Raw genomic sequence first — 57671 nt, forward strand, 5'->3', positions numbered from 1 at the left:
GAGCGCCAGATAGCTGTTGAGCACCGACAGCCGGTCGAAGGCGACATAGAGCGGCAGTGCCGTCGCGTGGATCGGCACCAACAGACCGATCATGACGAGCACCATCATCGTGCGCGCCGCCCGGAACTTCAGCTTGGCCATGGCATAGGCGCACGGAATGGCGACGACCACCTGCACGACGAAAATGAGAGCGCAGACGATGACCCCGTTCATGAGCAGCGTCCACATCGAGACCCGCGAAAGGGCCTTCGAGAAATTCTCGATGTAGGACCATTGCTGCGGAATAAGCGATAGCGACGACGAGAAGATCTCGCTCTGCGCCTTGCCGGCGGTTGAGATCATGAAAATGTAGGGAGCGAAAAAAATGAGCGCCCCGAGCGAAAGGACGGCGAGCCGCATGATGCGCCCCAGGGAAAGCGAGGTCGTGATCATGCGTAGTGCACCTTCCGGTCGAGGACGCGGTATTGCAGGAACATCAAGGCGACGAGGATGGCCAGGAACACGACCGTCATCGCCGAGGCGTAACCGACCCGGAGATAGACGAAGCCCTCCTGGTAGATGGTGAAGAGCAGCACTTCCGACGCCTTGTTCGGGCCGCCTTCGGTCAGGGTCTTCACCGTCTCGAACACCTTGACAGAATTGATGATGCTGATCGTGGTGACGAAGAGCGTCGTCGGTCCGAGCATCGGCCAGGTAACGAGGCGAACGCGATCGAACCATGACTTGGCACCATCGACCTCCGCTGCCGCATAAAGCTCGCGGGGGATCGCCGTAAGGCCGGCCAGAAACAAGACCATGTTGAAGCCGACCGATTGCCAGACGCCGATGATGGCAAGGCCATAGAGAACCGTTCCAGAGGCGCCGAGCCAGTTCGGGCCGGCGATACCGAAATAGGCGAGAAAGGCGTTCACCGGGCCGATCGTCGGATGAAACAGGAACTGCCAGACGGTGGCCATGGCGACGAGCAAGGAGGCCACTGGCAGGAAATAGACGGTGCGGAAGAATGCCCTGCCGCGGGTCTCGGCTTCGATCAGCATGGCGATCGCCAGCGCCAGCACGATCGATACCGGAGCGACAATGACCGTGTAGACGGCGGTATTCCAGAGCGACCGGCGGAAGGTACGATCACCGGCAAGCTCGGCATAGTTCTCAAAGCCGACAAACCGGAAGCCGGCATAGCCGAGCTCGAAATCGGTGAAGCCGAGGACGATAACTGCCAGCGTCGGCAGCAGGATGAACAGGAACAGGAGCACGATTGCCGGCAGTGCCAGCAGCCAGGCGATGCGCGCCTCGCGTGCGGCCGGCTCGACGGCAGTATGATCCACGGTCGCGACGCTAGACATTGGCCGTCTCCAGACTGGCGGCAACTTCGATCGGTCGTGCCGCCATGCGCTCGCCGCCTTGGCCGAAAAGCATCACGCGATCAGGCACGACATCGAGCCCCACCGGTCTTCCAGCCGACAGTGCCGCCGCCTCGGAAGGTGTCGATTTACTGGTAATCGTCTCGCCGATCGCGTCGAGACGGGCATGGACGATGACCTCCGAGCCCAAGAACTCCAGGCGTTCGACGCGAGCACGCAACATGCCGCCTTCGTCGGTGCGGAGCCGGGCGAATTCCGGCCGGAACGCGACCATGACCGGCGTCTCTCCGGCGCGGCGTTCGCCGGCCAGGACCAGTCCGCCGAAACGGACGACACCAGAGGCATCCATGCGGGTCTCAAGCACGTTGATCTTCGGCTGGCCGAGAAAGCGCGCAACCTCGATATGAGCCGGGTTGTCGTAGATCTCCCTGGGGTCGGCCAGTTGTAAGAGGTGGCCACCGATCATCACCGCTACACGGTCGGCCATCGACAAGGCTTCCGACTGATCATGCGTGACGTAGAGCGTCGGCACGCCGGCGCGGCGATGCAGATCGACGATTTCGCCGCGCGCGTGAACGCGCAGGTTCGCGTCAAGATTGGAGAGCGGTTCGTCCATCAGGAACACACTCGGCCGCCGGACCATGGCCCGCGCCAGCGCCACGCGTTGCCGCTGACCACCCGACATCTGCCCGGGCTTGCGGGTCAGCAGGTGATCTATTTTCAGCGACGACGCCATCTCGTTGACCTGACGCGCTATGTCGGCGCGGATCTGCCGCTGACCCGGCAACAGATTTCCAATGAAAGGCAGACGCTGCATCGCGGTCAGCCACCGCATGGCGAGCGGAACGGCAATGTTCTGACCCGCGGTCAAATGCGGGTAGAGCGCGTAGGATTGAAAGACCATGGCAATGTTGCGATCGGCGGCCCGCACCCGCGACACGTCGCGACCTGCAATGGCGATATTGCCATGATCGGCGTGATCCAATCCCGCCACAATCCGCAGAAGCGTGCTCTTGCCGCATCCGGATGGCCCGACAAGCGCAATAAACTCACCCGCTTCCGCCTCGAAGGCAATGTTCTTCAGGATGGTGTTTCCACCATAGGATTTGGCGATACCTCGAAGCGAAAGCACGCTCATCGAACCGCCTCCACGAGCGCCTTTGCGGCGCGCGGATAGACCTCTTCGATCACGTGATCGAGGATATGCGTCGTCAGCCCAGGCACGGCGACGATCTCGCTCGAAACCTGGCGGCCCTCGAAACGATGCACAACCGCGCCCACCAGCCGTTCACCGGGCATCTCGCGCTCAAGGGTATCGACGATAAAGGATGTCGGCGGAGCCCATACGAGGGATGTCCCGTCATGCTCGCCGGTCCAGGCCCAGTGAAGGTGGCCGCTGGCGTGAAGCGCGACATTGCGGCCGGCCATCAGGTCGAAGAGCCGCTGGCGTTGACGCGGCCGCACGCTCCAGTAGCCGGTGTCGCCCTCGCCCGGATCATCGACGAAAAGCGGTTTATGCGCGAAGATCGCGACCGGGCAATCCCCCGCGGTCTGCAATTGCTCTTCGAGCCAGCCGAACTGCCGTTCGTCCTCCTCGTCATCGAAGCCAAAGAGCTGACTGTTCAGGCCGATGAAACGCCAATCACCACGGTCGGAGGACCAATAGTCCGGGCCCGCGTGGGCTCTCCAGCGGGCAAGACGGACGGGATCGACCGGCTGGCCTGAGCCCGGCAGATGCCCGACGTCATGGTTGCCCGGCACCATCAGCACTGGTGCGGAAAGCTGCGCCATCAGTTCCACAGCAAAAGTGATGTCTTCGAGGTGATCGGCTCCGTCGATCGTCAGGTCGCCGGTATGGATCACCAGATCTGGCGCCGTCGCCTCGATCCATCGGAAGACAGGCTCCCAGTTGTCGGTGAAATGCGATTTCGACGGGCTGAGATGCGTATCGCTGATCTGGATGATCTTCACGGAATTCGGGCCTCCGACCATGGTCATTGCGCATGTCGTCCGGAAGCCGTGTCGCTCCCGTTCGGTGCTTAGGTCGCACTGTTTAGGGAGCTGTCTTGTCAGTTTGGTAACAGACGTTCTCAGCTGTTTTTCAGTTTCTCCATGAAAGCGTCACGTTCCGACGTCCATGCGCGACCGTGATGGCGGGTGGAGGAAAAACGGACTGGCTTCTCGCCAAAAGGCGCGTGGTGCCTGTGCTCAAAAATTCACATGATCGTATACAATAATTGGCGAATATTGACGACAAAAGCTCATTTCGTGAGCAGAAGGTTGTTGCGCCGGATACTGCGGATTCGGCGGTGACACTAGATTCCTAAACGAAAATATAGAGTTATCGTCGCCGCACGAGATTGGCACGTTTGATGCTTCTTCCCTGTCATCAGGAGAAGCCATCATGCCGAAAGCCGCCGAAATCGATATCGTATCTGTTTCCAAGATCTACGGCGCGACAACCGCCGTGCACGCCATCAGCCTCAAGATCCCCGCAGGCAGCTACTGCTGTTTTCTCGGGCCGTCGGGCTGCGGGAAGACATCCACGTTGCGCATGATTGCCGGCCACGAGAGCATTTCGTCCGGCGACCTTCGTCTCGGCCATGTCGTCGTGACCGATTTCCCGCCGGCCCGCCGCAATACGGCGATGATGTTCCAGTCCTACGCCCTGTTTCCTCATCTCGACCTCGTCGACAATGTCGCCTTCAGCTTGAAGATGAAGGGCGTCGACAAGGAAACACGCCGGGCCAAGGCGCTGGCCATGTTGAGGCTGATGCAGATGGAGGCCTATGCCGGCCGTCGGCCGGCGCAGCTTTCGGGCGGACAGCAGCAGCGGGTGGCACTCGCACGCGCCTTGATCACCGAACCGGAAGCTCTGCTGCTCGATGAGCCATTGTCGGCGCTCGATCCATTCCTCAAGATCCGCATGCGGGCAGAGCTGAAGAAGCTGCAGAAAACGCTGGGCATCACCTTCGTCCATGTCACGCACAGCCAGGAAGAGGCCATGGCTTTGGCCGACCTGATCGTGGTGATGAACGATGGCCGCATCGAGCAGGCGGCAGCGCCACGTATCGTCTTCGAGCAGCCGGCAACCGCCTTCGTCGCCCGGTTCATGGGCGACCACAATGTGCTTTCGGGCCGAGTGAGCGCCATCCGTGACGGGATCGTCGAGATGGAGGCGGCCGGTGGCCCGAGGTTTGCCGTTCGCGACATCGCACAGGAAATCGGTGCGCCAATCGACATCGGCATCCGCACCGACCGCGTTCGCCTCGAGCCTGCCTCGGAAAAGACCCTCGGTTTTCAGGCGGTGGTCTCCAACATCGAATATCGCGGCGCTTCGGTGAAGTTGACCGTCAGTGGCGCCGGCAGCGACGACTTCACAGTGATCGTCAGCGATGCCGACTATTTCAACAAAACCGTGTCGGTCGGCGACGCGGTGTCCCTGAGCTGGGCCCTGGAGGATGTCGTCCCCCTCGGTCGCCTTTCAGCATGAGTGACCAACCATCAAAAAAAGGGGAACTGCGCATGACGAATGAAACTACACCGAAGACCTCGAAGGAGGGCCTGTCCCGACGCACGCTGCTCAAGACCGGTGCGGCGGCAATCGGCGCGATTGCCGGGTCCGGGGCGATCACCGGCTTTCCGACGATCTGGGCGCAAAACCCGATCACGCTGCGCCAGTTCGGCACCGGCGTTTCCAACATCAATGCCATTGCCGAGAAGTGCAAACAGGATCTCGGCATCACACTGGAAATGACTGCGACGGATTCGGACGCCGCGGCCCAGCGGGCAGTGACGCAGCCCGATTCCTACGACATCGCCGACATCGAATACTGGATCGCCAAGAAGGTCTTCCCGGCCGGAGTGATGCAGCCGATGGATGTCTCGAAAATCAAGTACTACGACAAGATCGTCCCGCTGTTCATCGACGGCAAGCTGAAGCCCGAAAGCATTATCGCCCAAGGCACCGCCCCGCACACCGTCGGCTTTGTCGAGGCGCAGGCTTCCAGGACCTTCGCGAAGTCGCCGACCCAGTGGATGACGCTCATTCCGACGATCTACAATGCCGATACCCTCGGCATCCGCCCGGATCTCGTCGGCCGCGACATCACGAGCTGGGCCGACATCATGGATCCGGCCTTCAAGGGCAAGGCCGCGATCCTCAACATCCCGTCAATCGGCATCATGGATGCCGCCATGATCATGGAAGCCTTGGGCAACGTCAAATATGCCGACAAGGGCAACATGACGACGGATGAGATCGACCAGACGATCGACTTCCTCATTAAGGCCAAGCAGGACGGTCAGTTCCGCGCTTTCTGGAAATCCTTCGACGAGAGCGTCAACCTGATGGCCTCCGGTGAAGTGGTGATCCAGTCCATGTGGTCACCGGCCGTCGCCGCCGTCCGCTCGAAGGGGATCGCGTGCAAATACCAGCCGCTCAAGGAAGGCTATCGCGCCTGGGGTGGCGGCCTCGGCCTTGCCGCTCATCTCCAGGGCGCCCAGCTCGACGCGGCCTATGAATACATCAACTGGTACCTGTCGGGCTGGGTCGGCGCCTATCTCAACCGTCAGGGCTACTATTCGGCCGCCATGGACACGGCCAAGGGCTTCATGTCCGAGGACGAGTGGGGTTACTGGGTCGAGGGCAAGCCGGCAAAGGGCGATATCCTCTCGCCGGAGGGCAAGGTCATGGAGAAGGCCGGTGCCGTGCGCGATGGCGGCTCCTTCGAAGACCGCATGGGCAAGGTCGCCTGCTGGAACTCGGTCATGGATGAGGATCGCTACATGATCAAGCGCTGGAACGAGTTCATCGCGGCTTGAGGCAGACGAAACGCCCTCGCTGCGGCGCGCCCTCGAATGGGGCCGCCCGCAGCGAGCGGAACCTGACGAGCAACGCGAGAGGATGAACAATGGCGGTAGTGGCAATTTCGCAGCCATCGGGGGCCTTGGCCGGTAGACCCAGCAGTGTCCGTGCTTGGCTGCAAAGGCTGGGCGCCTATCTGCAGGCGCTGCCTCTCATCCTCATTCTCGGGTTCTTCTTCGTGCTGCCGATCCTGACGGTTCTTGTCGTCAGCTTCTGGGACTACGACTTTGCCGGGCTTTATCCGGACTTCCTGACCATGAACTATGTCGACACGCTCGGTTCGTGGGTGACGTGGAAGACCTATCTCAACACGTTGAAATTCACCGCCCTCGTCTGGTGCCTCACACTCTTGATCGGCTTCTGGGCCGCCTATTTCCTCGCATTCCACGTGCGCACGACGACCATGCAGATGGTGCTCTTCCTCATCTGCACCGTGCCGTTTCTAACCTCGAACATCATCCGCATGATCTCCTGGATCCCGGTGCTTGGACGCAATGGCCTCGTCAATTCGACGCTGATCGACCTCGGCATCATTCCGCAACCGATCGAGTGGCTGCTCTATTCCGATTTTGCTGTCGTGCTTGCCATGGTTCACCTCAATACGCTCTTCATGGTGACGCCGATCTTCAACACGCTGATGCGCATTGACCGTTCGCTGATCGAAGCGGCGCGCGACTGCGGCGCCAGCGGCCGGCAAGTGCTCTGGAACGTCATCCTGCCACTCGCCAAGCCCGGCATCGCCATCGGCTCGATCTTCGTCGTCACCCTCGTCATGGCCGACTTCTCGACGGTTCAAGTTATGTCGGGCGGACAGAGCGCTTCGGTCGCGCTGATGATGAAGAACCAGATGTCACTGCTGCAATATCCGGCTGCGGCCGCCAATGCGGTAGTGCTGCTGATCGTCGTGCTCCTGATGGTCGCCGCGATCCTTCGGGTCGTTGATATCCGAAAGGAACTCTGAGATGAACCATGAGCGGCGCACCCTTGAATTCTACCTGCTCGCGGGCTTCTTCGCCCTGTTCGTGCTGTTTCTCTACGGGCCGTTGTCGGCGGTGCTGATCCTGTCCTTTCAGGGGCCGAATGGCGGTCTCACATTTCCGTTGAACGGACTATCGCTGCACTGGTTCTACAATCTCTTCGAGAAACAGGCGGTCGGCGACTTCGGCGCGTCCTTCCGCCGCTCATTCACGCTGGGACTGATGGTGATGGTGGTCAACGTCGTCGTGGCGCTCCTCGCCGGCCTTGCCTTTCGCCACCGCTTCAAGGGGGCGACGGCCCTCTTCTACCTGACCGTTGCCAGCCTGGTCGTGCCCTCGATCATCATCTCGCTCGGGATCGGTGTCGTCTTCCAGCAGTTTGGCCTGAAGCCCGCCTGGTATTCCTCCGGCTTCGGCGCACATCTTACCTGGACCCTACCCTTTGGCGTCTTGATCATGTTTGCCGTCTTCAACCGCTTTTCGCCGGCCTATGAAGAGGCGGCCCGCGATCTCGGCGCCACCCCGTGGCAGACGTTTCGGCATGTGGTGCTGCCGATGATAGCGCCGAGCCTGATCGGGGTCGGCCTCTTCGGCTTCACCCTTTCCTACGACGAGTTCGCCCGTACACTGATGACCTCGGGCAGCTACAACACCCTGCCATTGGAAATCTACGGAATGACCACCAATGTGACGACGCCGGTGCTTTACGCGCTGGGCACGGTCACGACGCTCTTCTCCTTCACCACCATCCTCGTCGCGCTTGCCGTCATTCTGACGCTTCGTCGGCGGCAGGTAAAAATGAGCTAGGTTCGATGCGCATTCTGATCGTCAATCCGAACACCACCCTATCCATGACCGAGAAGGCGGCGGCCGCAGCCCGCGCCGTCGCGGGCCCGAACACGGAGATCATCGCGAGGACGTCCAAGTCCGGACCGGCTTCGATCGAAGGCCACTATGATGGCGCGATCGCGCTTCCGGGCGTGCTCACCGAAATCCGGGACGGCGAAGCGGCAGGCGCCAACGCCGCCGTCATCGCATGCTTCGACGATACTGGTCTGGAAGCAGCCCGCGCGCTTGCCCGCATCCCCGTGGTCGGGCTTTGCGAATCCGCTGTGGCGACGGCCGCCATGCTTGCTCAGCGTTTCACCGTCGTAACCACACTCGAGCGGTCGCGTGTGCTTATCGAGAACCTGGTCATACGCTATGGGATGAGTGCCCGGACGAAGGTTCGCGCTGCGGACATCCCGGTGCTGCAGCTTGAGGACAAGGCTTCGCCCGCGTTGGCGAAGCTGCGATGCGAAATCGAGCTGGCGCTCGTTGAGGACGGCGCCGAGGCGATCGTGCTTGGCTGCGCCGGGATGGCCGATCTTGCGCGCGCACTTCAAGCCGAATACGGCGTTCCGGTCATTGATGGCGTATCGGCAGCCGTCAAGCAGGCCGAGGCGTTGGTGTCGCAAGGACTGACGACCAGCAAGCGCGGCTCCTATGCTCCGCCGCTCAGCAAATCCTATTCAGGTCTTATGAGCGCGCTCGCACCGATCTCGGCTTGAGACCGTACCGAGGGAAGCTCTCCGGCCACGGCGGCCAGCTGCGCGTTCGATGTGGCGGCTTCGGCAATGATCCACTCGCGAAACACCTGGATCTTGTTCTGCCGCCGGTGGCTTTGCGGATAGACCAGCCAATAGGCACGGCCATCCCTGACCACATGGTTGAACGGCCGGACGAGTTTTCCGCTGCGAAGCTCCTCAATCACAAAGGTGGAGACGACCATGGCAATGCCATGATCGAGCAATGTGGTGGCCACATCCATTGCCTGGACGTCGAAGATCAGCTCAGTGCCATTGCTGGCCGGCGGTTCCACGCCCGCTTCGGTCATCCAGCGCCGCCACCAGCTGGCGTTGCCGAAGCGCCTCACCGTGAGAACGTCGGCCGGATCCTTCAGCTGATGTTTTTCCAGGAACGTCGGCGTACAGACGGGCATGTATTCGATCGGGAAAAGAGGAAACACTTCATTGCCCGACCAGTCGCCGTTGCCGCTGCGCACCACGAGATCAATCGCATCGCGCTTGAAGTCGATCAGCTCCGTGGACATGTGCACGCGAATGCTGATGTTTGGATGGGCTGTCTGAAACGAGGCGAGCCTGGAACCAAGCCAACTTGAGACGACGGTTGGCAGTACCGAGATGTGCAGGTGATGCTCGGTCTTGTCGGCAATCTCGGAGAACGCCGTACCCAGTAGATCGAGCGCCTCGGTCACCTTCGGCGCAAGCTGCCGTCCGGCAGCCGTCAAGCGCACTTCCCGCGGCAGACGGACAAACAGCGGCGTGCCGGTGCGGTCCTCCAGCAGTCGGATTTGATAGCTGACAGCGGCTTGCGTCATGCCGAGCTCCTGCGCCGCGCGGGTGAAACTCAAGTGCCTGGCTGCGGCCTCGAACGCGCGCACCGCACTCATGGGGGGAATCTTGCTCATGAAGTGAGATAAGCATTCTTTATGGCAGCATGCGAGAAATCGCTTTGCGCGAAACCACCAAAATCCTCAATTTTCTCGCGAACACATCACCACAGAACTGAAGGGGTTAGCAATGCTTAGCGCACTGCGATCGATCATCCTCCACGTCTGGACTTCGGCCAAGAGAGCTGCCGACGCCACGACGACCATCGATACATTCAGCGAGTTCCAACTGAGGGACATCGGCCTGACGCGAGACAATGACAGCATCCGGGCGCGCGCGGGCGATGTTGCTGATCCGTGGCAGCACGTAGCGGGCTCTGATCCGGGCGGTGCCCTTTCGCCGCAGACGCCAAATGATGAAGTCGCGTCGCCGCCCTCGCGACAAGCTTTCGACCTCGGCCGAATGGAGAAAATAAAGACATAAACATTTCTTTATACGATTGACGCCGTCGACTTTGCGGGGCATTGTCGAACAATCGTGGTTCTGCGGCTCGTCTGACGACAGGCCGGAGCTAAGAGGGAATTCGGTGCGGCGCTGCAAGGCGCTCATGCCGGAGCTGCCCCCGCAACTGTAAGCGGCGAGCGGTCGTCCAATGATGTCACTGAGGGAGACGCCTCGGGAAGACGGGACGGTTCGTGTTGACCCGCAAGCCAGGAGACCTGCCGCGATAGATAACGTCCACGGGCGGGGTGTCCGATGTGTCGCCTTGACGAGCGAGCCAGTCTCGGTCGTGGATGCGTCGCATTCAAAGCCTTGCCCACAACCTTCGGGGTAAGGAAATGACAATCAAGACAGCCAATCTCGGCTTTCCACGTATCGGCAGCCACCGTGAACTGAAGTTCGCGCTGGAGCGTTATTGGGCCGGCAAGATCGAGAGACAGGACCTGCTCGACGTCGCCGCCAGGCTGCGGGCCGAAAACTGGGCCGCGCAAAAGGCGCGTGGGATCCAGATCATTCCATCGAACGACTTCTCGCTTTACGACCAGGTTCTCGACACATCAGTGCTGGTTGGTGCGGTGCCACCGGCCTATGGCTGGAAGGGCGGCCCGGTCGACCTCGACGCCTATTTCGCCATGGCGCGCGGTTCGACGACTGCCGCCTGCGCGTCCGGTTGCACGCATGGCGGGCCCGACGGGGGCAACCAGGCGCCGGAGATGACCAAGTGGTTCGACACGAACTACCACTACACGGTTCCGGAATTCGCGGAGGATCAGCGCTTCGAGCTGACGAGCAATGCGCCGCTTGACGCCTTCCTCGAAGCCAAGGCGCTCGGGCATGTCACCCGCCCTGTCGTCCTCGGCCCCGTCACCTTCCTGAAACTGGGCAAGGCGCTTGCCGGCGGATTCGACACCATCAATCTGATCGAGCGGCTGCTGCCTGTTTATACGAAGCTTCTCACCGAGCTTGGGGAAGCCGGCGTCGAATGGGTGCAGATCGACGAGCCATGCCTGGTGCTCGATCTCACTGAGCGGGAACGCCAGGCGCTGGCGCTGACCTACCAGACGTTCGCCTCGGAACTTCCGCAGTTGAAAATCATGCTCGCGACCTATTTCGGCGCGGTCAGTGACAACATGCCGACAGCCCTTTCGCTGCCGGTTGCCGGGCTGCATGTCGACCTCGTGCGGGCGCCGCAACAGCTCGACTTGCTACTTCAGACGGTACCGGCACAGCTTGTGCTGTCGCTCGGCGTCGTCGATGGCCGCAATGTGTGGCGTACCGATCTTGCCGGCCTCTTCCGCCGGCTGCAGCCGTTGATCGAGGCGCATGGCCGCGATCGTATCGAGCTTGCACCATCGTGCTCGCTGCTGCATGTGCCAATCGACCTCGATCTCGAACGAGCGCTCGATCCGGAGCTCGTCTCCTGGCTTGCCTTCGCCCTGCAGAAGCTGGACGAACTCAGCCTGCTTGCCCGCGCATTCGAGCCGGGCCTGGCCAATCCCGAGCAGGTCTTTGCAAAATCGATTGCTGCGGTCGAGGCACGGCTGACCTCGCTCAAGGTCCACGATCCACTCGTTGCCGGACGCTTGAAGAACCTGACGGCAGCAGACAGCCGCCGTCAATCGAGTTTTGCAACGCGCCGGCGGCGGCAGGAAGACAGGCTGGCACTGCCGCTCTTCCCGACGACGACGATCGGCTCCTTCCCGCAGACGTCAGAGGTGCGCCAGGCACGATCGCTGCATGCCAAGGGCGAGCTCAGCTATGTCGACTACCTCGCCTACCTGCGCCAGGAGACGGAGAAGGCCGTGCGCTGGCAGGAGGAAATCGGCATCGAGGTGCTGGTGCACGGCGAATTCGAGCGCAACGACATGGTGCAGTATTTCGGCGAGCAGCTCTCCGGCTATGGGTTCACTCAGAGCGGTTGGGTGCAGAGCTACGGCTCGCGCTACGTACGCCCGCCGATCATCTTCGGCGATGTCTCGCGCCCGAACCCGATGACGGTCGATTGGGCAACCTATGCGCAGTCGCTGACGGACAAGCCGATGAAGGGCATGCTCACCGGCCCGGTGACGATGCTGCAATGGTCGTTCGTGCGCGACGACCTGCCCCGGTCGATCGTATGCCGGCAGATCGCACTGGCGCTGCGCGACGAAGTCACCGACCTGGAAACGGCCGGTATCGCCGTGATCCAGATCGACGAACCGGCGCTGCGCGAGGGACTGCCACTGAGACAGGCCGATCGAAAGGCCTATCTCGACTGGGCGGTCGAGTGCTTCCGCATCAGCGCCTCCGGCGTCGGTGACGAAACCCAGATCCACACCCACATGTGCTACTCGGAGTTCAACGACATCATGGCGGCGATTGCGGCAATGGATGCCGATGTCATCTCCATCGAAACCTCGCGCTCGAAGATGGAGCTGCTCGGCGCCTTTATCGATCAGGCCTATCCGAACGAGATCGGCCCCGGCGTCTACGACATCCACTCGCCGCGGGTACCCACTGTCAACGAGATGGTGCATCTGATCGAACAGGCGACCGACGGTCTGACGCCGGCGCAGATCTGGGTCAATCCGGATTGTGGGCTGAAAACAAGGCGGTGGGAGGAAGTTCGCCCGGCGCTCGTCAACATGGTCGCGGCGGCGCAAACGCTGCGCCAATCCTTCACTGCCGGCCGGCAAGAGGCCGCAAACGCATGACGGACGATAGCAATATCGAGAAGGCGCCGGGGGAAACCCCGGCGCCCGCCACCTTGATCGACATCGTCTTTCCCGGCGACACCAATCACCACGGCACGCTCTTCGGCCGTGCGGGCCTCGCACTCATGGACCGGACCGCCTTCATCGTCGCCACGCGCCACGGCCGCGTTCCCTTCGTCACCGCCTCCTGCGATCGCGTCGACTTCCGCGGCCCCGCCCACATCGGCCATATCGTCAGCTGCAGCGGCCGCCCGATCCGGGTCGGGCGGCGTTCGATGGTCGTCGAAGTCGATATGATCGCGGAAGATCTGACGGCCGGCACCCGCGATCTGTGCGCCCGCGGCCAGTTCACCATGGTCGCGATGCCGGAGGGCAAGGGCGCCGGCTGGTCGTTGCCTTCTCTCGACACCGATGCGATCGGAGCGCCAAAAGACGATGCCGTGCGCATGGTCGATATCGTCTTTCCGGATCAGGCCAACAGCTTCGGCGCCATGTTTGGCGGCGACGCGCTGGCGCAGATGACCAAGGCCGCCTTCGGCGCGGCGACACGGGCGAGCCGCAAGACGACAGTGCTCGCCTCCTGCCAGCGCATCGATTTCAAGCACCGGATCACCGTTGGCTCGATCATCGAGCTTGTCGCCAGGATTGTGCGCACCGGACGGAGCTCGACGACGGTCGATGTCGAATTGTGGTCAGAGGATTTGACGGGAGCGAAACAGACCCTGACTGCCCATGGCGCCTTCATCATGGTGGCAGTCGACGGGGACAATCGTCCTGTTCCCGCCTTCGCGGCTTGAGGATTTCAGCAGAGCTGTCAATGACGGCTCTCCATCCACAGGCTTCGCCGACACTTGTCGTTTACTCCCCGCTATCCACACCCGAAAAAATATTGTCCGCCTCCCAGGTGGCTTCGACATGGAACCTATTGACGCAATTTTCCCGACATATACTATATCTAGTGTTCGAGGTTCTCCCGATTCGCAAGGATTGGGAGCGAAGATGGGAATACGGTGCCGTCGTAGCGATTTCGCTTGGCTAAGCCGTGGCTGCCCCCGCAACTGTAAACGGCGAGCAACTGTCCAGCATTCGGCCACTGAAGCATGATGCTTCGGGAAGGTCCGGACAGAAGCACCGACCCGTGAGCCAGGAGACCTGCCTCGATCGATAAACGTCCACGGGCGGGGTGTCCGGAGAGGTCAGAGGTGTGCATGGGGCAGGATGAAACCTGCCTGATCGTCTCGACGTCTCCCCGGAAGCGCCGTCTTCAACTTCGGGGTGAAGTCATGTCCGCGTCATCGAATTCCTATCATTCGCCAATGAAGAGGCGCGGGAAGCCGCGAATCTGACGAACAACCGCGCCCGGGTCTTCTCGACCCGAGCAAGCGGTCATCCTGCCAGTCCTGCATTTCGCCGGATCGCTTGTGCGTATCCGCATGCCTTTTCATGCCCAGATCCAGCCGACCAAACGAGGAAGAAATGAACGTCACCGTCTACAGCAAGCCCGCCTGCGTCCAGTGCACCGCAACCTATCGCGCGCTCGACCGCCAGGGCGTCAATTACGAGGTGATCGACATTTCGGTCGACCAGGACGCGTTCGAGACGGTCAAGGGCCTTGGCTACATGCAGGTTCCCGTCGTCATCGCCGGTCCGGAGCACTGGGCAGGCTTCCGCCCCGACAAGATCAGCGCACTGTCCTGAAGCCGAGGTACGGCGCGATGGGGCTGATCGTCTATTTTTCCACCCGCTCGGAAAACACCCATCGCTTCGTCGGCAAGCTCGGCCTGCGCGCCAGACGCATTCCCGTCAGCGCGGCCGACGCGCCGCTCGACGTGCACGAACCCTATGTGCTCGTCGTCCCGACCTATTGCGGCGACGACGGCCGGGGCGCCGTGCCCAAACAGGTGATCCGCTTTCTCAACGATGCGGACAACCGCTCCCACATCCGCGGCGTGATTGCCGCGGGCAACAGCAATTTCGGCGCGACCTACGGGATCGCCGGCGACGTGATCTCGGCCAAGTGCCAGGTGCCCTATCTCTACCGGTTCGAACTGTTGGGAACCGATGAGGACGTCGCCAATGTCAAAAACGGGATGGAACGATTTTGGACGTCTCAACACTCGAACGCCCCTTGAAGGCGACGGAATCGGCGCTCGATTACCACGCGCTGAACGCCATGCTGAACCTCTATGACGAGGACGGCCGGATCCAGCTCGACAAGGACCGGTTGGCGGCAAAGCAGTACTTCCTGCAGCACGTCAACCAGAACACCGTGTTCTTCCATAACCTGCGCGAAAAACTCGATTACCTCGTCACCGAGGGCTACTACGAGCAGGAGGTTCTCGACCAGTATTCGTTCAACTTCGTGCGCGACCTGTTCGATCACGCCTATGACAAGAAGTTCCGTTTCCCGACCTTTCTCGGCGCCTTCAAATATTACACCAGCTACACGCTGAAGACCTTCGACGGGAAGCGCTACCTCGAGCGCTACGAGGACCGGGTCTGCATGGTGGCGCTGACGCTGGCGCGCGACGACGAGGCGCTGGCGCGCGACATGGTCGACGAGATCATCTCCGGTCGCTTCCAACCGGCGACCCCGACCTTCCTCAACGCCGGCAAAAAGCAGCGCGGCGAGCTCGTCTCCTGCTTTCTGCTGAGGGTCGAGGACAACATGGAATCGATCGCGCGCGGCATTAATTCGGCGCTACAATTGTCGAAGCGCGGCGGCGGCGTGGCGCTGTCGCTTACCAACATCCGCGAGGCCGGCGCCCCGATCAAGCAGATCGAAAACCAGTCGTCCGGCATCATTCCCGTGATGAAGCTGCTGGAGGATTCGTTCTCCTACGCCAACCAGCTTGGCGCCCGCCAGGGTGCCGGCGCCGTCTATCTCAACGCCCACCACCCCGACATCATGCGTTTCCTCGACACCAAGCGGGAGAACGCCGACGAGAAGATCCGTATCAAGACGCTGTCGCTGGGCGTCGTCGTTCCCGACATCACCTTCGAACTCGCCAAGAACAACGAGGACATGTACCTGTTCTCGCCCTATGACGTGGAGCGCGTCTACGGCGTTGCCTTCACCGACATCTCGGTCACGGAAAAATATCGGGAAATGGTCGCCGACAGCCGGATCCGCAAGAAGAAGATCAAGGCGCGCGAGTTCTTCCAGGTGCTGGCCGAAATCCAGTTCGAGTCGGGCTATCCCTACATCATGTTCGAAGACACGGTGAACCGCGCCAACCCGATCGCCGGCCGCATCACCATGAGCAACCTCTGCTCAGAAATCCTCCAGGTCAGCGAAGCCAGCGAGTACAATGACGACCTGTCCTACAAGCACCTGGGCAAGGACATCTCCTGCAATCTCGGCTCGCTGAATATCGCCGCCGCGATGGATTCGTCCGATTTCGGCAAGACGATCGAGACATCGATCCGGGCGCTGACCGCGGTCTCCGACATGAGCCATATCGCCTCGGTTCCCTCCGTCGAGAAGGGCAATGACGACAGCCATGCGATCGGCCTCGGCCAGATGAACCTGCACGGCTATCTCGCCCGCGAACGGGTCTATTACGGTTCGGACGAAGGCGTCGATTTCACCAACATCTACTTCTACACGGTGACCTACCACGCCATCCGCGCCTCCAACCGCATCGCCGTCGAACGCGGGTCGAGCTTCAAGGGCTTCGAGAACTCGAAATACGCCTCGGGCGACTATTTCGACAAGTACACCGAACAGGAATGGAAGCCGGCGACCGAGCGGGTGCGCGAACTGTTCGAAACCGCAGGCATCGATATCCCGACGCAGGAAGACTGGCTGGAACTCAAGCAGGCGGTGATGACATCCGGCCTCTACAACCAGAACCTGCAGGCGGTGCCGCCGACCGGCTCAATCTCCTATATCAACCATTCGACCTCCTCGATCCACCCGATCGTCTCGAAGATCGAGATCCGCAAGGAAGGCAAGATCGGCCGCGTCTATTATCCCGCGGCCTTCATGACCAACGACAATCTCGACTACTACCAGGATGCCTATGAGATCGGTCCGGAGAAGATCATCGACACCTATGCGGCTGCGACCCAGCATGTCGACCAGGGGCTTTCGCTGACCTTGTTCTTCAAGGACACGGCAACGACCCGCGACATCAACCGCGCGCAGATCCATGCCTGGAAGAAGGGCATCAAGACGATCTACTACATCCGCCTTCGTCAGATGGCGCTGTCCGGCACGGAAGTGCAGGGCTGCGTTTCCTGCGCGCTTTGATACTCCGGGGAACAAGATGAACATCCAACTGAAGACCAAGGCGCCCAAGGGCTCGCAAGCCGTGCGCGCCATCAACTGGAACCGTATCGAGGACGACAAGGACCTTGAGGTCTGGAACCGGCTCACCGGCAATTTCTGGCTGCCGGAAAAGGTGCCGCTTTCCAACGACATTCCCTCCTGGGCGGCGTTGCGGCCGGAAGAGCAGCAGCTGACGATCCGTGTGTTCACGGGCCTGACCCTGCTCGACACGATCCAGACGAGCATCGGCGCACCGACACTGATGGCGGATTCGATCACGCCCCATGAGGAAGCGGTTTATTCCAACATCTCCTTCATGGAAGCGGTGCATGCCCGTTCCTATTCCTCGATCTTTTCGACGCTTTGCTCGACACCTGATGTCGATGACGCCTATCGCTGGTCGGAGGAGAACGAACATCTCCAGAAGAAGTCGGCGCTCATTCTCGAGCAGTATCGCACCACGGATCCGCTGAAGCGCAAGATCGCCAGCGTCTTCCTCGAGAGCTTCCTGTTCTACTCCGGCTTCTATCTGCCGATGTATTGGTCGAGCCGCGCCAAGCTGACCAACACTGCCGACATGATCCGCCTCATCATCCGCGACGAAGCGGTGCACGGCTACTACATCGGCTACAAGTTCCAGAAGGGCCTGGAGCGGCTGAGTAACGAGCGTCGGCAGGAGATGAAGGATTTTGCCTTCGACCTGCTGCTCGAACTCTACGACAACGAGGCGAAATATACCGAATCGCTTTACGACAGCGTCGGCCTGACCGAGGACGTGAAGAAGTTCCTGCACTACAACGCCAACAAGGCGCTGATGAACCTCGGATATGAGGCGCTGTTCCCGGCCGATGCCTGCAAGGTCAATCCGGCGATTCTGTCGGCCCTGTCTCCGAATGCCGACGAGAACCACGACTTCTTCTCCGGTTCAGGCTCATCCTATGTCATCGGCAAGGCGGTCGCGACAGAAGACGAAGACTGGGATTTTTGAGGGGCATGCTGCGTTCGACTGCAGGCCAATAGCAAAACGGCCGGTGAAGACGAGAAGGTCTTCACCGGCCGTACTGTTTCCACCCTCCGAAGCGAGGTTATGTTACTCCGCCGGCACAACGCGGCTGCGGCCGATGGTTGCCTGCGTCAGCAGGAACGCGCTGACCGCGCAGATGGCGATGCCCGCGGCCATCGGCAGTGCTGTCCCATCGAAGAAGACGGCAGCAACGATCATGGCGACAGCCGCCGTGACGAAATGCAATGTCCCCATCAGCGCCGATGCAGTACCGGCAATCTCGCCGTGATCCTCAAGCGCCAGCACCGCGGAGGTCGGGATGACCAGACCGAGCGCGCCGTAGCCGACGAACAGGAATGCCGCCATGACCGGCAACTGGTTGAAGCCGAGGCTCATGAGAATGAACATGCTGGCCATGGTCAAGGCAAAGCCGGCGACGGCAAGCTGCATGACACGCACGAGACCGAAACGAACGCCAAGCCAACCGGTCGCCTGCGAGACCGCGAAGAACGATACCGCGTTGATCGAGAAGGCGAAGCTGTATTGCGTCGGCGTCAGGCCATAATGATCGATCAGCACGAAGGGCGAATTTGCGAGGTAGACGAGGAAGCTCGAAATGCCGAGGCCACCGATGAAGGTGAGCGTCAGGAAGTTCCGGTCGCTCAGAAGCAGCCGGTAGGCGGCAATCGCGCTGCCGAAATTGCTGTCTGCCCTGTCCTTCTTCGGACGGGTCTCAGCCAATTGGGTCGACAGCAGGATCAGGCCGATGAAGGCTGCGATCATGACGGCACAGAAAACGCCGCGCCAGCCGTAGAACTCGATGACGGCGCTGCCAGTCAGAGGCGCCAGGATCGGCGAGATGCTGAACACCAGCATCAGCAGCGACATCAGGCGTGCCGCCTGAACGCCGGTGTGCATGTCACGAACGATGGCGCGCGGAATGACCATGCCGGCGGCACCGCCAATACCTTGCAGGAAGCGGAAGGCGATGAGCGTTTCGATATCGGTCGCGAGCGCGCAGCCGATGCTGGCCAGCGCGAACAGGCCGATGCCGAGATAGAGCGGCGCCTTGCGGCCCCACATATCCGAGAGTGGGCCATAGACGAGCTGGAAAATTGCAAAGGAAATGAAGAAGGCGAGCAGGCTAAGCTGCACGACACCGGTCTCTGCGGCGAGATCCTTGCCGATCGACGGCAGCGCGGGGAGATACATGTCGATTGCGAAAGGCCCGATCGCTGAAATCAGACCGAGGACTATGGCAGTGCGTAGAAAGGACGCCGTCATGGTGATGATCTTTCAGAGGTCGCGAAACGAACGAGGACGCGCGCCTGCATTCGTTGCCGCCGGGATTGAAACTGGAATGAGCCGGTCGTGCCAGGATCGAACGTCCGGGAGACGCATCCATGTGGTCCATAATTTTGGACACACATGTCAAATTAGACACTATTGTCCAAACCGTCAACATGTCCTATCGTCGGATCATGAAAAAACGACAAGCCGCCTTGCCGACCGCCGGTGGCCCCACCCAGAAGGGTCAATGCGCCAAACGCATCTCGATCCTCGACGCCGCCGCAGAGGTCTTCTGCCGCGAAGGCTTTTCCGGCGCCAGCATAGACGAAATCGCCGCGGAAGCCTGTGTTTCCAGGCAGACCATCTACAATCACTACCGCGAAAAAGAGACGCTGTTCATGGCGGTGGTGCAGGATATCCTCGACCGAACCAACGCCGCGCTGTTCTCGATCCTCGCGACCTTCCCGCAACGGGCAGACAATCTCGAGGACGACCTCACTGCCTTTGCAGTGCGCCTCAACAGGAACTGCATCTGCAATCAGGACGGCAAGTTCATCCAGAAGCTGGTCGAGACCGAGGGAGAGCGATATCCCGAGCTGATCAGGATCTGGCGCGAACAGGGACCGGGCAAGATCGGCGCGGCACTCTCGGCACTGTTTGCTCGACTTGCCCACGCGGCCCCGCTTGAGATCGACGACCTCGACTTGGCCGCTCGGCAATTCCTGGCCTTGATCAAGGCGGACATGCAGATAGCCGGTCCTTTTGGCGAAGCTCCAACGGAGGAGCAATTGCAGACCTCTGCCCGCAACGCCGTCAGGACCTTCCTGCGCGCCTATGGCAGGGTCGAGACCGAACGAGCCCAGAAAAAAGCCGGTCGCCTCGACCAATCGGCTTGACCGCCAGTCGCTCTGACCAATTCAGTCACCCTGACGTCTTCGCGACGCACCTAAGACCAACGCCCCTCCGCATCTCCGATCACCTAACCAGTGATCTGGAACCCCTGCACCGGATCGGGCAAGGCCACCGGTTCGGTTTCGACGCTGACGACCGAGGCAGCCGCCGGCCCCATCCAGAGCCGCTCGACCATGTTTGCGAGCGCAACATCGGAGCCGACGATCATCGCCGCCACCGATCCGTCGCGCTCGTTGCGCACCCAGCCGGTCACTCCCAGGCGTTCGGCCTCGCGGCGGGCCCAAATGCGGAAGCTGACGCCCTGCACCCTTCCGCTGACACGAACGAGCATCGCCTTGCGCTCTCTGATCATGATCGCACCTGTTTTTTTGTTATAGAAGAGAAACTGGAGCGAAGGCGGACAAAGACAAGCCACCTGACGTTGCGGGCGCCTGCGACGCCGGGCCGTTTCCACATCGGGCGAAGTTGCGGAATTCTCCGCCGCCTTGTTTTGACGCATTTCCGGACGCAAAACCGCTTCCCAGTTCTCCTGGAAATAGCCTATGGCGTCGCCGCCAAAATGCGGCCCTTCATGTTGGGATGAAAGCGGCAATAATAATCGATCTGCCCCGCCTCCCGCACGACGAGACTTGCGGTCTTCTTCGCCGGGATCAACACCTCCCAACCACCCTTCACGGTCGCTGTATGGACGAGGATGTCCCTGTTGACCCACTCGATCGTGTCGCCGACGCGTACCTCGACCTCTGCGGGAACAAACGCCATTTTTTCTATCGTCACGCGGATTGTCTCTGCTTGAGCATCCACAGCGCCATTGCCGAGCAGGAGCCCGGCAACGGCAACGAGATAAAACCCGGATGGCATGGCCGCGCTCTACTTCAGCGATGCGGCAACATGTTCTGCATGCTGCTGGTGGCCCTGAAAGATCTTCAAGCCGGTCTCAAGCAGTGCCTTAAGTTCGGCATTGCTGGCCGATGGAATGAGCAGGGTCTCCAGGGCTCCGTTCACCTGCTTGTGGTAGGCGACTTCATTGTCGACATAGGCTTTATCGAAGCTCGCGCCGTCGAGCGTGGCAAGCTTGGCGCGCTCGTCGCCAGCTGCTTTCGAGAGCGCCTTGCTGGTATCGTTGTCCTCCGGCGTCACCTTGAGTTTCTTGACGAGATCGAGCGCCTGCGTATTCACCGCCTCATGGTCGCGCATCATATCTTCGGCAAACGAAACGACGTCCTTGTTGCCGGACTTCGAGATCGCAAGCTTGGCATTTTCCACATCGATCACTCCGGCCGTATAGGCGATGTGAGCGATCTGTGGGTCGGTCGGCTTATCCGCTGCCTGTGCCGGGATCACAAGCCCGAGCAGGCAAAGCGTGACGAGCGCGGTCATTGGCCGAATGTTCATGGAAACCTCCTTGTTCCACGCAGGGCGCGGACCCTGTTTGCAGTTGACATCCATTGGATGCCGCCTGCCCGCAAAGGTTCCCGCCGGTCAGCTGGAAAGGCCAAGCCGCTTCATGACCGCCGCGGTCAGCCGCGCACAGCGCCGCCCGGCAAAGGGGAAAGCATCGAGCAAAACCGGGCCGATCTGCTCATGCAACTGTTTGCGCACCAGCTGCCGCGCCCGATGCAACCGTGTCTTGACCGTCTCGGGGCGTAACCCAAGCAGATCAGCCGTTTCCTCCACGCTCAGCCCCTCTATCACCCGCGCGACGAAAACCGTTCTGTAGATATCGGGCAGATTGTCGGTCGCCCGTTCGACGAGTTGCAGGATCTGCCGCTGCGCCATCGTGCGTTCGGGATCATCGGCACTTGCCGGCAGCGGGAACTGGATGATCGTCGCATCGCGGCCATCGCCGATCGAGCCCAGGGCGTCGGCTTTGCGGCGTCCCCGTCGCAACCGTCCGAGCGCCTCGTTGATGACGATGCGTGACAGCCAGGTTCCAAGCGACGATTCGCCACGAAAGCTTGCGAGATGCGCAAAGGCCAGCACATAGGCTTCCTGTACGATGTCTTCGGCTTCGCTGTCGTTTCGAACGACGCCTCGGGCAATGCGGTAGAGGCGCTGGTTGTGAACCTGCATGATCGCGAGGAACGCCTGCCCGTCACCGGCGATCGCCCTTTGCGCCAGTGCCACATCCGCGGTCGGGTCCGTGATCGCCAGCGCGCCTGTTCGAATGTCTGCCATGTCCGAGCCTCCCGCAACATTAGATGCACGGTTCCGCCAAAGGTTCCCGTCATTTTTCCAATTGCAGACACCGTGCCGTTCTTTTTGGAACCTCTTCAGAGAATGCGGTTGCGCCATTGTGGTCCTACCTTGGCCGCCTAACGTCGAATGGCCTGCCGACCACTCAAGCGAGAGGCGTCTAAATTTCTCGCGTTACCCTGTTAATCTTTTCATCGCGTACTTTTAAAAATTGACGCGCGCAAAGTTTTATGGTTTTTACATCATCGCCAAGACGGTGATGGGAGGGCCCTCCTGCTTGGCCGCCAAGACCAAAGGCCCACATCGTTTCCAAGGGAGGAAACCCATGAACATGCCCCGTATTCTCAAGGCGCTTGTCGCCGGCACGGCACTGATCCTGATTGCTTCCGCCGCATCGGCCGAAGGCATCGGCGCCTCGCTCTTGACCCAGCAGCATCCGTTCTACATCGAGCTTGCCGACGCGATGAAAGCCGAGGCGAAAGAGAAGAACGTCGCGCTCGAAGTTGCGATTGCCAACCAGGATCTCAACAAGCAACTCGCCGACGTCGAGGATTTCATCGTCAAGGGCGTTGACGTGATCGTCATTTCGCCGGTCGACAGCCAGGGCGTGCGCGCCGCGATCGAAAAGGCCGAGAAGGCCGGCATCAAGGTGATCACCGTCGACGTGCCTGCCAACGGCGCGACCGTCACCTCGCATATCGGCACCGATAATTTCACCGGCGGCGTCAAGGCTGGCGAACTGATGGCAAAGGTCCTCGACAACAAGGGCAAGGTCGCCGTTATCGACTACCCAACCGTCCAGTCGGTCGTGAACCGCGTCAACGGCTTCAAGGAAGCGATCGCCAAGCATCCGGAGATGGAAATCGTCGCCATCCAGACCGGCATCACCCGCGCCGAGGCACTCGCAGCGGCACAGAACATGCTGCAGGCCAACCCTGACATCACCGGCATTTTCGGCTTCGGTGATGACGCAGCGCTTGCTGCAGCGGTTGCCGTCAAGGCGGCGGGCCTCGAAACCCAGGTCAAGGTCATCGGCTTCGATGGCATGAAGGAAGCCCGCGACGCTGTCGACACCAACCCGGTGATGGTCGGCGTGATCCAGCAGTTCCCCGACCAGATGGGCAAGCAGGCCGTCGACACTGCCGTCAAGGTTGCCGCCGGCGAACAGGTTCCGGCCGAACAGCCGATCGTGCCCGGCGTCTACACCGCAAAGTAAGTCCTCCCAGGACAGCCGCCGCCCGAGGGCGGCGGCACCAACACGACGAACGCCTCCGCCTGCTGCCGACAAAAACGGGCAGCAATTCGAAGTGCTACAGCGACCTTTGCGCGTCTGATGAGACACGTTGCGCTGCAGCCCGGAGGCGCTTCTCGGCGCGATCCAAGGAGGCCGCCATGCATGGTTCGACCACGGACACCGTTCTCAAGATCAGCAATGTCACGAAGTCATTCGGGCAGGTTGCCGCGTTGAAGAGCATGCGGCTCGATGTCCGCCGCGGCCGCGTGCATACGCTGCTCGGCGAAAACGGTGCCGGCAAATCGACATTGATGAAAATTCTTGCCGGCGTTCACAGCGCGACGTCAGGCGACATTACCCTCGACAATCAACCCTATCGCCCCACCAACCCGCAGCAGGCAGCAGCGCTCGGGCTTGCGATCGTGTTCCAGGAATTGAGCCTCTGCAACAACCTGACGGTGGCGGAGAATATTCTGGCGACGCGCGAGCCGCGCAAGTTCGGCTTCATCAACGATAAGGCGCTCGTTGCCAGGGCAAGGTCGATCGTCGCTGAACTCGGGCTGCCGATCGACGTCACCGAGAAGGTCGGCAATCTCTCGATCGCCCAGCGGCAGCTGGTCGAGATCGCCAAGGGCCTCAGCCATGAGGCAAAGGTCGTCATTCTCGACGAGCCGACCTCGTCGCTCAGCGACAGCGAGGCCGAGATCCTGTTCGACATCATCGGCCGGCTGAAAAGCCGCGGCGTCGCGGTCATCTATATTTCCCACCGCATGGAAGAGATCATGCGGCTCAGCGACGACATCACCGTCATCCGCGATGGTGAGTATGTCTCCACTCACGATCGCAACGACGTCACGATCGAGGCGCTGATTGCGCTGATGGTCGGCCGTCGGATGGAGGAGATCTATCCGCCCCCAATCCACGTTCGCTCGACGGAGATTACTTCGGATCAGCCTCTGGTCCTTGCGGTCGAGCGTCTGACGCGCGACGAGGAATTCGCCGATATTTCCTTCACGGTCGGCGCCGGCGAGATCCTCGGCTTCTTCGGCCTCGTCGGCTCGGGTCGCTCCGAAGTGATGAACGCACTGTTCGGCATGAAGAACGCGAGCGGCACGGTTCGCCTCGACGGCAAGGAGGTTCGCTTCCGCTCGCCGGCCGAAGCGATTGCCCGCGGCATCGGCTTCGTCACCGAAAACCGCAAGGAAGAAGGCCTCGTGCTCGGGCACAGCGTCGAGTGGAACATTTCCATGGCGGCATTGCCTGACTTCACCGGCCCGTTTGGCTTTACCCGCGGCAGCGCCGAGCGCAAGGCAGCGGCAGCCGAGGTCGGCAGGCTTGCCATCAAGACGCGCTCGCTCGACACGCCGGCAGGCTCTCTCAGCGGCGGCAACCAGCAGAAGATCGTGCTCGCCAAATGGCTCCTGACCCGGCCGAAGGTGCTGATCCTCGACGAGCCGACCCGCGGCGTCGACGTCGGCGCGAAATTCGAAATCTACAAGATCATCCGCCAGTTGGCGGCCGAAGGAACGGCGATCCTGCTGATTTCCTCCGAGCTGCCGGAGGTGCTCGGAATGAGCGACCGCGTCGTCGTCATGCATGAGGGCGTGCTCGGCGCGACCCTCGCCGGCACCGACCTCACTCCCGAAACGATCATGGCGCACGCGACAGGTTTCCAATCATGACCCAGCAAACTGCAGCCCAGGCCGCCCTCGTCAGGGCCTTGAAGCAATATGGCGGCATCTTTCTCTCGCTGGTGATGCTCTGCATCATCTTCTCGTTCCTCAATCCCCGGTTCATGTCGGTCGTCAACTTCATGAACATCCTGCAGCAGGTGGCCGTGATCGCTATTGCCGCCTTCGGCATGACCTGGGTGATCCTGCTCGGTGAGATCGACCTGTCGGTCGGCTCGATCATCGCAGTCGCCGGCATGGTCGGGGCACAGTGTTTCGCCTTCGGGCTCGGCTTCGGCCCGGCACTCGCCGTGACGCTAGCCGCAGGCGCCTTGATGGGCATGCTCAACGGCGTCTTGACGGCAAAGCTCCTGCTGCCATCGTTCATCGTCACCGTCGCCACCATGGGCATCTATCGCGGCCTCGTCAGCCTGCCGACCAACGGTGCGCCGGCAATGATCGACAACGCCACTTGGACGGCGATCGGCACCGAAAGCTTCCTCGGCCTGCCCATCATCATCTGGGTCGTTGCCGTGCTCTTCGTCATCAACCAGATCGTTCTCAGCAAGACGAGCTTCGGACGCCGCGCCTATCTCACCGGCGGCAACCGCGAAGCGGCTATCTATTCGGGCATCAAGGTCGATCGCCTCAAGATCATCATCTTCATGATCTCGGGCGTCATGGCGGCCATTAGCGGCGTGCTGCTTTCCTCGCGCCTCTTCTCCGCCCAGACCAATGCCGGCATGAGCTATGAGCTCGATGCCATCGCTGCGGCCGTTCTTGGCGGCACCTCGCTTGCCGGCGGTGTTGGCACCATGGTCGGCACGCTCATCGGCGCGCTCATCATCGGTGTGATGAACAACGGCATGAACATGCTTTCCGTCCCCTATTTCTACCAGCTCATCGTCAAGGGCCTCGTGATCCTTGTCGCCGTTTGGCTCGACGTTCGCGCCAAACAGGCAAAGCGCTGACCCGAGTGACACACATGCACAAGATACTGACGATCGGCGAAATTCTCGTCGAGATCATCGCCACCGAAAAGGGTGACGGCTTCCGGCAAGCGACACCGCTGGTCGGCCCCTTCCCCTCAGGCGCGCCTGCCATCTTCATCGACCAGGTCGGCAAGCTCGGCCAGGCGAGCGCGATCATTTCGCGCGTTGGCGGCGACGATTTCGGTCACGTCAACCTCGCACGACTGGAAGCCGACGGCGTCGATGTCTCCGGCATCGCGGTCGATGCGCTCGCCACCACCGGCAGCGCCTTCGTCCGTTACCGCCATGACGGCAGTCGGGCTTTCGTCTTCAACATCCGTGACAGCGCCTGCGGCACCATTCGTCTCGATGGGAACGCGATCGCGCTCATTCGCAGCTGCAGCCACATGCATGTCATGGGATCGTCGCTCTACGCGCCGAGCGTCGTCGAAAGCATTCTGGCGGCAATCGACATCGTCAAGGCAGCCGGCGGCACGGTCTCCTTCGATCCCAACCTCAGGGCGGAAATCCTCGAAAGCCCCGGGATGCGCGACGCGCTGAGATCGGTGCTTGAGAGGACCGACGTGTTCCTGCCGAGCGGAGCCGAACTCTTCCTTTTCACGCAAGCGAAAAGCGAGGCGGATGCCATCGCAGAACTCCTCGCCTCCGGCATCCGGGTCGTCGTCGTCAAGCACGGCGCCGAGGGCGCCAGCTACTTCGATGCGGAAACGACGCTCTCCCTGCCCGGATTCCCGGTCGAAGAGATCGATCCGACCGGCGCGGGCGACTGCTTCGGCGCCACCTTCGTCACCTGCTGGCTGAACGGCGCCTCCCCCAGCGAGGCGCTCGAGCTTGCCAACGCCTCCGGCGCCCGCGCCGTGATGATCTCCGGCCCGATGGAAGGCGCGTCGACGAGAGCAGAACTCGAAGCCTTCATCAGCGCGCGAAAGGATTGAAGACCATGAAACCCAATTATCTGATCGACATTGCCCAGTGGCGCGACCGTCCGGGCCTGCGCGGTATTCCTTCGATCTGCTCGGCGCATCCGCTGGTCATCGAGGCCGCAATGCTGCGTGCCCTTAGGGAAGACACCCATCTCTTGATCGAGGCGACCTGCAACCAGGTCAATCAGGACGGCGGATATACCGGCATGACGCCCGCCGATTTCACCCGTTTCGTCGGGGAGATCGCCGCAAAGACCGGCTTCCCGATCGAAAACATCATCCTCGGCGGCGACCATCTCGGCCCCAACCCGTGGAAACATCTGCCGGCCGATGAGGCGATGGACAAGGCGGAAGCGATGATCCGCGCCTATGCCGCGGCCGGCTTCACCAAGCTGCATCTCGATACCAGCATGGGCTGCGCCGGCGAACCCGTCGCCCTTCCCGATGCGACGACGGCGTTGCGTGCCGCGCGGCTTGCCGCCGCCGCCGAAGATGCCATCCGCGGACGTAACGGCATCGCCCCGGTCTACATCATCGGCACCGAGGTGCCTGTTCCCGGCGGCGCGCTCGAGGAACTGGATACGCTCGAAGTTACCGCACCCGAAGCAGCCGTCGAGACCGTCGATATTCATCGGCAGGCGTTCAGCGATGCAGGTGCCGGTGAGGCCTTCTCCCGGGTTGTCGGCGCCGTCGTCCAGCCGGGCGTCGAATTCGGCAACGAGAACGTGATCGCCTATGACCGGCCGAGGGCCGCTCAGTTGAGCGCAAGCCTGGCCGAGCTAAACGGCCTCGTCTTCGAGGCGCATTCCACCGACTACCAGACGCAAGAAGCACTTCGTGATCTGGTGACGGATGGTTTTGCCATCCTCAAGGTCGGCCCCGGCCTCACGTTTGCATTGCGTGAAGCGCTTTACGGGCTCGACCAGATCGCCGCGTTCCTGTTTCCCGATGCGCGATCCAAAACGCTGGCCGAGGTCACCGAAGAGGTCATGCGCGAGGAGCCGGGCAACTGGGGCAAGTATTATCACGGCTCGCCCGACGCGCTGCGTGTTCAGCGCCATTTCTCCTACAGCGACCGCATCCGCTATTACTGGCCGCACCCGAAGGTCGCGACTGCAGTGGAAGAGCTTCTTCGCCTGCTCGATGGCGTCACCATCCCCGAGACGCTGATCAGCCAGTATCTTTCGGGCAGTTACGAGCGCGTGCGAGACGGTCAGGTGCCGCCGCAAGCAAAGGCCCTGGCGATTGCCGCCGTCGATGCGGTTCTGGAGGATTACTTCACCGCCTGCAAAGGATAGAGCCGACCGATCATTCCGTGAATATTTCGTAGTCGACACTGCCTATCCCTCGGAAATAAATCTATAAACGAAACCCAAAAGAAGAATGGGGGCGCTTCGACCGTGGACAGACAAATCAAGACGATGGAGGATTTTTCGGAGTTCGTCGGTTTGTCGCGCCCCACTGTCTCCAAATACTTCAACGATCCGACTTCGGTTCGCAAAAAGACCCGCGACGCCATCGAGGCCGCGATCAAGCAATCCGGCTTCCGGCCCAACATCTTCGCCGTCAATCTCAACCGGCGGCGAACCAATATTCTTGGCGTCATCGTTCCCAATTCGACCGACCCGTTCTACATGGCGCTGACGCGGCGGATCGAACATATCGCCAACCAGGCGGGCTTTCTCGCCTTCGTTCTCTCCTCCGACGGCAAGCCGGAGATGGAAGAGCGCGCCATCGAAACCTTCAAGTCGATGAATGTCGCCGGCGCGATCATCGCCCCGCTCGGCGTCCAGTCCCATCACCAAAAACTCACCTCGCTCGGCGAGAGCATCCCGCTTGTTTATGTCGACTCGCCGCTCGACGGCAGTTCCTCCTTCGTCGGCACGGACAACCGCCAGAGCTTCAAGCTGATGGTCGATTATCTCTGCCGGTCCGGCGCACCGCCCTGCTACTTCGGCATGCCGCCGGTCAACAACAACGCGCTCGCCCGCCAACACGCCTATGAGGAGGCGATGCAGCAGTTGAAGATGGATCCCGTCATCGTGCCGACGGCGCCGAACGCCTCGTGGGATTTCGAAAAGTTCGGCTACGACGAAACGCTGCGCATTCTGGGAGAAGGCGGTTTTCCGACGAAGACGGTGCTGTGCGCCAACGACCGCGTTGCCTTCGGCGTGATTGCGGCGGCCTTCCAGTCCGGCGTCAAGGTCGGCCGCGAACCGGACAGTGACCTGCGGGTGGCAGGCCACGACGACCATCCGCTGTCGCGCTACACCTGTCCACCGCTGACGACTGTGGCGCAGAACTACAACGAGATCGGCCGGCTGGCGATCGAGCTGCTACTGTTCAAGCTCGGCGAAACTGAGAACGACGACCAGGCCTTCCCCGCGGACGAGCGCATTCTGCTCAGCGCCGAGATCATGCTGCGCGGCTCGGCCTAGCGGTGCCCTTTCAAGACGTGTTCGTCTGGATAGAACAACGCCGGAAGCCATCTTTGAACTCTCCGAGAACAATCGAGACAAACGTCAATACTTGACGCTCGGCTCCGGTCTAACACTCAGTCCCCATGACTAACGAAGTCGATCGCAATCGACATCGCCACGCCGGAAGGCGTCGACGCCGAGGGTGTTCCCGCCGGTCGGGTTGCTAGTGTCGATCAGGCCCTGCGTGATCCGCATACGCTCGCGCGCGGAATGGTGGTCAGCATGGAGGACCAAGCAGGTGAGACCCCGATCCGCGTTCTGGGCAATCCGCTGAAGATGTCGGCAACACCGGTGCAGTACCGCAAGCGCCCGCCGCATCTCGATGAAGATCGCGAGGCTATCCTGCGCCTCATTGATGAGACACAGGATAGCTGAGCGTCCACCGGCTTACTGCAGTTTCACCGCCGGCCAGTTCTGATCGGCCTTGGTCACATAACCCTTGATATCCTTGCGCCAGGTTTCCAGCACCGATTGATCGTAGTTCAGGTAGAGCTTGTCATCGACGATCGTGAACGCCGCCGGATCGATCGGGGCCTTGTAGCCGCGGGACATGCCGTAGGCGCAAAAGCCGCCATACTGCGGCGCATATTTTCCCGGGGTTGCTTCGAAGGCTTTGCGGTTTTCCTCCGAGGCGAACAGGAAGCGGGCATCACGGTAGGTCACGGCAAGGTCCGCTTTGCCCTCAACCGGCTTGCTCTGGACGAAATATGCGACCGGATCATAGCCCGAAATCGCCACACCGCTCTTCTCGTTGATCTCTCCGGCCACGGCGACAGTTGCCAGCTGAGCAACGATAAGGGCTCCAAGGAGGGGTCTGGGAATTGTCATGGTGCTTCTCCACGTTGACAGATTGCTGCGTCTTCCTGGTTGCAGACATACGGCGCTTCCAATGAATCGGCTGCGCGAAACCGGTGTTTCTCCTGCGATCTCTATTTCTCTTGATCGTTAGACTACGATCAGGGGAAGCGTTACAGCGTCCGACAAAATGACGGCCCGTCCGCGCTCGGCGCGCACGATATCTCCGGTGCCGGCGCCGGTTGAATTGCCGTGCAAGCCTGCGTTTGCCGGCCGGCGGCCCACGAGCCCATCAGGAAAAGGAGACGCCGTTCATCCACAGCAGGTTCGCTCCGCACGAAGCCACGCACGCGACACGGCGGCTGCACCCGGCACCGCAGGTTTCGCCGGTGATGGGGTGGAAAACGCAGCTATTCGCCGAGACGCGGCGACGCCCTGACCGTGTCGATGATATCGCCGAGCAGCAGATGCAGCGCATCGCGGTAACCGGTGCGTGCCGACGGGCCGCTCTCCTCAGACGTCATCACCACGGTCAGATCCAACGCCGGAACGATATAGAGCATCTGGCCGCCATAGCCCCAGGCGAAATGCACGGTCTCGCCAGCGATCTGACGCTGAAACCAGCCGTAGCCGTAGATGTCGCCGGAGAACCGAGAATTGGTGCGCGGTTGCCAGGAAAGTGCGACCCATTGCGCCGGCACCACCTGTCTTCCATCTGCCGTTTTGCCGCCGTTGCGGTAAATCTCGCCGAAAGCAAGCAGAGATCGCGCACTCATGGCCATCTGGTTGCCGCCGAGATAGATGCCCTGGGGATCGCGGTCCCAGGCATCGATGCGAAAACCCTTGATCGGACCAAGCCATTCGCGGGCGAGAGCAAGCGTCGACTTGCCGCTGACCTTGGTCAGGATTGCCGAGAGCAAATGGGTGGACGCGGTCGAATAAAGCATCTGCCCGCCCGGTTCGTCGTCGAACGGCTGCGCGAGTGCGGAGCGGACCCAGTTCCGGCTGGACACCCAGCGGCCGTAATTCGGACCGGACATCCTTCCGAGACCGGCCTGCATCGAAAGCAGATTGCCGATGGTGATGTCCTCAAGCCGCGGATCGGGCGAAGCCGGCAGGTCCGGCTTGAGGATCGGAGCGATCTTCTGGTCCGGGCCCTCAAGCAAGCCCTTGTCGATCGCAATGCCGACCAGAGCCGATACGATCGATTTGGAAGCCGATTTGATGTTGTTGGTGTCCGTAGGGCGGGTGCCCCGGTAGCCGCGCTCGGCAAGGACAGAGCCAGCTTGTGAGACGATCACGGTTTTCAATGGCTTGAGGTCGTCGCGCGCCGCAAGGCCGTCCAACAGCGCCGCAAGCGGTGGCCGATCCTGTGCGACCGCCAGGGAGCACATCAGCAGTAGAGAAAAAAATGCGGCAGCAAACCTGATCATGCATTCGATCTAGGATGAATGCGCGGCCGCGTCATGGGGCCGCGCGCAATGTCACGCGGATTTGAAGCCGGGTGACCGGCCGGTCCTGTCGTGACTCAGTCGCGCAGCACTTCAAGCAGCGGTGGAGCGGATGCGCCTGTGGCGAGGACCGACACGAAACGGCGCAGGCTCTGCCGGACGAAATCCGCAACCGGGATCTGCGGATCGAAACTCCACCAAAGCAGGGCCCCCTGCCAGTGGGACGCCATCAGGAGGCCAATGCCGGGTACCGGCCCCGATGGACCGGAGAGGCGTTCATCCAGCGCCTGTGAGAGCGCATCGCGCCATCGCGCGCCGCGGGCGCGAAGCGCCGGATCGCGCAAATCCTCGCGCAGGATCCGAAGCCCGTCGGCATAGGTTTCGATGCCGCCATAGTCGCCGGACAGTCCGACGAGCAGATCGACAGCGCCTTCCGGTGTCTTCGGCAAGGTCGCGGAAAGCTCTGAAGTCAATCGGTCGAGCCCGTCCCAGGCTTGCAAAAGCGTGCGCCGAACGAGGTGCTGCTTGTTCTCAAACCGCTGGACCAGGGTGGAGGCGGAGAGCCCGGTGCCCGTGGCAAGAGCGGCGAAGGTCAGGCCCTCCGGGCCGCTCGCATGCATGATCGCCAACGCGGCTGCCAACACATCTTCATCAGGCATTGTTTTGGGGCGTGGCATCTTGACTCTCATTAATAACCGAATAATCGTTTATATATCCTATTCTCATAGCCACGACCAGATGGCCTCGATCACCGATGGAGGAAAATATGACGCTCAAGGGAAAAATTGCATTGGTCGCAGGCGCCACTCGCGGCGGCGGACGCGGCATTGCCGCCGAACTCGGTGCGGCGGGCGCAACCGTCTATGTCACCGGCCGCACCACGAGAAGCCAGCAGTCGGAATACAAGCGCCCCGAAACCATCGAGGAGACGGCGGAACTCGTCAGCGAACTCGGCGGCGAAGGCGTCGCGGTGCAGGTCGACCACCTGCAATCCACGCAGGTGAAGGCTCTCATCGAACGCATCCGGCGCGAGCACGGTCGGCTCGACATTCTCGTCAACGACGTCTGGGGTGGAGAAAACCTGTTCGAATGGAACAAGGCGGTATGGGAACATGATCTCGACAACGGCTTGAAGCTGTTGCGCCTGGCGATCGACACGCATCTGATCACCGCCCACCATGCCCTGCCGCTGATGATCGAAAATCGCGGCGGGCTGCTTGTCGAGGTGACGGACGGAACGGCCGAGTACAATGCCGAGCATTATCGGCTCTCGCCCTTCTACGACCTCGCCAAGGTCGCGGCCAACCGCATGGCCTGGGCACATGCCAAGGATCTGGAACCGTACGGCGCCACGGCCATCTCGATTACCCCGGGCTGGATGCGCTCTGAAATGATGCTGGAGCATTTCCAAGTGACGGAAGAAACCTGGCGAGAGGCAACGAAGATCCAGCCGCATTTCGTCATTTCCGAAAGTCCACGCTTCGTCGGCCGCGCCATCGCGGCGCTGGCCGCGGATCCGCAGAAGGCCCGGTGGAACGGGCAATCGCTGTCGAGCGGCAGCCTTGCCCAGGAATACGGCTTCACCGACCTCGACGGCTCGCGCCCCGATTGCTGGCGTTACATGCGCGAGGTGATGGAGCAGAACAAGCCCGCCGACGCGACGGGCTATCGCTGAAACATCTCACGCGAAGGCGTCCAGCGATCAGATCGTCAGTGTCTGGATCGCACCGTCACCGAACTCGCAATCGAGTTCCCAACCGGCGGCAGCGGCACGCACACGCAGAAATGTCGCCCCGTCTCCAGCCGCCGGGCGCGTTGCATTGACGACGCAGCGGTAGGTCTTCGCACCATTTCGGATCTCGATCGCCTCGCTGTCGACGATCTCCTCGTCGATGCCGTTGGCGAAGGGATAGGGCGCAAACATCGCCGCCGTGTGGATCGAGTGTAGACGAGTGATGAGAGAGCCATCCTCATCGCATAGATCGACGGTGGCGATGCAGCCTCGATGTTCATCGCCCGAGAGAAACACCACATGCTCGACCCGGTTCTCGGCGATATAGGCAAGCACCTCGCGAAGCGTGTTGGGATAACCGTCCCAGCCGTCGGAATGCAGCGCACTCAGGTTCGTCCACGACAGGCTGCGGTCGCGTTGGATGGCGCGCCGATGCCGCGGCAGGAACATCACCGGCGACACCACGAACTTCGGTGCGGGCGCCAGCAACAGCCATTGCTTCAAACTGTCCATCGTCGCCGGCGCAATCATCGCCGCCGTCCTAAGACCGTCGCCGACCTTGCGGTGTGTGCGCTGCGTCCGTGTGTCGAGCATGAAGAAATGAAAGCCGTCGAAATCGAACATCTCGAGCTTGGCATGCATGCCGCGCTGATACTTCCTGTAGGCTTCGATGCCCCGCGTCACCTTTTCGGCGTTGTCATCGTCGTCGGGATCGGAAATCGGCTCCCAATTGTCGTCGATCTCATGATCATCAAGCAGCATGAAGGACGGGATCTTCCGCAGCACGTTGCGCACGCTTTGCTGGTTGAGCCAGGCTTCATAGGGCAGACGATATCGATCGTCCCGCCGGGTCGGGTCATAAAGGCCCGCTGTCGGGTCGACATAGACCTGGTCGCCGACGAAAAGCGCGAAGCGCGGCTTGATGCCGACATTGGCCTCGAGCCGCTCGCCGATGCGGCGATAGGAATGGTAGGCGACGGCCTCGTCGAGAAATCCGGCCGGATACTGGCACGACGACAGCGTAAAACTGGTGCCGTTCGGCGTCGGTTCCAGGGGCGGCTGCACCGGCGGATCGTAGGGAATGACGCCGTCCCTCAAGTCGAAATCCTGTTCGACAACGGGAAGAGGCGCTGCCTGCATGAAACCCTGCCGCTTTGTATTCGGAGTGGGAAAGGCGAGCGCACGCTCCACAGCGACGGCCATTTCTTCAAATCGACTGAAGGCAAAGGCGATCGCCTGCTTGCTCGCGGCATTGCCCGCACCTGTCGGATCCAGCCGGCGCATCTGCTTCTTCGCGATATCGGCAACGAAATAGCCGTAGGCTGGCCCCTGCCCGGCACGGCCGGGCTGTGCCAGATGCCTGTCGAAATCGAAGGTCGGCAACGACAGCCCGCCGCCAGGACCAGCAATCGGATCACGCGGAGCGGCGGTCTCGCGCAGCACGATCACCGGCGGTGGTGCCGCAATGGGTTCAAGCGGCGGCGGTGGCTCCTCATGATCGAGGTCCGGTGCCGCCAACGCCGCATCCTCGTCGTAGACCAACAGGACCAGAAGCGCATTGCCGCGACCCGCACCAGCGTTGCCCGGCATGCGGGCCGGCAGCGGGGCTTCGAATGCGTCCCAGCCATCGTCTTCAAGCGCCTTGGAGGTATAGGCCACAAGGTGTTCGATGAGATATTGGATATCCCAGGGCTTCGCCGCATCATCCGGTCGACAGATACGTTCGTTGACCAGCCGGATGCGCAGCAACAATGCGGCTTCCGTCGCCCGGTGCGAGGGCGCCGAACCAAGGCGGATCACCAGCGCCGGCGTCTTCGGGCGCTCTTCAGTGAGGATCGGACCGATCCAGGGCGGATAGACCACTTTTTCGCTGTCGGCCTTGATTACACCCGTCGGTATGTCGGCGTCGAGAAACTGCTGGATCTGCTGCAAGGTCGCATGACGCGTCGTTCCCACCAGAGCATCCTGATGGCCCGCACCCGGGTTGACGAAGGGAGGCCTATAGACCCGACCAGCATCGCCAAAAATCTGGCGCATGCGATCAACGGTCGAGACGTGCGACAGGCCGTTTTCCGCCCCATGCACGCTGAAGGTCGGGAACGACCAGTGCTTTTCCAGATTCTGGCGCGAGACCAGGCGATTGCGCCCATGAAAGTCCGTCATCGTCGAATAGCGCACGAAATGCAGTGTCGACGACACCGTCGACAGGCTCAGCGGACCGAAATGCTCGTCGATATAGCGCAGCATCTCGGGCTCCATGTTGCGCACGTTGAAATCGCGACCGTAAAGCGCGTCCATGCGGTGCCGCGTCCGCGTCCAGGGCGTTCGTTTCGTCGGCCATAGCGGATTTTCGACGTCGAATTCCTCGACGGGATAGGGCAGTGTCGACAGCAGCCGATCGAGAAGATCGTCGGCCAGTGTCGGCTCCTTCGGGTTGAAGCTGTAGCAGTCCGGCAGGAAATCGATGAGATAGCGCACGACATAGGCGCGAAAGATGTTGGCCGGTGCGAAGACCACGAGCGGGCCGACCTGCGTGAACGCGGCGCGATTGACGAGCCCGGTCGCATGGCCGTTCAAAACCGCGATGCTGAAAACGACGGTTCCCATGCAATGGGCGATCACGTCGACCGTTCCGTCCGGCGACGTCGCCGCCACCGTCTTCAGGGCTGCCGGCACGTCGACATTGCCGATCTGGTCAAAACTCCAGGCCTGCGTCGCGGTCGGCTGACCAGCGCTGGTTCTCAGATCGGCGATCCAGATGTCACGGCCGGTGCACCAGAAATGGCTGGCGAAGTTGGGGTTGACCGCATGATGCGCAAACGTCGTGCCGCTGGCGCTATAGCCGTGGAACATCACCAGCGGCCGCTTCTTGGTGTTGGGATGACGATAGCGCGTCAGCCGCACTTCGCCGGGGATGTCGTTGCCTCCGCCATCCGGCCGTTCGGGCGCAAGCGCGATGCGGTGCAGTTCGGCGGTGATCGATGCGCCGCCAGGCAGCTTCAGGGTGGTCGGCGGCAGGCGGTTGACGATCGCCTCGCTTGACCGCTTGTCCTGGTCGGGAGAACGAAAGCTCCAGATGTGCAGACCAAGCAGAAGCCGCGTGACGAAGCCGAAGAATGTCAGCAATTCGCCGATGGTGTTGGCGCCATCGCGTTGATTGACGATCCGGAATAACGGCAGGCCGATCCGCGCGAGATAGCCGACATCGAGTTTCAGCACGCGCTCGCCGCTGTCAGCGCTGAGGCCTGGAAACCTGTCGAGCCTCACCTCCATGAGTTGGCGCCAGGGGTTGCAGCGCCTCTCATAGGTGAAGGTCTTGGTGCCGACGATACGGTTGCCAGCAAGCGTGATCTTGCCGCCGACGTCCCGTGGCCCAATGGTCAGATCATAGCTGAGCGCCCTGATCTCGCCGGAGCGGCTGGCGATCGCAAAAGCCGATTTAAGCCGCGACCAGATACCGGGGCCGTCATCCCCATCGACAAGAGCCTGGTAGCCGTCGCGAAGGCCCCGGTTCAGCGTCCACGCCTTGCCGGCACGCCACACCCGCCCAAGCAACGTGCTTTCCTGCCGCTCGAATATCCTGAGGCTGCCGGAAATCGGCGCGCTGAACTCGACGGCGGCGTCGAGTCGCTGCTCCTTCACATGCAAAGGCAACCAGGTTGTCTCGAGCGTTTCCCAGACCTCCCGAGGGAAGATCCGGATCTGGCTTCTGATGGCGCGATCCGGCACTTCGGTCGCGACACGAAGGATCGGATGTCCGCCATTGTTCGGCGTCAATTGTCCAAGTCTCGTCGGTGTAAACCGCATGGTCAGCTCGACGATCCGGGTTTCCTCGACCCCATCAGTGGGCGTCAGGCGAATGGGGCCGACAAGCCGTTCGGTGATTTCCACTTCGCTCGACTGCGCCCGTGCGGCGACGTCGGTGCTGCGAAAGACCGGACGAACCAGTGGTGGACCCATGGGCCGGGCTTCGGCCGCCGCATAGCCCCACTCGTCCGCCAACGTTTCGGCCGCGCGTAGCGCGATCGCGGTAATCGTCAAGGCAGGGTTCGTTGCAAGGGCCGTTGGAATGATCGATCCGTCGAGCACGACGAGATCGTCATACACAGCATCGGAATCCGCCGATGTGAAGACGCGCCCCAGATGGTCGACCACACCGTCCGCGCCGGTATCGGCCATCACGCATCCGCCAAGCGGTTGGACGGTTGCCAACGGTCCGCGCTGGTCTTTGAGCAGCCAGGTCAGATCGGCCGGCAACAGTTTCCAGACCGGATTGGGGATGAGGCGGCCACCTGAGTTCTTGGTCAGCGCCGCGAGCGCCTCGATCTCCTTGTCGAAGATCGGCAGGCCTTGCAGCTTGTCCCAGCGGATCCGCGCGATGCCGTCGCGATCGGTCGCGATGAGATCGCCGTCGAGCTCGATCCGGCCCGCCGCGCCATCATCGGCCATGACGGCGTAGAGGGCCGAGTGGCCGATGCGTGCCGGCGGCACTGCGTAGATATCGTCATCCGGAAACCCCGGCCGGTGACGGCTGCCGTCATGCCTGGCGAGGCCGTGCAGCGTATTGAGCGTGGCAAAAACCTCGGCAAAGGCGATGCGCAGGGCGGCCGGCACCGACATTTCCTCGATCATGACACCGGCGGAGGCACGCAGGTCGATCACGCCGGTAATCATCGGCCCGATCGCCCGGGCCGAGGGTTTGACCGTTTCATCCGCGACAGTGTTGACAGTGGCTGTAGTGGCATAGTCGGCAACCAGCATGTCACCATTGGTCGAGCACCGTGTTCCGAGGTTCTTGTCGGGCAGTTGCAGGCCCAATCCGCGTGACCGCATCAGGATTTCGCTGGAGCCGAGAGTACCGGCGGCAAGCACGACCTTGCGCGCCCTGATCGGCACCGTCCCGCCGTCGCGCTTTCGCAATTTTGCGTCGGTGTAGACGCTGTTGACGATCCAGCCCGCCTCGCCATCCCTGGCGATGGTCAGCACGGTCGCACCGCTGAAAATTTCCGCACCGTACTCGTGTGCCCGCGCCAGCAAATTGACGTCGAGCGAGTTCTTCGCACCCCCATTGCAGCCGGTGGCGCAATCGCCGCAGCGCACGCATTTGTTAAGGCGTACATTGCCCGAACTGACGGTGTCGCTCATCGCGACCGTGATCGAGGCGGGGCGGAAATTGCCGTCCGGGGCGATGGAGCGAACGGAGCGAAACTTTTGCGGCACGCCATCAACATGGTTTGCAATGGTGTTTGGGGTGCCCATGATGGTGCTGCCGAGCAGATCACGGGCGCGATCGAAATAGGATTTCCAGACCGAGAGGTCCTTGAGGGCCGCTGGCCATCCCCTATGGAATATGCTTGGCAGCGGCGTTTCCATGACCCCGGCATTGATCAGCGAGCCGCCGCCCACGCCATTGGCGACGACGGTAACGACCTCCGCACCGATCCTTATGTCGATCAGGCCCTCCTTGTTGTTGTCGCTGCGAATATGGCGCGGCAATTCACCAAGCCCTGTCGGAAACGAGCCTGGCAGATATTCACGCCCGCGCTCGAGCACGCCAACGGAGATCGGCCTGCCCTCATGCATGCGACCGGCGAAGCTCGATGCGGCAACGGCACCGCCATACCCGCTGCCGATGATCAGGACATCGAAGTGCACATTGGCGGGCGCCTTGCGAACACGATCGACCAACCGTTCGAATCCCTGCGATATCCAGGCCGTTTTCGATTCCGTGTCGAGGTCGCTCATGCCGACCTCACCGGCAAGCTGCCGCAACGCCTCGTCGATGACGGCCTCCGATCCTTTGTCGGTCTGCGATCTGCCTTTGCCAATGTCGCTTCTCTGCACAGAGTTCTCCACCAGATGTGCCGCCACCCTCGGTCGCAGCCGCCTTTCTTCCGGTCTTTCCACGCCCGCAAAATATGCTCGCATCCATTTCATGCGTCGAAGCCAGAAGATATCGACTTAACCTTGGGTTGTACATGAGCACAAAGCGCCGCATTGGCCCTTCCGACCCATGTCCTGATTTCGACTGAGGTTGACGCCCCCCTCTTAGCGCCGGGTGAATTATATGCGAAAGTCTGCAGATACGTGAGAGGGGAACCACTAATCCAGAAGTAGTAGGCTCCTCACCCCATCGTGTGAGCGAATTGGGCGCCCCGGCGCTTTCCTCCGTCTTTCTGCAGCCGTGAGAAAGAAGTCATGGGAAAAAACGATCCGCTCCTGGAGGGCTTCCTGCCGCTGGAACTGCTCGGCAGGATCCACGGCGCCAATGGCGACCGCCCGGCAGCCGTCGCATTTCCGGCCGCGGTGCTGTTCGTGGATGTGTCGCGCGACACGGCCCTCGTCGAACAATTGGCCCGGCGCGGACAGGACGGCCTGGACCAGATCCCGAAACTGCTCACGCTCTCCTACGCCCGCTGCGCCGAACAGATCTGCAGCCGGGGCGGCGAGGTTCTCGGACGCTCGTTCTCAGCGCCGGAGACCAGCTGCGCTGGTGCAATGCGCAGGGCATCCGTTTCTGGTCGCTCTATTATCGCGGAGATTGGAGCGCGTTAGAGCCTGCGGCCAGAACGCCGGAACATCCAGCAGGAAATATGGGCCCTGCGCTGCAAGGCGCTCTGCGTGCTGCACATGGATCGACCGCGCGAGGCGGTGGAGGTGCTCAGGCTGATCACCTCGGCCATGCTCGGCTCCGTCGATCTTGCCGCACAGATATCGGCGCGCGGTGCGCTGGCGCTGGCGCTCGCCCGCATCGGCAGGCACGCAGAAAGCGTCGAGGCCGCCGTCGACACGCTTCGTCTGCTGCGCGCCATGCGCCGGCCCTCCTCCCACAGCGCGCTGATCGGCATCTCCGGCGTCGAAGTGCTGTTTCGCGGCCGGGAGGAGGGGCTATCGCGCGAGTACGAGCAATGGGGTCATTGGGAGCGCCAGGTTCTGCATGAGCTTTCGCGCTATTGCCGGGTCTTCCCGGTGGGTACGGCGCAATATGGGCTGTGGTGCGGGTTGGCGCATTGGCTGGACGACAGCAAGGAGCGCGCGCTGTCGACCTGGACTCAGGGTCTTGCCGCAGCCAGGCGCCTGTCGCTCCGGCAGGACGAGGCGACCATCGCAGCCGAGATACGGCGCCGACAGGATACTGTCTGATCGGCAACAGGCCGCCGTCAACCCGGCCTCAGCCTAGCGCGGTTTTCCGTCGACGGCCTTGAACGCGCCTCTCGCCTCCTATAGTCCGGGTGCCGAGTTGATTTTGGATTGGGACAATCGTGTCGAGAGATCGTTATTCGAGAAAACTGGAATGCTCGAAATGTGGGGCGTCCGGCTTTGCAGAAGCCTCGGAGAACGACGATCCGAAAAGCAGGACCCGTGGTTTTCTCATCGACCAGATGCCAACGGGCTTTTCGACGGAGCGCCCGTCGAGCGATCCTGCCAAACACATGATGCGGTGCCGCTGCGGCCATATCTTCGCCTTCAAGCAGAAGACGGTCTATGCGCCGAGCGGCGAGCCACGGACTTGAGGCATAAAGGGTTTGAACCACACTTCCTTAAGGTCCGGCGCACCGCCTCCCATGCCTAACCAGGGATCATGAAGCCCGAACCACCAGGCCCATGGCCTCGCAGATCATGACCGCCTGATCGATGGTGATGACGGCGCGCTTCAAGGCCACCGTGTCGGGCTCGATCGTGCTGATGTCGCTACCGCGCAGATCGCAGCCGATGAAATTGCCGCGATCGAGTGCCGCACCGGACAGATCAACGCCAGTCATCGATCCACCGTCGCAACGCACACCGGTCAGATCCGCCTCGCGCATCACGACGTCGGCGATATCAGCACTGCGAAGATCGGCCCCCTGCAGTCCGACAAAAGACCAGTTTCCGCCCTTGATGCTCGTCGCGTCGAACTTGCAGGCCTCGAACACGCTGCCGACAAACTTGCACGCGTTGAAAGCGACATCATAGAAATTGCACCCGACGAAGGTGCAGTTGATGAAGGCGCTTGCCTCGTGACGCGAGCAATTGAACTTGGCGCGGCGGAACGTGCATTCCTTGAAGACGGCGCCGGCGCTCGTGGCCTCGGTCATATCGAGATCGGCAAAAAGCGTCCGGCTGTGGTTGCGGTCAGAGATCGTCTGTCCATACCAGTCGGCGCTGGTCACCGTTGCATCGAACTTGGAGGCTGCGGTTTCGGCTTTACGGTCGGTCATGTCGGGCGATCCTCCTCTTGCTTCGTCGGGTCAGAACCGCCTGTCTGGCGTGGAAATGCACGGCGCGCAAGCCAACGGGCCGCGTCCGCCGCGTCGCTGGCACAGTCATGCACCGTTCGCCGGCCAAAAACCTGCCGATGCCAGGGTCATTTTTCACTGGTAAAGCCGGCGGCGGCGATAGAGTTGGGAGCGGCTCGCCGAGCCACTTCCAGCCTTCAACTGCAGTCGCAAACGGCACTGGCAAGAGATCAGCTCGGCCAGCGCCAGCCCTGGATTTCCGGCATGCACTCGCCGTATGCGCGGACATAGCGGTGGCGCTCGTCGGGCTTGCCTTGAAGCTCGACAGTGATGAGCAGTCCCGGTGCCGTCACGGTCGATCTCCGTCCAATCACAGATCGCACCATGCGCCACAGGCGGTCGCCGCCGCGGCGCACGGGTTATTTCAGGAACGCCCGAAAGCGTCGCATGGCGAAGGCAAAGAGAATGGCGCCGATCACCAGCAAGGCAAGGAGCTGCGGCCAGACCACGTCCAGCCCCGCATCGCGGAAAAGAACTGCCTGGGCCAGAATGACGAAATGGGTGTTCGGCGCCGCAAGCATGATGGTCTGGATGATTTCGGGCATGCTCTCGCGAGGCGTCATGCCGCCGGAGAGAGCCTGCAGCGGCAGAAGCACCAGCATCAGCAGCAAGCCGAACTGCGGCATGGAGCCGGCGATGGTCGCAAGCAGGATGCCCATCGACGTGGTCGCGAAGAGTTGTAGGGCGGTTGCCAGCAGGAACAGGATGAATGAGCCCTGCACAGGAACGGCGAGCACCCCTTTGACGATGAAGACCAGCGAAACCGCCGAGGCCAACAGCACCACAAGTCCCATCGACCACACCTTGCTGACCATGATTTCGAAAGGGGTCACGGGCATGACCAGCAGGTGCTCCACCGTCCCATGCTCGCGCTCGCGGATGAGGGCAGCACCTGTCAAGACGATCGACAGGATGGTGATGTTGGTGATGACGTTCATCACCGCGCCGAACCAGCCCTTGTTCAGCTCGGCATTGAACCTCGCACGAAGAACAAGATCGACCGGTAGTGACTGTTCGCTGCGATGGCGATCGAGGAAGCCTGAGACCTCGCCGGTGACGATCTGCTGGATGTAACCATTGCCGGAAAAGGCCTGGCTCATGCGCGTCGCATCAACATTGAGCTGGATCGTCGGCGAACGCCCGGCCAAGAGATCCGTCTGGAAATTCGGCGGAATGTCGAGGGCGAAGGTGTCGAGGCCCTGGTCCATACGCCGGTCCATTTCCGCCGGCGTGATCATCTGTGGGGGCACGAAATAGGGCGGATAGAAGGCTGTGGCGATCCGCGTCGAAACCGGCGAGCGATCTTCGTCGACGATGGCGACGGCCGCCCGATTGAGCGTTTCCGGCATCGCTGTCGAGCCGGTATAGACCGACAGCGTGAAGGAATAGACGATCAGGATCAACAGGATCGGATCGCGCCAGAGGCCCCAGAGTTCCTTGATGCCGAGTTGATAGATGTGGGACAGGCGCATCGTCACCTCGCCTGCTTCTTGAGGGACAGGGTGCCGATGGCGAGCAGCACCGGCACCGCGATCAGCATCGGCACGAAGGCGCCGGCAAGATCGCTGAAGCCGAGCGCCTTGGAGAAGGTGCCGCGGGCGATCGTCATGAAATGCGTGGTCGGGTAGATCTGGCCGATGAATGCGCCTGCCCCTTCAAGCGACGAGACCGGATCGATCATGCCGGAATACTGGATCGCCGGAATGAGCGTCAGGATCGCCGTGCCGAAGATCGCCGCGATCTGGCTCGCCATGAAGGTGGAGATGACAAGCCCCATCGCCGTCGCCGCCGAGACATAGATCAGTCCCGCGACCGTCCAGGTCAGGAGGCTGCCGGTAAACGGCACCCGGAAGACGAAGATCGCGAACGCCGTCAACAGAACGAAGTTGAGCATTGCGAGCGCGATATAGGGGATCTGTTTGCCGACCAGGAATTCCAGCCGCGTCACCGGCGAGACATAGAGATTGACGATCGACCCCAGTTCCTTCTCGCGCACGACACTGAGCGCCGACAGCATGGCCGGTATCAACATCAGCAAAAGCGGAATGACTGCGGGAACCATGGCGACGATGCTCTTGACGTCAGGATTGTAGCGGAAGCGCGTCTCGATCTTGAAGGTGCCGGTGGTTGCCGCATTGCCGTAGCGTTCGCGGATCTTGCCGGTCAGCCAATGGGCATGCAGCCCCTGGACATAGCCCTTGACCGTTTCGGCCCGGCTGGCCATGGCGCCATCGATCCAGGCGGCGATTTCGACCTTTTCGCCACGGGCCGCATCGCGGGCAAAACCCGGCGGGATCTCGATCGCCAGGCTGAGTTCGCCGTTGCGCATGCGCCGGTCGAGGTCGGCGTAGTCGGTGATCGGGTCCTTCTCGATGAAGTAACGCGAACCGGCGATCTCGAGAATGTATTCGCGGCTGGTGGTCGTCTGGTCATGATCAAGCACCGCGAAGGTCAGGTCCTCGACATCCATGTTGATGCCGTAGCCGATGACGAACATCAGGATCACGGTGCCGATGGTGGCAAGCGTCGCCCGGATCGGATCGCGAACCAGCTCCAGCGCCTCACGGCGGGTATAGCTGAACATGCGCCCGACATCGAAAAACCCCGATTTCGAGGCGGGCCGCTTTGGGGCCTCAGGCTTGACGACCGGCTCCGAGGGGGCCTTTGCCCGAACTACCGCGGGAGCCGCCTGCTTCGCCCCGGCGATCGCCTCTTCCAGATAGGTGATGAAGGCCTCCTCCAATGTCGCTGCCAAGCGGCTCTTCATGATGTCGGCGGGCGTATCGCTCACCAGCACTTTGCCCGCATGCATCAGCGACATGCGATCGCAGCGCATCGCCTCGTTCATGAAATGGGTGGAGATAAAGATCGTCACCTGCTCGTTGCGGGAGAGGTCGACGAGGATCTGCCAGAAACTGTCACGCGCCACGGGATCGACGCCCGATGTCGGTTCATCGAGGATGAGGATGTCGGGCGAATGGATCAGGGCGACCGCGAGCGAGAGCCGCTGGCGCACGCCGAGCGGCAACGCGTCCGGCAAAGCCTCCATCACGCCTGAGAGGTCGAAGCGTGCCGCAAGTTCCTCGATTCGGTCAGGAATGGTATCGGCCTCCATGCCGAAAAGCTTGGCGTGCAGTTCGAGGTTCTGCAGAACCGTAAGCTCGGTATAGAGCGAGAAGGCCTGCGACATGTAGCCGACACGGTGGCGGACCTCCATGTCGCGCGGGTCAACCTCGCGGCCGAACAGCTTTGCCGTGCCTTCGCTGGCGGCAAGCAAGCCCGTCAGCATCTTCATCGTCGTCGTCTTGCCGCAGCCGTTGGAGCCGAGAAAGCCGAAGATCTCACCGCGGCCGATGCGGAAGCTGACATTGTCGACCGCGACGAAATCGCCAAAGCGCATGGTGAGGTTGTTCGCCTCGATGGCGATATCCTCGCCAACACCTTCCGGGCGCGGCGGAATGACGACGTCATGATGCTCGCGCCGCAACTCCTCGGGAAGCAGGGCGATGAAGGCGGCGTCGAGCGTGTCGACGCCAGTCTTTTCAAGCAGTTCACCGGGCGTGCCCGTTGCCAGCACCCGGCCGGCATCCATTGCCACCAGCCAGTCGAAGCGCGCCGCCTCTTCCATATAGGCGGTTGCGACGATGACGCTCATACCCGGCCGCTCAGTGCGGATGTCGTCGATCAGTTCCCAGAACTGGCGGCGCGACAAGGGGTCGACGCCGGTGGTCGGCTCGTCGAGGATCAGGAGATCGGGATCGTGGATCAGCGCGCAGCAGAGCCCAAGCTTCTGCTTCATGCCGCCGGAAAGCTTGCCCGCAGGACGCTCCGCAAAGGGAGCCAGACCCGTGCTTTCGAGCAGGCTTGCGATCCGCTTTTTACGCTCCTCGCGATCGTGGCCGAACAGACGGCCGAAGAAATCGACGTTCTCGAAAACAGAAAGCGTCGGATAAAGGTTTTTTCCGAGGCCCTGCGGCATATAGGCGATGCGCGGGCAGGTGCGGCGCCGGTGGCCGGCATCGGCGATGTCGCCGCCGAGCACGTCGACGCGTCCGCCCTGCACGGCGCGTGCACCGGCGACGAGAGAGAGCAGGCTCGATTTTCCCACCCCGTCCGGCCCGATCAGGCCGGCCATGCAGCCCGAGGGTATATCGAGCGTCACGTCGTCCAGCGCCTTCGTCTTCCCATAGGAAAGCGTGACGGCGCTCAGGCGAACCACGGGCTCCGCCGGCGGCAGGCCGGCCCGGTCGGGATCCGCCATCACTGCACCAGCGTGCCGGTCTGGCTCGCCGGCCACTCAGCATTGGGGTCGACCTTCACATAGGCAACGCCCGGAAGACCGGTTTTCACCATGCGGATATACTTCTTCAGGAGTTCCTTGGGGATCTGCGCCTTGATGCGGAACGTCAGCTTCTGCCGCTCCTCGGCCGTCTCGACCGTCTTCGGCGTGAACTGCGCGACATCGGCGACATAGGAAACCTTGGCGGGAATGATGTACTGCGGCGCTGCATCCAGCACGAGACGGACCTCGCTGCCGATCGATAGACGCCCCGCCTGATCCGTCGGCAGGAAGAATGTCATGTAGACATCGCCGAGATCGACGAGATTGAGCACACGGCCGCCCGCCGCCAACACTTCGCCGGGCTGGACGACACGATATTGGATGCGGCCATCACGCGGCGAGACCAGAGTGCTGTCGTTGATGTCTGCGACGATGCTTTCGACCGATGCCTTGGCTGCCTCGACCGAGGCTTCGGCATCGACGACCTGGGATTTCGCCGAATTGATCGCCGCATTCGACGCGGCGAGCGAGGCTTCCGCGGCACTGGCGGCAGCTCTTGCCCCCTCTGCCGTCGCCCGGTCGTCGTCGAGCACCTGCTGTGAAACCGTGCTCGTCTTGACGAGCTGCTCGGAACGGACGAGCCGCCGCTCGGCAGCGTCCAGTTGTGCCCGGCGTTGTGCCAGAACGGCGTCGGCTGCCGCCTTTTCCGCCTCGCGCTGGGTCACAAGGTTCTTTGCCGCTTCGACGCCGATGACGGCGCGCCTCTCCTGTGCTTCCGCCTGCCGTTTATGGGCCTCCAGTTGGACCGTATCCATCTGGGCAAGCACCTGACCGGCAGTGACGAAGTCCCCCTCGTCCACCATGATCTCTTTGATTCTGCCCGGCGTTTTCGTCGAGATATCGATCTCGACCGCCTCGATGCGTCCGTTGCCGCTGGCGATCCCGGCGGGTAGCGCATTGCGATCCAGATTCTGCCAGGCGTAGTAGCCGCCCGCCAGCGCAAGAACGACCAGACCGATCACGAGCCAATTCTTCCGGGCTTTTTCCATATCAGCGTCCCACCTTCAAATGCATCCCACGACAATAGACCGCGGTCACCCAAACACAACCGGGAATAGGCCTGGCGCGGGGAACCGTCACCGCGGCGTAAACGGATCGCTAAAGCAGACGCGAAGGAGCAGGTCATCGCATTGACTCATGTCAATTGGGCTCAAGACAGGCATTGCCATTTGACAAAAGACGATTGAAAAAATCAAAAGTAAAAAGCTGATATTGACAGATGTCGATCATCGTGTGATTTTTGTCGAAATCGATGGTGGCAAAATCGCCATCGCAGCGTGGGAGGACACCATGCAACCGCTTTTGAAGGTTGAAGGACTGAAGAAATCATTCGGGGGCGTTGCTGCATTGCGCGACGGCCGCCTGGAGCTTCAAGCCGGCTCCGTTCATGCGCTTTGCGGCGGCAATGGCGCCGGAAAGTCGACGTTTCTGTCGATCCTGATGGGCATCCAGCAGCGCGACGGTGGCACAATCTGGCGCCGCGGCAAGGAAGTGCACTACGGCAACCCCGCCGAAGCGCTCGCCTCCGGCATCGCCATCATCGAGCAGGAACTGAGCCCCGTCCCGCATATGACGGTCGCCGAAAACATCTATCTCGGCCGCGAGCCCTCGGGGCGCTTCGGCGGCATCGACTTCAAGAAGATGAACCGGGATGCCCAGCAACTGCTGGATCGGCTCGAATTCGGCATCCGTGCAACCCAGACGATGATGACCCTTTCGGTTGCGCAGATGCAGCTGGTCGAGATCGCCAAGGCTTTCAGCCATGAAGCCGAAGTCATCTTCATGGACGAGCCGACATCGGCGATCGGCGAGAAGGAAGCTCAGCACCTCTTCGCTGCGGTTGCCCGCCTCAAGGCCGAAGGCAAGGGCGTCGTCTACGTCTCGCACCGGCTGTCGGAGATCTTCCAGATTGCCGACAGCTACACTGTCTTTCGCGATGGCGGCTATGTCGGCAGCGGCCTGCTCGCCGATATCGACCGCCCGGGCCTGATCAAGATGATTGTCGGGCGCGAACTTGGCGAAGAATATATCAAGACCAACGACCCGACCGACGAGATCGGCCTGGAGGTTTCGGGCCTGACGCTGCCGGGCAAAATCGAGGACATCTCGTTTTCGGTGCGCAGGGGCGAAATCTTCGGCATCTACGGGCTGATGGGCTCCGGCCGCACGGAAATCTTCAACTGCCTGTTCGGCCTCGATCGCCCGTCGCAAGGCGACGTCAGGCTCGAAGGTGAACCGGTCAACGTCACCAAGCCAGCCGACGCGATGGCCAGCGGCATCGCCTTCGTCACCGAAGACAGGAAAGTGAGCGGCCTCAACCTTGCAGACAGCGTTCGCGGCAACATCTGCCTTGCAAGCCTCCCGGAGATGAGCCCGAGCTTCGTCATGAAGCGCCGGGACGAGGCCGCGGCAAGCGCCCAGATGATCGCCCGGTTCGGCATCAAGGCCGCCCGCGACACGATGCCGGTCTCGGGCCTTTCGGGCGGAAACCAGCAGAAGGTGGTGCTCGGCAAATGGTTCCTGCGCCAGCCGAGATTGCTCTTGCTCGATGAGCCGACCCGCGGCGTCGACGTCGGTGCCAAGCGCGAAATCTACCGCATCATCTGCGACTTCACCGCGGCCGGTGGCACCGTTGTCATGATTTCCTCGGAGATCGACGAGGTGCTCGGCATGTCCGATCGCATCCTGGTCATGCGCCAGGGAAAATCCGCCGGCATCTATGACCGCCGGGCGACCGACGCCCGTTCGCTCGTCCACCTGTCGACCTGAACCACCCGCGAGATCGACGCCAGAAGCGCTTGTCCGACATCAAAGGGGCCTGAGAACCGTGTCCAATATCGAAAACAAATCGTCCAGCAGCTGGTTCAATGCCGAAAACCGCGGCACGATGATCCAGGAATACGGCATCTTTCTCGCCTTCCTGCTGTTGGCGTTCATCCTTTCGCTCTCCAACGAATATTTCCTGACGCCGGGCAACATTTCGAACGTGCTGCTGCAGACGTCGATCAACGGCGTGCTCGCCATCGGCATGACCTTCGTCATCCTGACGCGCGGCATCGATCTTTCCGTCGGCTCGGTCGTGGCCCTTGCCGGCATGGTGAGCGCCAGCTTCGCGACGACCTCGGCGACGGCAGGCATCGCCGGCGCGCCCTACCCTTTCTTCATCGCATTGGCGATCGGCATTCTCGTCGGCGTCGCCTGCGGTATCATCGTCGGCTTCATCGTCTCGCGCTTCTCTGTTCCGGCCTTCGTCGCCACGCTCGGCATGCTGTCTGCGGCGCGCGGCATGACGCTGATCTATGGCGGCGGCAAGCCGGTGCCGGCGCTGACGCCGGAATTCCGTTGGATCGGAACGGGCAACATCCTCGGCATCCCGATGCCGGTCATCCTGCTGGCGATCGTCTTCCTGGCCTCCTGGTGGATCCTGACCCGCACGCGCTTCGGCCGCTACATCTACGCCGTCGGCGGCAACCCGCATGCGGCCAAAACCTCGGGCATCAATGTCACTCGCATTCGCTTCCTCGTCTACGTCATTTCCGGCGGTCTTTCGGGCCTTGCAGGCATGATGCTCTCTGCCAGGACGGGCTCGGCCCTGCCGCAGGCCGGCATCGCCTATGAACTCGACGCAATCGCCGCGGTCGTGATCGGCGGCACCAGCCTTTCGGGCGGCGTCGGCCGGGTGACGGGAACGCTGATCGGCGCGCTGATCATCGGCGTAATGAACAACGGCCTCGATCTGATGGGCATCCAATCCTACTACCAGCAGGTCCTCAAGGGCGCGCTGATCGTCGGCGCCGTGATGCTCGACCAGAAACGCAATCAGGGTCTTTGACCCCTAAGAGATTGGCCGCCGAGCGGCTGCCATGAACCAATCCGTGCGCCATGAAGGTCGCGGAAACCACAATATGGAGGAGTAGCATGAAGAAACTCGTGATCGCCCTGGCTTCCGCCACGGCCCTCTTCGCGTCATCAGCCGTCGCGCAGGAAAAGCTCAAGATCGGTGCAGCGCCCTACGGACTCAATGCCGAATTCATGCAGATCTGGTCGGCGGCGCTTGAAGAGCACCCCGCCGTCAAGAGTGGCGAAGTCGAACTGACCGTGTTTGACGGTCGCTACGACGCGCTGGTCCAGCAGGAACAGTTCAACACGATGATCACGCAGAAGTTCAACGCGATCATCTTCGTGCCGATCGACATCGAGGCCGGCGCAACCGCCGTTCAGGCGGCGCATGATGCCGGGATCCCGGTCGTCGGATCCAACACCCGCGTCAACTCCGACCTCTTGACCGCCTATGTCGGCTCCGACGACACCGTCTCCGGCTACATGGAAGCCAAGACCGTGCTCGACAAGATCGGCTGCAAGGGCAACGTCGTCATTATCGAAGGCCCGATCGGCCAGTCGGCGCAGATCTCCCGCCTCGAGGGCAACAAGAAGGCGCTTGCCGAGTGCCCTGACGTCAAAGTTCTCGAGCAGCAGACGGCCAACTGGTCGCGCGCCGAAGCCCAGACCCTGATGGAAAACTGGCTGACGGCCCATTCAGGCCAGATCAACGGCGTCATCGGCCAGAACGACGAGATGGCGCTCGGCGCGATCGAAGCGATCAAGTCGGCCGGCCTCAAGGTCGACGACTTCGCCATTGCCGGCATCGACGGCGTGACCGATGCCCTGACGGCCGTCAAGGAAGGCACGATGACCTCGATCCTGCAGGATGCCCGCGCGCAGGCACAGGGCGCGCTCGACCTCGCGATCTTCCAGGCGAAAAAGGGTGACTACAAGCCACAGTCGGACATCTGGGCGCAGTATCCGGACATGCCGTTCAACGACGGCAAGGACAAGGAATACAACGTTCCGTGGACGCCGGTCACGACCGAAAACGTCGACAAGCTGCTCGAAGCCCGCAAGTAACGCCAACTCAAGCGGGGCGGCCTGCCCGCCCCGCTTTCCAACCGCCGAGGGAAAACGACATGACCGAGACCACACCGCAGATCGACCTCAATTTCCCGCTGACGGGCAAGGTTGCCCTCGTCACCGGCGGTGCCTCCGGCATCGGCGCGGCGATTGCCAGCGCCTTTGCCGCCAAGGGCGCGAAAGTGGCGGTGCTCGACATCAACGAGGATGTCGCGCGCACAAAAGCCGAGGCTCTCGGGGCTGATGCAAGACCCTTCGTCTGCGACGTCTCGGACCCAGCCTCGGTCAATGCGGCCGTGTCGGGCGTGGTCGCCGCTTTCGGCGGCATCGACATCGCCGTCAACAGCGCCGGCGTAGCGCTTCTGGCGCCTGCCGAAGAGCTGTCGCTCGACTACTGGGACAAGACCATCGCCATCAACCTCAAGGGCAGCTTCCTCGTCACCCAGGCCGTCGGCCGGGCGATGATCGCCGCCGGCAAGGGCGGCAAGATCATCAACCTCGCCTCGCAGGCCGGTACCGTCGCGATCGAAGACCATGTCGCCTATTGCGCCTCGAAGTTCGGCGTCATCGGCATGTCGAAGACCTTTGCGGCCGAATGGGGCAAACACGGCATCTCCGTCAACACCATCTCGCCGACCATCGTCCTGACCGAACTCGGCAAGAAGGCCTGGAGCGGCGAAAAGGGCGAAGCCGCCAAGAAGCGCATTCCGGCCGGCCGTTTCGCCTATCCCGAGGAAATCGCGGCCGCTGCCGTGTTCCTGTCGTCGGCGGGAGCCGACATGATCAACGGCGCCGATCTCTTGATCGACGGCGGCTACACCATTCTCTGACGACGCACGACCCCATCTACAGGAGACACCATGCAAAGGTTCATCAACAATCCCGACGAGGTGGTCGAGGACACCGTCAAGGGCTTCGTCAAGGCGCACTCCGACATCGTGCGCCTGGCTGACAACCCGCGCGTGGTCGTCGCCAAGGGCGCACCGGTTGCCGGCAAGGTCGGCGTCGTCACCGGCGGCGGTTCCGGCCACGAACCTGCCTTCATCGGCTACACCGGCCGCAACATGCTGGACGCGGTCGCCGTCGGCGAACTCTTTTCGTCGCCGACCGCCAAGAGCTTCCATGATGCCATCCGTGAAGCGAATGGCGGCAAGGGCGTCGTCTGCCTCTATGGCAACTACGCCGGCGACAACATGAACGTGAAGATGGCGATGAAGCTCGCCGCCAAGGACGGCATCGACGTCCTGACCGTCGTTGCCAATGACGACGTCTGCTCGGCACCGCCGGAGGAGCGCGAGAAGCGCCGCGGCGTGGCCGGCGAAATCTTCATGTGGAAGATCGGCGGTGCCAAGGCGGCTGAAGGCGCAAGCCTCGAGGAGGTGCGTGCAACCGCGCAGAAGGCCATCGACAATTGCCGTTCGATCGGCGTCGGTCTCGGGCCATGCACGCTTCCGGCGGTCGGCCATCCGAACTTTCAGATCGAGCCCGGCACGATGGAAATCGGTATCGGTCATCACGGCGAACCGGGCGTACGCGTCGAAGCGCTGAAGACCGCCGACGACGTCGCCAAGGACATGTGCCAGATCGTGCTCGACGATCACAACCTGGCGTCAGGTACCGAGGTCGCGGTGCTGGTCTCTGGTCTCGGCGCAACGCCGCTCAACGAACTCTATATCCTGAATGACACGATCGAGAAGGAAATCACCGGTCGCGGTCTTCGCATCTACCGGACCTATATCGGCAACTACTTCACCTCGCTGGAAATGGTCGGCGCCACGCTGACCGTGCTGGCGCTCGACGACGAACTCAAGGCGCTCCTCGACGTCGAGGTTCGCTGCACCACCATCCTGTGACGAAAGAGGCGCATCATGCAGACGTTTAGCAACGCCAACTCAGGCGCGATCGTGCTGTCGCTCGCAGAGCGCATCATCGAGAACCGCGCCTATCTGAGCGAGATCGACGGCAAGATTGGCGACGGCGACCACGGCGTCAACATGGCCAAGGGCTTCGGCATGGCCGCCGATCGGCTGAAGGGCAAGGAGGCAACCTTGTCCGAGGCGCTGGATACGCTCGGAACCGTGCTGATGACCGAGATCGGCGGATCCATGGGCCCGCTCTACGGGGTGATGTTCACCGAGTTCGCCGAAAAGCTCGACGGTGTGCCTGCCATCGATGCGGCAACCTATAGCCTCATGCTGCATGCCGGCCTCGAGGGCATTCAGTCGATCGGCTCGGCCAAGGTCGGAGACAAGACGCTGATCGACACGCTCGTTCCGGCCGTGGAAGCCTTTGACGGTGCGACCGCGAGCGGCAAACCGTTCGACGAGGCGCTCGATTCGCTTGTTTCCGCAGCCGAAGCTGGCCGCGATTCGACCCGCGACCTCGTCGCCAAGATCGGCCGCGCCAGCCGGCTCGGCGAGCGCTCGCTCGGCGTGCTCGACGCCGGTGCGACCTCCTGCGCGATCATCCTGAAGGAACTTTCGCTGGGCGCACGCGCACGCCTGACGTAACCCCTGCCGAAGGCGACGGCACGGTTCCGTGCCTTCGCCAGACACCTTCGCCTCCCAAGGCCGGTGCGATCCCGCTCAAAAACAGCGGGATCGCACACCGCGACGACAGTCATACCAGCTGCTGGTGCCGGCCGGCACAGATGGCTGAATGCGCGACATTCCAAATCTACTGTATAAACCTGCACTTCGATCAGACCCGACCTAAGGAACGGTGCAGTAAGGTTGCAAAAGCACGACGTTGCTTCCATGTTCACCAACCAAAACAGGGAACGAACGCAACCAGATGACATCGAAGACATCCTCACCACGCAAGGGCGGTGCGAGCAGGAGCGGCGCGACCGATACGTCGGACGCCATCCCCCTGCGCTATGGTGACGATCCCTATGTCTGGGCCTGCTGGCTCTACTACGAAGACGGAATGACCCAGGGCGAGATCGCCGATGCGATGGGCGTCTCGCGTGCGACCGTAAACAGCTACCTCGCCGAAGCCCGGGAAAAGGGCATCGTCAACATCTCGCTCGAGCCGGCGCGTCTTGCGTCGCTCACGATCGCCCAGGAACTCAAGCGCCATTTCGGCCTCGCCGACTGTCTCGTCGTTCCAAGCGACGACAACGCCCGGCCGCTGATCGACCGGCTCGGCGTGGCCGGCGCAATGGCGTTGCAGAAGCTGGTGAAATCCGGCGACACGCTGGCGGTCTCCTGGGGACGCACGGTGATGTCGGTGGGCGAGCATGCCGATGTGCATGCGCTCCAGGACGCGACCGTGGTGCAGGCGACCGGCGGCACGACGGCGGCGTTCTCCTATACGCCGGAGCTCTGCGCCGCTTCGATCGCCCGTGCGATCTCTGCGCGCTGCGTCGGCATAACCGCGCCGGCGATCGTCAAGTCGCCGGAATTGCGGCAGATGCTGCTCGACGAGCCGCTGCTGCAGGAACAATTCGCCACGCTGGCACAGGCGAACCGCATCCTCTTCGGCATCTCGTCGCTGCGCCCTAACTCGACCATCCATACCAGCGGTTTCTTCGAATCGGTCTCGCTGCAACACTATCTCGCAGCCGGCGCCGTCGGCGTCGTCGCCGGACGGTTCATCGACGAGCGCGGACGGCCCGTCGCGGGACCACTCGACGACAGGACAGTTGGGATTTCGCTCGACATGCTACGCCGGATCGGCACGCGCATTGCCGTTGCCGGCGGCTTCGACAAGGTTCCGGCGCTGCTTGCGGCGCTGCGCGGTGGTTACGCCAACGTGCTGATTACCGACGCGGCGACCGGTCACGGCATCCTCAGGGCAGACGGCGTCACCGGCCTCGACACGAGGATCTCGCAGCGGCCGAAGCTTGCCCAGACGCCCAGCTCCTACCGCACCCACGTCAAGAAGTTCCTCAACAACCCCAATGAGGTTGTCGAGGAGATGCTCGACGGCGTCGTCAGGGCACACCGGGACTATATCGAGCCGATCAACGGTTCGCATCGCGCGCTCGTTGCCAAGACCGGACCGCGGCCGGGCAAGGTCGGCCTCGTCATCGGCGGCGGCACCGGCCATGAACCCTGTTTCCTCGGTTATGTCGGCAAGGGCCTCGCCGACGCCGTGGCGGTCGGCAACATCTTCTCCTCGCCGCCGCCTGATCCGATCGTCCAATGTGCGGTTGCCGCATCGGGCGGCGAGGGCGTGCTTTTCGTCTATGGCAACTACGCCGGTGACGTGATGAACTTCGAGATGGCAGCCGAGATCGCCGAGGAAAAGGGCATCAAGGTCCGTACCGTCCTGACCACGGACGATATCGCCTCCTCGCCGATCGAGGATCGCGAGGGTCGGCGCGGCGTTGCCGGCAATTTCTTCATCTTCAAGATCGCCGGTGCTGCCTGCGATCGGGGACTTTCGCTCGACGCCTGCGAGGCCGTGACCAGGAAGGCCAACCTTCGCACCTATACGGTCGGCGTTGCGCTCGAGCCCTGCTCGATGCCGCAGACCCGACGCCACAATTTCGAGATCGGCCCCGACGACATGGAAATCGGCATGGGCATCCACGGCGAGCCCGGCGTGACCCGCGAGCACATCAAGCCGGCCGACGACATCACCGATGCGATCATGGACAACATCTTCAAGGAGATGAAAGCTTCGGCCGGAGATCGTGTCGCCGTGCTCATCAATTCGTTCGGCGCGACGCCGCAGATGGAACTCTACATCCTTTACCGGCGGGTTGCGCAGCGCCTTGCCGCCAAGAACATAGAGATTGAAGCCAACTGGATCGGCCATTATTGCACGTCTCTCGATATGGTCGGTGCATCGATCTCGATCCTCCATCTCGACCAGGAACTGACCGATCTGCTGCATCACCCTTGCGAAACGGCTTTCCTGCGTATCAATTAGCATTCCGTCAGGGACCCATGGTCAAGCATGGGTACCGGGCGTTCTGGGAGGACAGTGATGTCGGAAAATGCGGCGCGCCGCTTGGTCAGCATGTTTCAGGCGATCTCCGAGGCCGTGGAAGCCGAAAAGGATCATCTGTCGGAGCTTGACGGCGCCATTGGCGATGCCGATCACGGCACGACGATGTCGCTCGGCTTCCTGGCGGTGAAGGCCGGACTGGCCAAGCTCGACCTCGACCATGCCCAGATCTCCGACGTCATGGCGACGGCGGCGGGCGCTTTCCTCAATGCCGTCGGCGCCTCGACCGGACCGCTCTATGCCACGGCCTTTCGCCGCGCCGCACAAGCCGTCGCCGGCAAGACGGAGCTCGATCTCGCCACCTGCGCCGCCATCATCGATGCCATGGGTTCGGGGATGCGCGAGCGCGGCAAGGGACAACGCGGCGACAAGACGATGCTCGACGCCTGGCTGCCGGCAGCCGATGCCGCCGCAGCAGCCCTTGCAGACAACAAGGGAGCTGACGGTTTCTGGCGCGACGTTGTCGCTTCGGCCGAGGCCGGCGCCAACGCGACGCGCTCGATGATCGCTACAAAGGGACGCGCCGCAAGGGTGCGCGAGCGCTCGCTTGGTCATGTCGATCCCGGAGCCGCCTCGTCCGTCGTGATCCTGCGCGCCATGGCATCTTCGCTCAACAGGGCGGCCTAGCGCGCGGCGCCGACCAACAGCCGCAACCGAGGTTCGGGAGTAACGCGAACCTGTGTTCGCGAGTAACGCGCACGTGATGCCGCCGTTTGGACAAAATTTACCATCACATGCCAAGGCTGGTGAGCAGTGGGGATGTCCGGCGTTCAAGTTTTATTGAACTGCCGACAGACGAAAGCCAGCGGCAAGCGCTTGCAGCTAAAGCCGCTAGAGGTTTTATGGTCCGGTCGCCATTTCAAGGAGCCCGCATGCGGCGCATAACGAGACACCTTCTTTCCCTTTCGCCCGCAAACGCCGGCGAATTCCTGGGCAAGACGAAGCCCGCCCGGCGCGCCGCGATGGCCGCGACGATCGCCATCGCCCTTTCCGGCTGCATGTCAGCCTTTGACGAAGTTCGTGCACCGCCGCCGATCCCGGCGAAACTGATCGGCGCCATGGCCAAGAACGGCTCCAAGCCGGAAAGCCCGGTGCTCGTTCGCATCTTCAAGCAGGAAAGCGAACTCGAGATCTGGAAACAGAACAAATCCGGGCAGTATGCGCTCCTCAAAACCTATCCGATGTGCCGTTGGTCTGGAAAGCTTGGGCCGAAGACCAAGGCGGGCGACCGCCAGGCGCCGGAAGGGTTTTACCACGTGTCCGCCCGCATGCTGAATCCGAAGTCGCAATTCTATCTGTCGTTCAATCTCGGCTACCCCAACCGGCTCGAGCAGGCTCTCGGCTACACCGGTGAGGCGCTGATGGTGCATGGTGCCTGTTCGTCATCCGGTTGCTACGCGCTGACGGACCAGGGGGTCGGAGAAATCTATCCCGTCGTCC

General features: G+C 61.9%; 51 protein-coding genes, 1 pseudogene and 2 riboswitches (2 of these 54 cut by a window edge). Of the genes and pseudogenes, 33 read left to right on the forward strand and 19 right to left on the reverse strand.

Annotated elements, in window-relative coordinates; genetic code table 11:
• The 4 genes in view from ASD02_RS04770 to ASD02_RS04785 are tightly spaced (each overlapping or abutting the next) and all read right to left on the reverse strand, a layout consistent with a single transcriptional unit that may run on beyond the window.
• A protein-coding gene (locus ASD02_RS04770; protein ID WP_057219202.1) for a carbohydrate ABC transporter permease crosses the window boundary here: on the reverse strand, positions 1-432 show its 5' portion. The gene continues 405 nt to the left of window position 1, outside the view; the window shows 432 of its 837 coding nt (coding positions 1-432); it begins with the start codon at positions 430-432; the stop codon falls past the left edge of the window.
• Positions 429-1343, reverse strand: a complete 915-nt coding sequence (locus tag ASD02_RS04775; protein WP_057219204.1) for a sugar ABC transporter permease — start codon at positions 1341-1343, stop codon at positions 429-431. Before ASD02_RS04775 ends, ASD02_RS04770 begins: the two co-directional genes overlap by 4 nt.
• On the reverse strand, positions 1336-2499 hold the full coding sequence (locus ASD02_RS04780) for an ABC transporter ATP-binding protein (protein ID WP_057219205.1): 1164 nt from the start codon (positions 2497-2499) through the stop codon (positions 1336-1338). Before ASD02_RS04780 ends, ASD02_RS04775 begins: the two co-directional genes overlap by 8 nt.
• The gene (locus ASD02_RS04785; RefSeq protein WP_057219289.1) at positions 2496-3332 is read right to left on the reverse strand and encodes a metallophosphoesterase; all 837 of its coding nucleotides are present in this window, start codon (positions 3330-3332) and stop codon (positions 2496-2498) included. Before ASD02_RS04785 ends, ASD02_RS04780 begins: the two co-directional genes overlap by 4 nt.
• Positions 3333-3765: 433 nt before the next feature.
• Between ASD02_RS04785 and ASD02_RS04790 the strand changes: the two genes are divergently transcribed.
• The 5 genes and pseudogenes from ASD02_RS04790 to ASD02_RS04810 all read left to right on the forward strand — a co-directional run bounded on the left by ASD02_RS04790 (position 3766) and on the right by ASD02_RS04810 (position 8755).
• On the forward strand, positions 3766-4854 hold the full coding sequence (locus ASD02_RS04790) for an ABC transporter ATP-binding protein (RefSeq protein ID WP_057221900.1): 1089 nt from the start codon (positions 3766-3768) through the stop codon (positions 4852-4854).
• A gap of 32 nt (positions 4855-4886) precedes the next feature.
• The gene (locus tag ASD02_RS04795) at positions 4887-6185 is read left to right on the forward strand and encodes a PotD/PotF family extracellular solute-binding protein (protein ID WP_057209879.1); all 1299 of its coding nucleotides are present in this window, start codon (positions 4887-4889) and stop codon (positions 6183-6185) included.
• A 173-nt stretch (positions 6186-6358) separates the two neighbouring features.
• A pseudogene (locus ASD02_RS04800) lies at positions 6359-7189 on the forward strand (ABC transporter permease); the annotation flags it as partial.
• A 1-nt stretch (position 7190) separates the two neighbouring features.
• On the forward strand, positions 7191-8012 hold the full coding sequence (locus ASD02_RS04805; protein WP_025429311.1) for an ABC transporter permease: 822 nt from the start codon (positions 7191-7193) through the stop codon (positions 8010-8012).
• A 5-nt stretch (positions 8013-8017) separates the two neighbouring features.
• Entirely contained in the window at positions 8018-8755 is a 738-nt protein-coding gene (locus tag ASD02_RS04810; protein WP_057221902.1) for an aspartate/glutamate racemase family protein, read from the forward strand.
• On the opposite strand, the gene ASD02_RS04815 is transcribed toward ASD02_RS04810, so the two are convergent.
• On the reverse strand, positions 8713-9657 hold the full coding sequence (locus tag ASD02_RS04815) for a LysR substrate-binding domain-containing protein (RefSeq protein WP_057209885.1): 945 nt from the start codon (positions 9655-9657) through the stop codon (positions 8713-8715). The two genes, ASD02_RS04810 and ASD02_RS04815, sit on opposite strands and share 43 nt — an antisense overlap.
• Before the next feature lie 130 nt (positions 9658-9787).
• Between ASD02_RS04815 and ASD02_RS04820 the strand changes: the two genes are divergently transcribed.
• The 7 genes from ASD02_RS04820 to nrdF all read left to right on the forward strand — a co-directional run bounded on the left by ASD02_RS04820 (position 9788) and on the right by nrdF (position 18053).
• The gene (locus tag ASD02_RS04820) at positions 9788-10081 is read left to right on the forward strand and encodes a hypothetical protein (protein WP_057209887.1); all 294 of its coding nucleotides are present in this window, start codon (positions 9788-9790) and stop codon (positions 10079-10081) included.
• 38 nt (positions 10082-10119) lie between these two features.
• Positions 10120-10340, forward strand: a riboswitch (cobalamin riboswitch).
• 97 nt (positions 10341-10437) lie between these two features.
• Entirely contained in the window at positions 10438-12792 is a 2355-nt protein-coding gene (metE, locus tag ASD02_RS04825) for a 5-methyltetrahydropteroyltriglutamate--homocysteine S-methyltransferase (RefSeq protein WP_057221903.1), read from the forward strand.
• On the forward strand, positions 12789-13589 hold the full coding sequence (locus ASD02_RS04830) for a hotdog domain-containing protein (RefSeq protein ID WP_057221904.1): 801 nt from the start codon (positions 12789-12791) through the stop codon (positions 13587-13589). Before metE ends, ASD02_RS04830 begins: the two co-directional genes overlap by 4 nt.
• Before the next feature lie 151 nt (positions 13590-13740).
• Positions 13741-13967, forward strand: a riboswitch (cobalamin riboswitch).
• A gap of 301 nt (positions 13968-14268) precedes the next feature.
• A complete protein-coding gene (gene nrdH, locus ASD02_RS04835) occupies positions 14269-14490 on the forward strand; it encodes a glutaredoxin-like protein NrdH (RefSeq protein WP_025429316.1) in 222 nt (73 codons plus the stop codon).
• Between the two features lie 17 nt (positions 14491-14507).
• On the forward strand, positions 14508-14924 hold the full coding sequence (gene nrdI / locus ASD02_RS04840; RefSeq protein ID WP_057209889.1) for a class Ib ribonucleoside-diphosphate reductase assembly flavoprotein NrdI: 417 nt from the start codon (positions 14508-14510) through the stop codon (positions 14922-14924).
• Entirely contained in the window at positions 14894-17047 is a 2154-nt protein-coding gene (nrdE, locus tag ASD02_RS04845; RefSeq protein ID WP_057221905.1) for a class 1b ribonucleoside-diphosphate reductase subunit alpha, read from the forward strand. The genes nrdI and nrdE overlap by 31 nt, the downstream gene beginning before the upstream one ends.
• A gap of 16 nt (positions 17048-17063) precedes the next feature.
• Entirely contained in the window at positions 17064-18053 is a 990-nt protein-coding gene (gene nrdF / locus ASD02_RS04850; RefSeq protein WP_057221906.1) for a class 1b ribonucleoside-diphosphate reductase subunit beta, read from the forward strand.
• Between the two features lie 102 nt (positions 18054-18155).
• Here nrdF and ASD02_RS04855 read toward each other — a convergent pair whose 3' ends face one another.
• The gene (locus tag ASD02_RS04855) at positions 18156-19352 is read right to left on the reverse strand and encodes a multidrug effflux MFS transporter (RefSeq protein ID WP_057221907.1); all 1197 of its coding nucleotides are present in this window, start codon (positions 19350-19352) and stop codon (positions 18156-18158) included.
• Positions 19353-19549: 197 nt separating this feature from the next.
• On the opposite strand from ASD02_RS04855, the gene ASD02_RS04860 reads away from it, so the two are divergent.
• Positions 19550-20254: a TetR/AcrR family transcriptional regulator gene (locus ASD02_RS04860; protein WP_057210106.1), complete on the forward strand. Its 705-nt coding sequence runs from the start codon at positions 19550-19552 to the stop codon at positions 20252-20254.
• An 83-nt stretch (positions 20255-20337) separates the two neighbouring features.
• Here the strand turns inward: ASD02_RS04860 and ASD02_RS04865 are convergent, their stop codons facing one another.
• The 4 genes from ASD02_RS04865 to ASD02_RS04880 all read right to left on the reverse strand — a co-directional run bounded on the left by ASD02_RS04865 (position 20338) and on the right by ASD02_RS04880 (position 22448).
• Complete coding sequence (locus ASD02_RS04865) at positions 20338-20622, reverse strand: acylphosphatase (protein ID WP_057221945.1); 285 nt, start codon at positions 20620-20622, stop codon at positions 20338-20340.
• Positions 20623-20810: 188 nt separating this feature from the next.
• A complete protein-coding gene (locus tag ASD02_RS04870; RefSeq protein ID WP_057221908.1) occupies positions 20811-21131 on the reverse strand; it encodes a cupredoxin family copper-binding protein in 321 nt (106 codons plus the stop codon).
• Positions 21132-21140: 9 nt separating this feature from the next.
• Positions 21141-21650 (reverse strand): DUF4142 domain-containing protein, encoded by a 510-nt coding sequence (locus ASD02_RS04875; RefSeq protein ID WP_244494174.1) that lies wholly within the window; start codon positions 21648-21650, stop codon positions 21141-21143.
• Between the two features lie 102 nt (positions 21651-21752).
• Positions 21753-22448 (reverse strand): RNA polymerase sigma factor, encoded by a 696-nt coding sequence (locus ASD02_RS04880; RefSeq protein WP_025429325.1) that lies wholly within the window; start codon positions 22446-22448, stop codon positions 21753-21755.
• A 343-nt stretch (positions 22449-22791) separates the two neighbouring features.
• Here ASD02_RS04880 and ASD02_RS04885 point away from each other — a divergent pair, with 343 nt between their 5' ends.
• The 7 genes from ASD02_RS04885 (at position 22792) to ASD02_RS36690 (ending at position 30140) form a co-directional block, all read left to right on the forward strand.
• Positions 22792-23682, forward strand: coding sequence for a substrate-binding domain-containing protein (locus tag ASD02_RS04885; protein WP_057219224.1), 891 nt, complete (start codon positions 22792-22794; stop codon positions 23680-23682).
• Positions 23683-23858: 176 nt separating this feature from the next.
• Positions 23859-25382, forward strand: a complete 1524-nt coding sequence (locus ASD02_RS04890; protein ID WP_057221909.1) for a sugar ABC transporter ATP-binding protein — start codon at positions 23859-23861, stop codon at positions 25380-25382.
• On the forward strand, positions 25379-26341 hold the full coding sequence (locus ASD02_RS04895; RefSeq protein ID WP_057221910.1) for an ABC transporter permease: 963 nt from the start codon (positions 25379-25381) through the stop codon (positions 26339-26341). Before ASD02_RS04890 ends, ASD02_RS04895 begins: the two co-directional genes overlap by 4 nt.
• A 14-nt stretch (positions 26342-26355) precedes the next feature.
• On the forward strand, positions 26356-27297 hold the full coding sequence (locus tag ASD02_RS04900; RefSeq protein WP_057221911.1) for a sugar kinase: 942 nt from the start codon (positions 26356-26358) through the stop codon (positions 27295-27297).
• Between the two features lie 5 nt (positions 27298-27302).
• Positions 27303-28583: a D-tagatose-bisphosphate aldolase, class II, non-catalytic subunit gene (locus ASD02_RS04905; RefSeq protein WP_025429330.1), complete on the forward strand. Its 1281-nt coding sequence runs from the start codon at positions 27303-27305 to the stop codon at positions 28581-28583.
• 123 nt (positions 28584-28706) lie between these two features.
• Positions 28707-29723: a LacI family DNA-binding transcriptional regulator gene (locus ASD02_RS04910; RefSeq protein WP_057221912.1), complete on the forward strand. Its 1017-nt coding sequence runs from the start codon at positions 28707-28709 to the stop codon at positions 29721-29723.
• Between the two features lie 153 nt (positions 29724-29876).
• Entirely contained in the window at positions 29877-30140 is a 264-nt protein-coding gene (locus tag ASD02_RS36690; protein WP_277996344.1) for a CoA transferase, read from the forward strand.
• Between the two features lie 12 nt (positions 30141-30152).
• Here the strand turns inward: ASD02_RS36690 and ASD02_RS04915 are convergent, their stop codons facing one another.
• From ASD02_RS04915 to ASD02_RS04925, 3 genes are all read right to left on the reverse strand, one after another.
• On the reverse strand, positions 30153-30593 hold the full coding sequence (locus ASD02_RS04915) for a YHS domain-containing (seleno)protein (RefSeq protein ID WP_057221913.1): 441 nt from the start codon (positions 30591-30593) through the stop codon (positions 30153-30155).
• A 377-nt stretch (positions 30594-30970) separates the two neighbouring features.
• Positions 30971-31993: a serine hydrolase gene (locus tag ASD02_RS04920; RefSeq protein ID WP_057221914.1), complete on the reverse strand. Its 1023-nt coding sequence runs from the start codon at positions 31991-31993 to the stop codon at positions 30971-30973.
• Between the two features lie 95 nt (positions 31994-32088).
• Positions 32089-32688 (reverse strand): TetR family transcriptional regulator, encoded by a 600-nt coding sequence (locus ASD02_RS04925; RefSeq protein ID WP_057221947.1) that lies wholly within the window; start codon positions 32686-32688, stop codon positions 32089-32091.
• A gap of 89 nt (positions 32689-32777) precedes the next feature.
• Between ASD02_RS04925 and ASD02_RS04930 the strand changes: the two genes are divergently transcribed.
• Positions 32778-33686 (forward strand): SDR family oxidoreductase, encoded by a 909-nt coding sequence (locus ASD02_RS04930; protein ID WP_057209914.1) that lies wholly within the window; start codon positions 32778-32780, stop codon positions 33684-33686.
• 27 nt (positions 33687-33713) lie between these two features.
• Here the strand turns inward: ASD02_RS04930 and ASD02_RS04935 are convergent, their stop codons facing one another.
• Positions 33714-39587, reverse strand: coding sequence for an alkaline phosphatase D family protein (locus tag ASD02_RS04935; RefSeq protein ID WP_057221915.1), 5874 nt, complete (start codon positions 39585-39587; stop codon positions 33714-33716).
• 354 nt (positions 39588-39941) lie between these two features.
• On the opposite strand from ASD02_RS04935, the gene ASD02_RS04940 reads away from it, so the two are divergent.
• The 3 genes from ASD02_RS04940 to ASD02_RS39500 all read left to right on the forward strand — a co-directional run bounded on the left by ASD02_RS04940 (position 39942) and on the right by ASD02_RS39500 (position 41257).
• Positions 39942-40298: a hypothetical protein gene (locus ASD02_RS04940; RefSeq protein WP_057212807.1), complete on the forward strand. Its 357-nt coding sequence runs from the start codon at positions 39942-39944 to the stop codon at positions 40296-40298.
• Between the two features lie 66 nt (positions 40299-40364).
• Positions 40365-40886 (forward strand): hypothetical protein, encoded by a 522-nt coding sequence (locus ASD02_RS04945; protein ID WP_057212808.1) that lies wholly within the window; start codon positions 40365-40367, stop codon positions 40884-40886.
• Positions 40887-41002: 116 nt separating this feature from the next.
• Positions 41003-41257: a hypothetical protein gene (locus ASD02_RS39500; RefSeq protein WP_025429345.1), complete on the forward strand. Its 255-nt coding sequence runs from the start codon at positions 41003-41005 to the stop codon at positions 41255-41257.
• 66 nt (positions 41258-41323) lie between these two features.
• Here ASD02_RS39500 and ASD02_RS04955 read toward each other — a convergent pair whose 3' ends face one another.
• The 5 genes from ASD02_RS04955 to ASD02_RS04975 all read right to left on the reverse strand — a co-directional run bounded on the left by ASD02_RS04955 (position 41324) and on the right by ASD02_RS04975 (position 47353).
• A complete protein-coding gene (locus ASD02_RS04955; RefSeq protein ID WP_057209919.1) occupies positions 41324-41944 on the reverse strand; it encodes a pentapeptide repeat-containing protein in 621 nt (206 codons plus the stop codon).
• A 248-nt stretch (positions 41945-42192) separates the two neighbouring features.
• A complete protein-coding gene (locus tag ASD02_RS40320) occupies positions 42193-42315 on the reverse strand; it encodes a hypothetical protein (RefSeq protein WP_255569825.1) in 123 nt (40 codons plus the stop codon).
• Between the two features lie 66 nt (positions 42316-42381).
• Positions 42382-43494, reverse strand: a complete 1113-nt coding sequence (locus ASD02_RS04965; protein WP_057209922.1) for an ABC transporter permease — start codon at positions 43492-43494, stop codon at positions 42382-42384.
• A 2-nt stretch (positions 43495-43496) separates the two neighbouring features.
• Positions 43497-46283 (reverse strand): ribosome-associated ATPase/putative transporter RbbA, encoded by a 2787-nt coding sequence (gene rbbA, locus ASD02_RS04970; RefSeq protein WP_057212810.1) that lies wholly within the window; start codon positions 46281-46283, stop codon positions 43497-43499.
• Positions 46283-47353: an HlyD family efflux transporter periplasmic adaptor subunit gene (locus ASD02_RS04975; RefSeq protein ID WP_057212812.1), complete on the reverse strand. Its 1071-nt coding sequence runs from the start codon at positions 47351-47353 to the stop codon at positions 46283-46285. Before ASD02_RS04975 ends, rbbA begins: the two co-directional genes overlap by 1 nt.
• Positions 47354-47654: 301 nt before the next feature.
• Here ASD02_RS04975 and ASD02_RS04980 point away from each other — a divergent pair, with 301 nt between their 5' ends.
• The 9 genes from ASD02_RS04980 to ASD02_RS05025 form a co-directional block, all read left to right on the forward strand.
• The gene (locus ASD02_RS04980; RefSeq protein WP_057210108.1) at positions 47655-49133 is read left to right on the forward strand and encodes a sugar ABC transporter ATP-binding protein; all 1479 of its coding nucleotides are present in this window, start codon (positions 47655-47657) and stop codon (positions 49131-49133) included.
• 58 nt (positions 49134-49191) lie between these two features.
• Positions 49192-50196 (forward strand): sugar ABC transporter permease, encoded by a 1005-nt coding sequence (locus tag ASD02_RS04985; protein ID WP_025429351.1) that lies wholly within the window; start codon positions 49192-49194, stop codon positions 50194-50196.
• Between the two features lie 86 nt (positions 50197-50282).
• Positions 50283-51269 carry a substrate-binding domain-containing protein gene (locus ASD02_RS04990; RefSeq protein WP_025429352.1) on the forward strand — a complete coding sequence of 329 codons (987 nt, stop codon included), beginning with the start codon at positions 50283-50285 and terminating at the stop codon, positions 51267-51269.
• Between the two features lie 59 nt (positions 51270-51328).
• The gene (locus tag ASD02_RS04995) at positions 51329-52102 is read left to right on the forward strand and encodes an SDR family oxidoreductase (RefSeq protein WP_025429353.1); all 774 of its coding nucleotides are present in this window, start codon (positions 51329-51331) and stop codon (positions 52100-52102) included.
• A 30-nt stretch (positions 52103-52132) separates the two neighbouring features.
• Complete coding sequence (locus ASD02_RS05000; RefSeq protein WP_057221917.1) at positions 52133-53125, forward strand: dihydroxyacetone kinase subunit DhaK; 993 nt, start codon at positions 52133-52135, stop codon at positions 53123-53125.
• Between the two features lie 15 nt (positions 53126-53140).
• Positions 53141-53782, forward strand: coding sequence for a dihydroxyacetone kinase subunit DhaL (gene dhaL, locus ASD02_RS05005; protein WP_057221918.1), 642 nt, complete (start codon positions 53141-53143; stop codon positions 53780-53782).
• 283 nt (positions 53783-54065) lie between these two features.
• The gene (locus ASD02_RS36695; RefSeq protein ID WP_082555447.1) at positions 54066-56153 is read left to right on the forward strand and encodes a bifunctional sugar-binding transcriptional regulator/dihydroxyacetone kinase subunit DhaK; all 2088 of its coding nucleotides are present in this window, start codon (positions 54066-54068) and stop codon (positions 56151-56153) included.
• A 57-nt stretch (positions 56154-56210) separates the two neighbouring features.
• Complete coding sequence (gene dhaL / locus ASD02_RS05020; protein WP_025429356.1) at positions 56211-56858, forward strand: dihydroxyacetone kinase subunit DhaL; 648 nt, start codon at positions 56211-56213, stop codon at positions 56856-56858.
• 335 nt (positions 56859-57193) lie between these two features.
• Positions 57194-57671, forward strand: partial view of a murein L,D-transpeptidase family protein gene (locus ASD02_RS05025; protein ID WP_057210110.1) — the 5' end (the start) only. It continues 494 nt past the right edge of the window; 478 of the gene's 972 nt are visible here — the first part of the coding sequence; it begins with the start codon at positions 57194-57196; the stop codon falls past the right edge of the window.

It is taken from the genome of Ensifer sp. Root1252 (assembly GCF_001425885.1).
In the GTDB taxonomy this organism is placed as follows: domain Bacteria; phylum Pseudomonadota; class Alphaproteobacteria; order Rhizobiales; family Rhizobiaceae; genus Ensifer; species Ensifer canadensis.

Excerpts from the sequence above, each read along its gene's own strand:
- ASD02_RS04775 (WP_057219204.1), bottom strand. The coding sequence starts at position 1,343 with ATGTCTAGCGTCGCGACCGTGGATCATACTGCCGTCGAGCCGGCCGCA.
- ASD02_RS04780 (WP_057219205.1), bottom strand. The coding sequence starts at position 2,499 with ATGAGCGTGCTTTCGCTTCGAGGTATCGCCAAATCCTATGGTGGAAAC.
- ASD02_RS04790 (WP_057221900.1), top strand. The coding sequence starts at position 3,766 with ATGCCGAAAGCCGCCGAAATCGATATCGTATCTGTTTCCAAGATCTAC.
- ASD02_RS04795 (WP_057209879.1), top strand. The coding sequence starts at position 4,887 with ATGACGAATGAAACTACACCGAAGACCTCGAAGGAGGGCCTGTCCCGA.
- ASD02_RS04805 (WP_025429311.1), top strand. The coding sequence starts at position 7,191 with ATGAACCATGAGCGGCGCACCCTTGAATTCTACCTGCTCGCGGGCTTC.
- ASD02_RS04810 (WP_057221902.1), top strand. The coding sequence starts at position 8,018 with ATGCGCATTCTGATCGTCAATCCGAACACCACCCTATCCATGACCGAG.
- ASD02_RS04815 (WP_057209885.1), bottom strand. The coding sequence starts at position 9,657 with ATGAGTGCGGTGCGCGCGTTCGAGGCCGCAGCCAGGCACTTGAGTTTC.
- ASD02_RS04820 (WP_057209887.1), top strand. The coding sequence starts at position 9,788 with ATGCTTAGCGCACTGCGATCGATCATCCTCCACGTCTGGACTTCGGCC.
- metE (WP_057221903.1), top strand. The coding sequence starts at position 10,438 with ATGACAATCAAGACAGCCAATCTCGGCTTTCCACGTATCGGCAGCCAC.
- ASD02_RS04830 (WP_057221904.1), top strand. The coding sequence starts at position 12,789 with ATGACGGACGATAGCAATATCGAGAAGGCGCCGGGGGAAACCCCGGCG.
- nrdH (WP_025429316.1), top strand. The coding sequence starts at position 14,269 with ATGAACGTCACCGTCTACAGCAAGCCCGCCTGCGTCCAGTGCACCGCA.
- nrdI (WP_057209889.1), top strand. The coding sequence starts at position 14,508 with ATGGGGCTGATCGTCTATTTTTCCACCCGCTCGGAAAACACCCATCGC.
- nrdF (WP_057221906.1), top strand. The coding sequence starts at position 17,064 with ATGAACATCCAACTGAAGACCAAGGCGCCCAAGGGCTCGCAAGCCGTG.
- ASD02_RS04855 (WP_057221907.1), bottom strand. The coding sequence starts at position 19,352 with ATGACGGCGTCCTTTCTACGCACTGCCATAGTCCTCGGTCTGATTTCA.
- ASD02_RS04860 (WP_057210106.1), top strand. The coding sequence starts at position 19,550 with ATGAAAAAACGACAAGCCGCCTTGCCGACCGCCGGTGGCCCCACCCAG.
- ASD02_RS04865 (WP_057221945.1), bottom strand. The coding sequence starts at position 20,622 with ATGATCAGAGAGCGCAAGGCGATGCTCGTTCGTGTCAGCGGAAGGGTG.
- ASD02_RS04870 (WP_057221908.1), bottom strand. The coding sequence starts at position 21,131 with ATGCCATCCGGGTTTTATCTCGTTGCCGTTGCCGGGCTCCTGCTCGGC.
- ASD02_RS04875 (WP_244494174.1), bottom strand. The coding sequence starts at position 21,650 with ATGACCGCGCTCGTCACGCTTTGCCTGCTCGGGCTTGTGATCCCGGCA.
- ASD02_RS04880 (WP_025429325.1), bottom strand. The coding sequence starts at position 22,448 with ATGGCAGACATTCGAACAGGCGCGCTGGCGATCACGGACCCGACCGCG.
- ASD02_RS04885 (WP_057219224.1), top strand. The coding sequence starts at position 22,792 with ATGAACATGCCCCGTATTCTCAAGGCGCTTGTCGCCGGCACGGCACTG.
- ASD02_RS04890 (WP_057221909.1), top strand. The coding sequence starts at position 23,859 with ATGCATGGTTCGACCACGGACACCGTTCTCAAGATCAGCAATGTCACG.
- ASD02_RS04895 (WP_057221910.1), top strand. The coding sequence starts at position 25,379 with ATGACCCAGCAAACTGCAGCCCAGGCCGCCCTCGTCAGGGCCTTGAAG.
- ASD02_RS04900 (WP_057221911.1), top strand. The coding sequence starts at position 26,356 with ATGCACAAGATACTGACGATCGGCGAAATTCTCGTCGAGATCATCGCC.
- ASD02_RS04905 (WP_025429330.1), top strand. The coding sequence starts at position 27,303 with ATGAAACCCAATTATCTGATCGACATTGCCCAGTGGCGCGACCGTCCG.
- ASD02_RS04910 (WP_057221912.1), top strand. The coding sequence starts at position 28,707 with ATGGAGGATTTTTCGGAGTTCGTCGGTTTGTCGCGCCCCACTGTCTCC.
- ASD02_RS04915 (WP_057221913.1), bottom strand. The coding sequence starts at position 30,593 with ATGACAATTCCCAGACCCCTCCTTGGAGCCCTTATCGTTGCTCAGCTG.
- ASD02_RS04920 (WP_057221914.1), bottom strand. The coding sequence starts at position 31,993 with ATGATCAGGTTTGCTGCCGCATTTTTTTCTCTACTGCTGATGTGCTCC.
- ASD02_RS04925 (WP_057221947.1), bottom strand. The coding sequence starts at position 32,688 with ATGCCACGCCCCAAAACAATGCCTGATGAAGATGTGTTGGCAGCCGCG.
- ASD02_RS04930 (WP_057209914.1), top strand. The coding sequence starts at position 32,778 with ATGACGCTCAAGGGAAAAATTGCATTGGTCGCAGGCGCCACTCGCGGC.
- ASD02_RS04940 (WP_057212807.1), top strand. The coding sequence starts at position 39,942 with ATGGGAAAAAACGATCCGCTCCTGGAGGGCTTCCTGCCGCTGGAACTG.
- ASD02_RS04955 (WP_057209919.1), bottom strand. The coding sequence starts at position 41,944 with ATGACCGACCGTAAAGCCGAAACCGCAGCCTCCAAGTTCGATGCAACG.
- ASD02_RS04965 (WP_057209922.1), bottom strand. The coding sequence starts at position 43,494 with ATGCGCCTGTCCCACATCTATCAACTCGGCATCAAGGAACTCTGGGGC.
- rbbA (WP_057212810.1), bottom strand. The coding sequence starts at position 46,283 with ATGGCGGATCCCGACCGGGCCGGCCTGCCGCCGGCGGAGCCCGTGGTT.
- ASD02_RS04975 (WP_057212812.1), bottom strand. The coding sequence starts at position 47,353 with ATGGAAAAAGCCCGGAAGAATTGGCTCGTGATCGGTCTGGTCGTTCTT.
- ASD02_RS04980 (WP_057210108.1), top strand. The coding sequence starts at position 47,655 with ATGCAACCGCTTTTGAAGGTTGAAGGACTGAAGAAATCATTCGGGGGC.
- ASD02_RS04990 (WP_025429352.1), top strand. The coding sequence starts at position 50,283 with ATGAAGAAACTCGTGATCGCCCTGGCTTCCGCCACGGCCCTCTTCGCG.
- ASD02_RS04995 (WP_025429353.1), top strand. The coding sequence starts at position 51,329 with ATGACCGAGACCACACCGCAGATCGACCTCAATTTCCCGCTGACGGGC.
- ASD02_RS05000 (WP_057221917.1), top strand. The coding sequence starts at position 52,133 with ATGCAAAGGTTCATCAACAATCCCGACGAGGTGGTCGAGGACACCGTC.
- dhaL (WP_057221918.1), top strand. The coding sequence starts at position 53,141 with ATGCAGACGTTTAGCAACGCCAACTCAGGCGCGATCGTGCTGTCGCTC.
- ASD02_RS36695 (WP_082555447.1), top strand. The coding sequence starts at position 54,066 with ATGACATCGAAGACATCCTCACCACGCAAGGGCGGTGCGAGCAGGAGC.
- dhaL (WP_025429356.1), top strand. The coding sequence starts at position 56,211 with ATGTCGGAAAATGCGGCGCGCCGCTTGGTCAGCATGTTTCAGGCGATC.